55 protein-coding genes (1 of these 55 only partly in view) are annotated in these 56456 nt (G+C 72.9%); 25 read left to right on the top strand and 30 right to left on the bottom strand.

From position 1 onward, the window contains the following. Positions 1–93 carry the start of a PD40 domain-containing protein gene (locus KBX37_RS02045; RefSeq protein ID WP_210773992.1) on the bottom strand. 978 nt of this gene lie to the left of the window's left edge, so 93 of the gene's 1071 nt are visible here — the first part of the coding sequence; it begins with the start codon at positions 91–93; its stop codon lies beyond the left edge, outside the window. Beyond that, positions 90–611 (bottom strand): SigE family RNA polymerase sigma factor, encoded by a 522-nt coding sequence (locus KBX37_RS02040; protein ID WP_210773990.1) that lies wholly within the window; start codon positions 609–611, stop codon positions 90–92. The genes KBX37_RS02045 and KBX37_RS02040 overlap by 4 nt, the downstream gene beginning before the upstream one ends. 143 nt (positions 612–754) lie before the next feature. On the opposite strand from KBX37_RS02040, the gene KBX37_RS02035 reads away from it, so the two are divergent. Together KBX37_RS02035 and KBX37_RS02030 are read left to right on the top strand one after the other, a co-directional pair. After that, positions 755–1234, top strand: coding sequence for a methylated-DNA--[protein]-cysteine S-methyltransferase (locus KBX37_RS02035; RefSeq protein WP_210773987.1), 480 nt, complete (start codon positions 755–757; stop codon positions 1232–1234). A 123-nt stretch (positions 1235–1357) separates the two neighbouring features. Continuing rightward, positions 1358–2278, top strand: a complete 921-nt coding sequence (locus KBX37_RS02030) for a hypothetical protein (RefSeq protein WP_210773986.1) — start codon at positions 1358–1360, stop codon at positions 2276–2278. A gap of 68 nt (positions 2279–2346) precedes the next feature. Here KBX37_RS02030 and KBX37_RS02025 read toward each other — a convergent pair whose 3' ends face one another. Both KBX37_RS02025 and KBX37_RS02020 read right to left on the bottom strand, forming a co-directional pair. Then, positions 2347–3426 carry an inositol-3-phosphate synthase gene (locus KBX37_RS02025; protein WP_210773985.1) on the bottom strand — a complete coding sequence of 360 codons (1080 nt, stop codon included), beginning with the start codon at positions 3424–3426 and terminating at the stop codon, positions 2347–2349. A gap of 23 nt (positions 3427–3449) precedes the next feature. Further along, complete coding sequence (locus KBX37_RS02020) at positions 3450–4088, bottom strand: PadR family transcriptional regulator (protein ID WP_210773984.1); 639 nt, start codon at positions 4086–4088, stop codon at positions 3450–3452. Positions 4089–4263: 175 nt separating this feature from the next. Here KBX37_RS02020 and KBX37_RS02015 point away from each other — a divergent pair, with 175 nt between their 5' ends. The 3 genes from KBX37_RS02015 (at position 4264) to KBX37_RS02005 (ending at position 9343) form a co-directional block, all read left to right on the top strand. Then, entirely contained in the window at positions 4264–4722 is a 459-nt protein-coding gene (locus KBX37_RS02015; RefSeq protein ID WP_210773982.1) for a DUF5318 domain-containing protein, read from the top strand. Between the two features lie 197 nt (positions 4723–4919). Next, positions 4920–7691, top strand: a complete 2772-nt coding sequence (locus tag KBX37_RS02010; RefSeq protein ID WP_210773980.1) for a transglycosylase domain-containing protein — start codon at positions 4920–4922, stop codon at positions 7689–7691. Positions 7692–7834: 143 nt separating this feature from the next. Continuing rightward, entirely contained in the window at positions 7835–9343 is a 1509-nt protein-coding gene (locus KBX37_RS02005) for a glycosyltransferase family 87 protein (protein WP_210773978.1), read from the top strand. Between the two features lie 124 nt (positions 9344–9467). Here KBX37_RS02005 and KBX37_RS02000 read toward each other — a convergent pair whose 3' ends face one another. Both KBX37_RS02000 and KBX37_RS01995 read right to left on the bottom strand, forming a co-directional pair. Beyond that, positions 9468–11687, bottom strand: coding sequence for a hypothetical protein (locus KBX37_RS02000; protein WP_210773975.1), 2220 nt, complete (start codon positions 11685–11687; stop codon positions 9468–9470). A 5-nt stretch (positions 11688–11692) separates the two neighbouring features. Further along, on the bottom strand, positions 11693–12475 hold the full coding sequence (locus KBX37_RS01995) for a deoxyribonuclease IV (protein ID WP_210773973.1): 783 nt from the start codon (positions 12473–12475) through the stop codon (positions 11693–11695). Positions 12476–13115: 640 nt separating this feature from the next. Here KBX37_RS01995 and rpsF point away from each other — a divergent pair. The 4 genes from rpsF to rplI all read left to right on the top strand — a co-directional run bounded on the left by rpsF (position 13116) and on the right by rplI (position 14765). Next, positions 13116–13406 (top strand): 30S ribosomal protein S6, encoded by a 291-nt coding sequence (rpsF, locus tag KBX37_RS01990; RefSeq protein WP_210773971.1) that lies wholly within the window; start codon positions 13116–13118, stop codon positions 13404–13406. A gap of 80 nt (positions 13407–13486) precedes the next feature. Then, the gene (locus KBX37_RS01985; protein ID WP_179802407.1) at positions 13487–14023 is read left to right on the top strand and encodes a single-stranded DNA-binding protein; all 537 of its coding nucleotides are present in this window, start codon (positions 13487–13489) and stop codon (positions 14021–14023) included. Positions 14024–14064: 41 nt separating this feature from the next. Further along, positions 14065–14304 (top strand): 30S ribosomal protein S18, encoded by a 240-nt coding sequence (gene rpsR, locus KBX37_RS01980; RefSeq protein WP_007073789.1) that lies wholly within the window; start codon positions 14065–14067, stop codon positions 14302–14304. Between the two features lie 14 nt (positions 14305–14318). Next, the gene (gene rplI, locus KBX37_RS01975; RefSeq protein WP_154941082.1) at positions 14319–14765 is read left to right on the top strand and encodes a 50S ribosomal protein L9; all 447 of its coding nucleotides are present in this window, start codon (positions 14319–14321) and stop codon (positions 14763–14765) included. Positions 14766–14839: 74 nt separating this feature from the next. On the opposite strand, the gene KBX37_RS01970 is transcribed toward rplI, so the two are convergent. Then, a complete protein-coding gene (locus KBX37_RS01970) occupies positions 14840–16378 on the bottom strand; it encodes a hypothetical protein (protein ID WP_210773969.1) in 1539 nt (512 codons plus the stop codon). A 395-nt stretch (positions 16379–16773) separates the two neighbouring features. On the opposite strand from KBX37_RS01970, the gene dnaB reads away from it, so the two are divergent. From dnaB to KBX37_RS01955, 3 genes are all read left to right on the top strand, one after another. Continuing rightward, positions 16774–19593 (top strand): replicative DNA helicase, encoded by a 2820-nt coding sequence (gene dnaB / locus KBX37_RS01965; protein ID WP_210773968.1) that lies wholly within the window; start codon positions 16774–16776, stop codon positions 19591–19593. Between the two features lie 11 nt (positions 19594–19604). Continuing rightward, positions 19605–20510 (top strand): hypothetical protein, encoded by a 906-nt coding sequence (locus KBX37_RS01960; protein WP_210773965.1) that lies wholly within the window; start codon positions 19605–19607, stop codon positions 20508–20510. A 177-nt stretch (positions 20511–20687) separates the two neighbouring features. Next, on the top strand, positions 20688–20912 hold the full coding sequence (locus tag KBX37_RS01955) for a hypothetical protein (RefSeq protein ID WP_210773963.1): 225 nt from the start codon (positions 20688–20690) through the stop codon (positions 20910–20912). A gap of 56 nt (positions 20913–20968) precedes the next feature. Here KBX37_RS01955 and KBX37_RS01950 read toward each other — a convergent pair whose 3' ends face one another. The 6 genes from KBX37_RS01950 to KBX37_RS35850 form a co-directional block, all read right to left on the bottom strand. Then, positions 20969–21652 carry a maleylpyruvate isomerase N-terminal domain-containing protein gene (locus KBX37_RS01950; RefSeq protein ID WP_210773961.1) on the bottom strand — a complete coding sequence of 228 codons (684 nt, stop codon included), beginning with the start codon at positions 21650–21652 and terminating at the stop codon, positions 20969–20971. Positions 21653–21728: 76 nt separating this feature from the next. Next, positions 21729–22145, bottom strand: a complete 417-nt coding sequence (locus KBX37_RS01945; RefSeq protein ID WP_210773959.1) for a zf-TFIIB domain-containing protein — start codon at positions 22143–22145, stop codon at positions 21729–21731. A 29-nt stretch (positions 22146–22174) separates the two neighbouring features. Further along, positions 22175–22810, bottom strand: coding sequence for a phosphoribosyltransferase (locus KBX37_RS01940; RefSeq protein WP_088959705.1), 636 nt, complete (start codon positions 22808–22810; stop codon positions 22175–22177). 10 nt (positions 22811–22820) lie between these two features. Continuing rightward, positions 22821–24116, bottom strand: coding sequence for a glycosyltransferase 87 family protein (locus tag KBX37_RS01935; RefSeq protein WP_210773957.1), 1296 nt, complete (start codon positions 24114–24116; stop codon positions 22821–22823). Beyond that, complete coding sequence (locus KBX37_RS01930) at positions 24113–26632, bottom strand: bifunctional diguanylate cyclase/phosphodiesterase (RefSeq protein WP_210773948.1); 2520 nt, start codon at positions 26630–26632, stop codon at positions 24113–24115. Before KBX37_RS01930 ends, KBX37_RS01935 begins: the two co-directional genes overlap by 4 nt. 360 nt (positions 26633–26992) lie before the next feature. Then, positions 26993–27349, bottom strand: a complete 357-nt coding sequence (locus KBX37_RS35850) for a hypothetical protein (protein ID WP_374103626.1) — start codon at positions 27347–27349, stop codon at positions 26993–26995. A gap of 224 nt (positions 27350–27573) precedes the next feature. Here KBX37_RS35850 and moaC point away from each other — a divergent pair, with 224 nt between their 5' ends. The 4 genes from moaC (at position 27574) to KBX37_RS01905 (ending at position 30306) form a co-directional block, all read left to right on the top strand. Beyond that, positions 27574–28065 carry a cyclic pyranopterin monophosphate synthase MoaC gene (gene moaC, locus KBX37_RS01920; protein ID WP_210773943.1) on the top strand — a complete coding sequence of 164 codons (492 nt, stop codon included), beginning with the start codon at positions 27574–27576 and terminating at the stop codon, positions 28063–28065. Further along, complete coding sequence (locus KBX37_RS01915; protein ID WP_210773941.1) at positions 28062–28532, top strand: molybdenum cofactor biosynthesis protein B; 471 nt, start codon at positions 28062–28064, stop codon at positions 28530–28532. Before moaC ends, KBX37_RS01915 begins: the two co-directional genes overlap by 4 nt. 86 nt (positions 28533–28618) lie before the next feature. Continuing rightward, the gene (locus tag KBX37_RS01910; RefSeq protein WP_210773939.1) at positions 28619–29878 is read left to right on the top strand and encodes a molybdopterin molybdotransferase MoeA; all 1260 of its coding nucleotides are present in this window, start codon (positions 28619–28621) and stop codon (positions 29876–29878) included. Continuing rightward, complete coding sequence (locus KBX37_RS01905) at positions 29875–30306, top strand: molybdenum cofactor biosynthesis protein MoaE (protein ID WP_280839100.1); 432 nt, start codon at positions 29875–29877, stop codon at positions 30304–30306. Before KBX37_RS01910 ends, KBX37_RS01905 begins: the two co-directional genes overlap by 4 nt. A 32-nt stretch (positions 30307–30338) precedes the next feature. On the opposite strand, the gene KBX37_RS01900 is transcribed toward KBX37_RS01905, so the two are convergent. Both KBX37_RS01900 and KBX37_RS01895 read right to left on the bottom strand, forming a co-directional pair. Further along, on the bottom strand, positions 30339–31781 hold the full coding sequence (locus KBX37_RS01900) for a glycosyltransferase 87 family protein (RefSeq protein WP_210773937.1): 1443 nt from the start codon (positions 31779–31781) through the stop codon (positions 30339–30341). Positions 31782–31985: 204 nt separating this feature from the next. Further along, complete coding sequence (locus KBX37_RS01895; protein WP_210773933.1) at positions 31986–32531, bottom strand: DoxX family protein; 546 nt, start codon at positions 32529–32531, stop codon at positions 31986–31988. A gap of 135 nt (positions 32532–32666) precedes the next feature. On the opposite strand from KBX37_RS01895, the gene KBX37_RS01890 reads away from it, so the two are divergent. After that, positions 32667–33212 carry a GNAT family N-acetyltransferase gene (locus KBX37_RS01890; protein WP_210773931.1) on the top strand — a complete coding sequence of 182 codons (546 nt, stop codon included), beginning with the start codon at positions 32667–32669 and terminating at the stop codon, positions 33210–33212. A gap of 76 nt (positions 33213–33288) precedes the next feature. Here KBX37_RS01890 and KBX37_RS01885 read toward each other — a convergent pair whose 3' ends face one another. Both KBX37_RS01885 and KBX37_RS01880 read right to left on the bottom strand, forming a co-directional pair. Continuing rightward, positions 33289–34530, bottom strand: a complete 1242-nt coding sequence (locus KBX37_RS01885) for an ATP-binding protein (protein WP_210773929.1) — start codon at positions 34528–34530, stop codon at positions 33289–33291. Positions 34531–34727: 197 nt separating this feature from the next. Continuing rightward, entirely contained in the window at positions 34728–35414 is a 687-nt protein-coding gene (locus KBX37_RS01880; protein WP_210773928.1) for a flagellar basal body protein FliL, read from the bottom strand. A gap of 84 nt (positions 35415–35498) precedes the next feature. On the opposite strand from KBX37_RS01880, the gene KBX37_RS01875 reads away from it, so the two are divergent. Both KBX37_RS01875 and KBX37_RS01870 read left to right on the top strand, forming a co-directional pair. Then, on the top strand, positions 35499–36482 hold the full coding sequence (locus KBX37_RS01875; protein ID WP_210773927.1) for an EamA family transporter: 984 nt from the start codon (positions 35499–35501) through the stop codon (positions 36480–36482). An 11-nt stretch (positions 36483–36493) separates the two neighbouring features. Beyond that, complete coding sequence (locus tag KBX37_RS01870) at positions 36494–37138, top strand: A24 family peptidase (RefSeq protein WP_307848916.1); 645 nt, start codon at positions 36494–36496, stop codon at positions 37136–37138. Positions 37139–37439: 301 nt separating this feature from the next. On the opposite strand, the gene KBX37_RS01865 is transcribed toward KBX37_RS01870, so the two are convergent. From KBX37_RS01865 to KBX37_RS01845, 5 genes are all read right to left on the bottom strand, one after another. After that, positions 37440–40634, bottom strand: coding sequence for a UvrD-helicase domain-containing protein (locus KBX37_RS01865; RefSeq protein ID WP_210773921.1), 3195 nt, complete (start codon positions 40632–40634; stop codon positions 37440–37442). 94 nt (positions 40635–40728) lie between these two features. Then, positions 40729–41976 (bottom strand): metallophosphoesterase, encoded by a 1248-nt coding sequence (locus KBX37_RS01860; protein ID WP_210773919.1) that lies wholly within the window; start codon positions 41974–41976, stop codon positions 40729–40731. Positions 41977–41988: 12 nt separating this feature from the next. Continuing rightward, positions 41989–42234 carry a MoaD/ThiS family protein gene (locus KBX37_RS01855; RefSeq protein WP_210773917.1) on the bottom strand — a complete coding sequence of 82 codons (246 nt, stop codon included), beginning with the start codon at positions 42232–42234 and terminating at the stop codon, positions 41989–41991. Positions 42235–42237: 3 nt separating this feature from the next. Next, complete coding sequence (gene moaA / locus KBX37_RS01850; RefSeq protein WP_210773915.1) at positions 42238–43251, bottom strand: GTP 3',8-cyclase MoaA; 1014 nt, start codon at positions 43249–43251, stop codon at positions 42238–42240. Next, positions 43248–44162: a fructosamine kinase family protein gene (locus tag KBX37_RS01845; RefSeq protein ID WP_210773912.1), complete on the bottom strand. Its 915-nt coding sequence runs from the start codon at positions 44160–44162 to the stop codon at positions 43248–43250. The genes moaA and KBX37_RS01845 overlap by 4 nt, the downstream gene beginning before the upstream one ends. A gap of 150 nt (positions 44163–44312) precedes the next feature. Here KBX37_RS01845 and KBX37_RS01840 point away from each other — a divergent pair, with 150 nt between their 5' ends. After that, positions 44313–45371 carry a DUF4192 domain-containing protein gene (locus KBX37_RS01840; RefSeq protein ID WP_210773910.1) on the top strand — a complete coding sequence of 353 codons (1059 nt, stop codon included), beginning with the start codon at positions 44313–44315 and terminating at the stop codon, positions 45369–45371. Between the two features lie 32 nt (positions 45372–45403). On the opposite strand, the gene fdhD is transcribed toward KBX37_RS01840, so the two are convergent. Beyond that, positions 45404–46261 (bottom strand): formate dehydrogenase accessory sulfurtransferase FdhD, encoded by an 858-nt coding sequence (gene fdhD / locus KBX37_RS01835; protein WP_210773908.1) that lies wholly within the window; start codon positions 46259–46261, stop codon positions 45404–45406. Between the two features lie 87 nt (positions 46262–46348). Between fdhD and KBX37_RS01830 the strand changes: the two genes are divergently transcribed. The 3 genes from KBX37_RS01830 (at position 46349) to KBX37_RS01820 (ending at position 48633) form a co-directional block, all read left to right on the top strand. After that, positions 46349–47179 carry an NTP transferase domain-containing protein gene (locus KBX37_RS01830; RefSeq protein WP_307848915.1) on the top strand — a complete coding sequence of 277 codons (831 nt, stop codon included), beginning with the start codon at positions 46349–46351 and terminating at the stop codon, positions 47177–47179. Then, the gene (locus KBX37_RS01825; protein WP_210773906.1) at positions 47176–47430 is read left to right on the top strand and encodes a DUF6457 domain-containing protein; all 255 of its coding nucleotides are present in this window, start codon (positions 47176–47178) and stop codon (positions 47428–47430) included. Before KBX37_RS01830 ends, KBX37_RS01825 begins: the two co-directional genes overlap by 4 nt. 90 nt (positions 47431–47520) lie before the next feature. Further along, positions 47521–48633 (top strand): hypothetical protein, encoded by a 1113-nt coding sequence (locus KBX37_RS01820; RefSeq protein WP_210773904.1) that lies wholly within the window; start codon positions 47521–47523, stop codon positions 48631–48633. A gap of 21 nt (positions 48634–48654) precedes the next feature. Here KBX37_RS01820 and KBX37_RS01815 read toward each other — a convergent pair whose 3' ends face one another. Beyond that, a complete protein-coding gene (locus KBX37_RS01815) occupies positions 48655–49611 on the bottom strand; it encodes a zinc-binding dehydrogenase (protein ID WP_210773902.1) in 957 nt (318 codons plus the stop codon). A 66-nt stretch (positions 49612–49677) separates the two neighbouring features. After that, on the bottom strand, positions 49678–50136 hold the full coding sequence (locus tag KBX37_RS01810) for an Lrp/AsnC family transcriptional regulator (protein WP_210773900.1): 459 nt from the start codon (positions 50134–50136) through the stop codon (positions 49678–49680). Between the two features lie 59 nt (positions 50137–50195). Between KBX37_RS01810 and ddaH the strand changes: the two genes are divergently transcribed. Next, on the top strand, positions 50196–51029 hold the full coding sequence (gene ddaH, locus KBX37_RS01805) for a dimethylargininase (protein ID WP_348529428.1): 834 nt from the start codon (positions 50196–50198) through the stop codon (positions 51027–51029). Positions 51030–51103: 74 nt separating this feature from the next. Here the strand turns inward: ddaH and KBX37_RS01800 are convergent, their stop codons facing one another. Together KBX37_RS01800 and KBX37_RS01795 are read right to left on the bottom strand one after the other, a co-directional pair. After that, positions 51104–52330 carry an ABC transporter substrate-binding protein gene (locus KBX37_RS01800; protein WP_210773898.1) on the bottom strand — a complete coding sequence of 409 codons (1227 nt, stop codon included), beginning with the start codon at positions 52328–52330 and terminating at the stop codon, positions 51104–51106. 76 nt (positions 52331–52406) lie between these two features. Continuing rightward, positions 52407–53204 (bottom strand): S9 family peptidase, encoded by a 798-nt coding sequence (locus KBX37_RS01795; RefSeq protein WP_210773896.1) that lies wholly within the window; start codon positions 53202–53204, stop codon positions 52407–52409. Positions 53205–53284: 80 nt separating this feature from the next. Here KBX37_RS01795 and KBX37_RS01790 point away from each other — a divergent pair, with 80 nt between their 5' ends. Beyond that, positions 53285–53887 carry a bacterial proteasome activator family protein gene (locus tag KBX37_RS01790; RefSeq protein WP_210773895.1) on the top strand — a complete coding sequence of 201 codons (603 nt, stop codon included), beginning with the start codon at positions 53285–53287 and terminating at the stop codon, positions 53885–53887. A gap of 13 nt (positions 53888–53900) precedes the next feature. On the opposite strand, the gene KBX37_RS01785 is transcribed toward KBX37_RS01790, so the two are convergent. The 3 genes from KBX37_RS01785 to KBX37_RS01775 all read right to left on the bottom strand — a co-directional run bounded on the left by KBX37_RS01785 (position 53901) and on the right by KBX37_RS01775 (position 56449). Then, entirely contained in the window at positions 53901–54713 is an 813-nt protein-coding gene (locus KBX37_RS01785) for an HAD family hydrolase (protein WP_210773893.1), read from the bottom strand. Continuing rightward, positions 54713–55534 (bottom strand): HAD family hydrolase, encoded by an 822-nt coding sequence (locus KBX37_RS01780; RefSeq protein WP_210773890.1) that lies wholly within the window; start codon positions 55532–55534, stop codon positions 54713–54715. Before KBX37_RS01780 ends, KBX37_RS01785 begins: the two co-directional genes overlap by 1 nt. A gap of 204 nt (positions 55535–55738) precedes the next feature. Further along, positions 55739–56449, bottom strand: a complete 711-nt coding sequence (locus tag KBX37_RS01775) for a hypothetical protein (RefSeq protein ID WP_210773889.1) — start codon at positions 56447–56449, stop codon at positions 55739–55741. Positions 56450–56456: the final 7 nt, after the last annotated feature.

Raw genomic sequence — 56456 nt, 5'->3', positions numbered from 1 at the left:
GATCGCCACCGCCGCCAGATCGGGCGCCGGCCGCGCCTCGCCGACGAGATCCTGTACGGCCGCCCGCAGCGCGTCCTCCGTCGTCCTGCTCATCGGTGCACCTCCGGACGGGTGGTGAGGTCGTCGAGGGCCGGCACCAGTTCCCGGAGCCGGGCCAGCGCGCGGGACGCCTGACTGGCGACCGTGCCCGAGCGACAGCCCAGCACCGCGGCGGTCTGCTCGACGCTCAGGTCCTCCAGGTACCGCAGCGTCAGCACCGCACGCTGCCGAGGTGGCAGCTCCCGCAGCGCGTCGCGCAGCAGCAGCCGCAGGTCGCTGTCGTGACCGCTGTCCCGGCCGCCGGCCCGCTCCGGCAGCTCGGCCACCGGCACCTCCCGGCGGCGTGACAACCGCCGCCAGCCGGAGACCTGGTCGTGGTACAGGATCCGCCGCACGTACGGCTCGGCGTCGCCGCGGATCCGGGACCAGCGGGCGTACGCCTTGGCCAGCGCGTTCTGCAGCAGGTCCTCGGCGGCGTGTTGGTTGCCGGCGAGCGCGTACGCGACGCGCAGCAACGCGTCGCCGCGCTCGTTCACGAACGCGGTGAACTCCCCGTCGGTCCCCTCGGTCACCGCCCACCTCCGTAACTCAGACGCCGGTGGGGTGGAAAAGTTTGCCTCAGGCGTGGGTCGATCCTTCGGGCGGCTTCGTCGGCTCTCCCCAGGGTCGTCATGCCGAACGCCCGGCCGTCGTACCGGCGGGGAAGAATGGCGGCATGCGCTGGACCGTGCTCGACTCGCCGATCGGGGAGTTCTCCGTGGCCACCGACGACGAGGCGGTGTGCGGGGCGCACTTCGGCCGGGTGGAGTCGGCGGTCGAGGAGCCCGGTGACGAGCTGTCCCGGCGGGCGGTGGCGGAGCTGCGGGCGTACTTCGCCGGGGAGCTGATTGACTTCGGCGTGCCGGTGGCGGCGCGGCGCGGCTCCGAGTTCGAGCGGGCGGTGTGGCGGGAGATGACCCGCATCCCGTACGGGGAGACGCTCACCTACGGCGAGGTGGCCCGGCTGGTCGGCGACCCCGGCGCCGCCCGGGCGGTCGGGGTGGCCTGCAACCGCAACCCGGTTCCGGTGCTCGTGCCGTGCCACCGGATCGTCGGCGCGGGCGGCAAGCTGGTCGGCTTCGGTGGGGGGCTGCCGCGCAAGGTGCGGCTGTTGGAGCTGGAGGCCGGGGTCGCCCTGCGCCGCGCCTGGTCCTGAGTCCGAAAAATTGCGGCGCCGACTGCAACCTGATCGTCCGATCAGGCGTTCCCCGGGCATAAGGCATCTCGATCACCGGTACGACCGAGGCGTCATCCACCACCGCCACACGGGGGACACATCGTGAACAAGGACCAGGACAGCGCCATCGGCCGTCGCCACCTGCTGCGTCGGGCCGGCACCGTCGCGGCCGGCCTCGCCGGCACCGCCGCCGTGGGCGCCGCCGCCGCCGGCCCGGCCCAGGCCGCACCGGGTCAACCGGTGCTTCAGGGGCAGGTCAACGAGGCGGGCACGCCCACCACGCTGCGCGGCGGCTCGGCCACCTCGGCCACCCTCCGACTGGAAAACCCCACCATCACCAACATGGAGGGTGTCGAGGTCGCCAGCCCGGCCCTGCGGCTGACCCCGAACGGGGAGAGCATCAACCAGAAGTCCGAGATGGGCTCGATCGCGATGGATCGTTCCGGGACGATCTGGGCGGTCACCAGCGAGGCCATGCCGTCCGAGACGGGCAACTTCGTCGAGTACATCCGGACGGAGACGAACACCAACCAACTGGTGCCGGTCGTGCCGCAGCGGGTGATCGACACCCGGACCGCCGCCGGTCGGGCCCGCATCGTGAACCCGGCCGGCAACCTGGACAGCTCGGGCCGGCTGCTGCGCGGCCGCACGATCCAGGTCAACCTGGATGAATTCGTCTACTCCGGTCAGGCCGTGTACGGCAACGTGACCGTCACCGGCGCGCTCGCCGCCGGGTTCCTGCAGGTCTACCCGCACTCGGCTCAGCGTCCGTTGGCGTTCTCGACGATCAACTTTCAGGCCGGCCAGACGCTGTCGAACTTCTTCCTGACCGGGATCAGCCCGGTGATCGATTACATCTCCGTGCACGCGCAGCAGACCACCCACGTGATCCTCGACGTGGTGGCGTTCGTCGTCGCGGCCGGCCGGGTCAACCCGGCGATCCTGCCCACCGACGACCAACTGGCGGCGGAGGACCGGCGGACGCAGCTGGCCCCGCGGACCAAGCCGTCCTGGGCGAAGTAGTCACCCCGTACGCGACGAGGGCCGGGTCCACGCGGACCCGGCCCTCGGCCATGCTGCGCGTCAGCGCGTCAGCGCTCGACCTCGCCCTTGATGAAGGACTCGACGGCGGCGTGCGCGTCGTGGTCGGCGTACTGCACCGGCGGGGACTTCATGAAGTACGACGAGGCGGACAGGATCGGGCCGCCGATCTTGCGGTCCAGGGCGATCTTCGCGGCACGGACGGCGTCGATGATCACACCGGCGGAGTTCGGCGAGTCCCACACCTCGAGCTTGAGCTCGGCGTTGAGCGGGGTGTCACCGAAGGAGCGGCCCTCCAGGCGGATGTAGGCCCACTTGCGGTCGTCGAGCCACGGCACGTGGTCCGACGGGCCGATGTGCACGTCGCTCTTGCTCATCTCGTGCGGGATCTGGGAGGTGACCGACTGGGTCTTGGAGATCTTCTTCGACACCAGGCGCTTGCGCTCCAGCATGTTCATGAAGTCCATGTTCCCGCCGAAGTTGAGCTGGTACGTGCGCAGCAGCTCCACCCCGCGGTCCTCGAACAGCTTCGCCAGCGCCCGGTGCACGATGGTCGCGCCGACCTGGCTCTTGATGTCGTCACCGACGATCGGCAGGCCCGCGTCCTCGAACTTCTTGGCCCACTCGGGGTCGGAGGCGATGAAGACCGGCAGGGCGTTGACGAACGCGCAACCGGCGTCGATCGCGGCCTGGGCGTAGAACTTGTCGGCCTGCTCCGAGCCCACCGGCAGGTAGGAGACGACCACGTCGACCCGCGCGTCCCGCAGCGCCTTGGCCACGTCGACCGGCTCGGCGTCGGACTCCTCGACGATCTCGCGGTAGTACTGGCCCAGGCCGTCGAAGGTCGGGCCGCGCTGCACGGTGACGCCGGTCGGCGGCACGTCGCACAGCTTGATGGTGTTGTTCTCGCTGGCCACGATCGCCTCGGCGAGGTCCATGCCCACCTTCTTGGCGTCCACGTCGAACGCCGCGACAAACTCCACGTCCGAGACGTGGTAGTCGCCGAAGGTGACGTGCATGAGACCCGGGACGCGGTCGTTCGGGTCGGCGTTCCGGTAGTACTCCACGCCCTGAACGAGGGACGAGGCGCAGTTACCCACACCGACGATGGCGACGCGGACGGAGCCCATAGCGTCTGCCTCCTTCTTCTTCATCACGGCCGCTCTTTCCTGGACTCTCCAGGCGGGGGCGGGCTGTTGTTGTCTCGTCGGCCGCCGGCCGTCCCGGGTTTCGGGACCGTCGGGGCACGGCCGGAGCGCTCGTTGGCGATGAGCTCCTCCAGCCAGCGGACCTCGCGCTCACAGGCGTCGAGCCCATGGCGTTGCAGTTCCAGGGTGTACGCGTCGAGGCGCTCGGCCGCCCGGCCCAGCACGTCACGAAGACCTTCGCGACGCTCCTCGATCGTGCGTCGGCGACCCTCCAGAATGCGGAGTCGGGTCGCCTGGTCGGTCCGGGCGAAGAACGCGAAGTGCACTCCGAAGCCCGTGTCGTCGTACGTCTCGGGCCCGGCCTGCGCGATCAGCTGGGCGAACCGTTCCTTGCCCTCCGCGGTGATTTTGTAGACCACCCGACCTCGTCGGCTGGTCAGCGCGGGAACCTCCTCGGCGGTCGCGGGTGTCTCGGCGGCTTCGGTGATCCAGCCCGCCGCCTGCAGCCGGCGCAGCGTCGGGTAGAGCGAGCCGTAGCTGATCGCCGCCCGGATGGCCCCCAGCTTGGCCGCGAGCTCCTTGCGGAGCTCGTAGCCGTGCATCGGGGCCTCCTGCAGGAGGCCGAGGATGGCGAGCTCGAGCACGGGCGCCATCCTTCCTACCCCGGCACAAGGCCGTTAACCGCCTCGATGTATCGGACCGATACATCGCACGTTAGTACCTCACCAGCGATCAGGGCAAACCCCCGTTCCGGGATCTTCTTGTCACTCATCGTGACGGCGGTCGCCTCACCCGGCCGGACCGCGTACCCTTCACCGCATGCGTACGCAGCGCCAGGTGGTGGACTACTCGCTGAAGAAGCGGGCGGTGCTGCGTGAGCTCCTCGCCGGTCGGGTCGGCACGTACGACGTCTGCGACGCCTCGCCGTACCTGAAGAACGCCGCCCGGTTCCACGGCGAACCGACCGAGGAGCGCTGCCCGATCTGTCGGAGCGAGAACCTCACCCACGTCCACTACATTTACGGGGACGAACTCAAGCAGTCCGCCGGCCAGGCGCGCACGTTGGCCGAGTTGCCCGTGCTGGCGATGACGCTGCGTGAGTTCCAGGTCTTCGTGGTGGAGGTGTGCCTCGGCTGTGACTGGAACCATCTCGTCGAGCAGTACCTGCTCGGCCGGGACGGGCTGGCCGAGGGTGGGTCGGAGCAGGGCGCAGTGGGCGGCGTGACCGCCGCCGGGGCCGGCCCGGCGCGAGAGCGAAGGCGAGAGGCGCAACGGTGAACCTGGCTGGACCGGTCGCTACCGGTGCCGTCGACGACGGACACCCCGCCCGGCAGCTCGATGGCCCGATTGGTCCGAATAGTACGCATCTGACGGCGTCGCTCCGGTCGCACCGCGAGCCGGCGTCACGTGTGTCAACTCACGGCAACCCGGTGGTGGCGCCCCCGCGTCCCACCGCGACCGGCAGGGTGTGAGGAATGAACTCGTACGGCGATCCCAGTTCCCCGCGTGCGCGGGCCCAGGTACCGGGCTCGAACGGTGACCCCGGCACGGCTCCGGCCGGCCGGGCCTCGGTCGGCGGCGCGCCCGCCGGCCGGGCCTCGGCGTCGGTGCCGCCACGCACGGCGGGAGCGGCCGGTTCGGCCTCGGTGGGCCGCGCGGGCGCGGGACGGGCCTCCGTGCCGGTCTCCCCGGCGCCCGCTGGCCGGGCCGGCGCGGGACGGGCGTCCGTCCCGGTGTCCCCGGCCCCCGGCCAGGCCGGCCGCGCCCCGGTGGGCGTCGGCTCCGCCGGGCGGGCGAGCGTCGGATCGGCCGCCGTCGGCGGTCGGGCGGCGGTGGCCCGCGCGGGCGTGGCACCCGTCTCCGGCGGTGGCCCCGGCGGACCGGGCGGCCCCAACGGCCCGGGACGCGGCGGCCGTGGTGGCGGACCCGGGCCCGGCGATCCGGACGCGGTGGCCCGGGCGAAGAAGCGCAGGCGGGTCAACATGCTGATCGCGGGCTTCGCGGTCTTCATCATGCTCGCCGGCATCGGCGTGATCGGGTTCACCTACTACTCGACCAACGTGGTGCTGCCCAACCAGATCAACCTGCCGTTGGCCACCACGATCTACGCCGCCGACAACAAGACGATCATCGCCAAGGTGGGTGAGCAGAACCGGACCTTCGTCTCGATCGGCCAGATCCCGCCGCACGTGCGGGACGCGGTGGCCGCCGCCGAGGACAAGAACTTCTACCGCCACTCCGGTGTGGACTACAAGGGCATCGCCCGGGCCGCCTGGAACAACCTCAGCGGCGGTGACAAGCAGGGTGCCTCGACGATCACCCAGCAGTACGCCCGCAACGCCTACGAGAACCTCCAGGACGACTCGTACGCCCGGAAGGTGAAGGAGGCGATCGTCGCCTCCAAGCTCAATGATCAGTTCACCAAGGAACAGATCATGGAGCACTACCTGAACACCATCTACTTCGGCCGCAACGCGTACGGCATCGAGGCGGCGGCGCAGGCCTACTTCCGCAAGTCCGTGTCGCAGGTCGACGTGGCGGAGGCCGCGGTGCTGGCGGCGTTGATCAAGCAGCCGGAGGCGAGCCTCACCCCTGGGGGTCACAAGGGGTACGACCCGGCGGTCAACCCGACCGACGCCAAGGCCCGGTGGGACTACGTCATCAACAACATGGCCAGCGAGGGCTGGATCGGCTCGCCGGACCACCCGCCGCGTCCCACCGCGTACCCGACCAAGACCCTGCAGACTCCGAAGGAGTCGAAGGCTGGCCAGAAGTTCGGGGTGAACAACCCGATCGGCAACGTCGTCAACTACCTCGTGCCGGAGATGCGGGCGAAGAAGCTCTGCACCGACAACGAGGCCGAGGCGACGGATCGCAAACCGCTCTGCTCGACCATGCTCAAGCAGGGCGGGTACCGGATCCGGACCACCATCGACATGACCGTCCAGAATGCGATCACCGGCGCCGCCCAGCGCAGCACCAAGGGCTCCGAGTTGAACGGGGCGCGGAAGAACCTGATGGCGGCCGTGGTGTCGATCGACCCGCGCAACGGCCGGGTGCTCGGCTACTACGGCGGTGACGACGGCACGGGCACCGACTACGCCGGCAAGAACACCGACGCGAGCGGGAACGTCACCGGTGGGCACTCACCCGGTTCGAGTTTCAAGATTTACACCTTGGCGGCGGCGATCGAGGCGGGCAAGTCCGTCGAGTCGCGCTGGAAGGGCAAGGCCTTCACCCCGGACGGCGTGAAGTTCCGGGTCAGCAACGCCGGCCACGACAACCCCAGCTGCGGCGACTCCTGCACGCTGCGGGAATCGACCCTCAAGTCGCTGAACGTGCCCTTCTACCACGTCAGCCTCGACATCGGGGCGGACAAGATCGTCGGGATGGCCAAGAAGGCCGGCGTCAGCATGATGTGGCAGACCGACACCACCCCGCCGAAGGGGCACGACCTCACCAAGGAAGACCCGAAGGAACTGGCGCCCAGCCCCTTCTACCACGTGGTCGCCTACGGCCAGTACCCGATCACCGTGCTCGACCACGCCAACGGCATCGCCACCTTCGCCAACAAGGGCGTCTACAACAAGGCCCACTTCCTGGTCTCGGCCGAGAAGCAGAACAAGGACACCGGCAAGTGGGAGAAGCTCGGCGGCGAGCAGCTCAAGCCGCGGCAGCAGATCGACCCGAACGTGGTCGCCGACGTCACCAGCGTGCTCGAGGACTACCCGGCCAAGGTCAACCACACGCTGGACGGTGGCCGGAAGGCGACCGCCAAGACCGGTACGTGGGAGCTCAAGGAGGGCACCAACGAGAACGGTGACGCCTGGATGGTCGGCTACACCCCGCAGCTCGCCACCGCCGTCTGGGTGGGTAACAAGGGCAAGCGGGAAGCCATCAAGATGAAGGACGGCCGGAACATCAGCGGCTCCCTCATGCCCGGTGACATCTGGGAGCGGGTGATGGACGACTCGCTCAAGGGCAAGGAGAAGCTGGACTTCCCGCCGGCCGCGAACACCGGCGACAAGGAAGCGGGCAACGGCACCCCGCCTCCTCCTCCGCCGCCCATCCCCGGCCAGCCGCAGGACTGCGGACCGCTCGGCCTGTTGTGCCCGCAGAACCCCAACGGCGGCGGCAACCAGGGCCCGGGCACGCCGGACGATCCCCGCGGACCGGGCGGCGGCGACAACGACGGCGGTGGCGGTGGCGGCCTCCTGCCGACCCTGTCACCCCGCCTCCGGGAGTAACCACCCGTGACACCGCCGACGGCGGCCGGACCTCACGGTCCGGCCGCCGTCGCCGTTCGGCGACGCTGTCCCGCGTCGATTTTCTTCAACGTCGCCCCACGGGACGGGACGGCGACCCCGGACGTACGGCAGGATGCCTCTTCATGAGCACCCAGTCGACGGCCGGCCTCGACGACGCCGGGACCAGCGACCACCCGTCCCGGTCCGACGGTTTCGTCCGAGGCGCCTCCGAGGTGATCGGCGGCCCACTCGGCGACCACGCGGTCGCGCTGGACCGGCCCGCCGGCCGGGAAGGGCGCTTCTGGACGGCCGCGCGGATCGTCCTCGCGTTGGCCTGCCTCACCCTGGCGCTGCACTGGGTGCAGAAGTCGCCCTGCCAGGACGGCGCCTGGCAGAACAACGTGCAGTACACCCGGCTCTGCTACACCGACGTGCTCGCCCTCTACTACGCGGAAGGGCTCAACGAGGGCAAGGTCCCCTACCGGGACCACCCGGTCGAGTACCCGGTGCTCACCGGCTACTTCATGGGCGCGCTCGGCCTGCCGGTGCACAGCCTGGGCGCCGACGACCCGCAGCTCAACCAGGGCCAGTGGTTCTACAACCTCAACGCGCTGACGCTCGGCGCGCTGGCGGTCGCCACCGTCGCGGTGATCCTCGCCCTGCGTCGCCGACGACCATGGGACGCCGCGCTCTTCGCGCTGGCCCCGGCGCTGCTGCTCACCGCCACGGTCAACTGGGACTTCCTCGCCATCGGGCTGGCCGCCTTCGGCCTGGCCGCGTGGGCCCGACGCCGACCGGCGCTCGCCGGGCTGCTGCTCGGCCTCGGCGGCGCCGCCAAGCTGTGGCCGCTGTTCCTGTTCTGGCCCATCCTGTTGCTCGCGCTGCGGGCCGCCCGGGTACGCGCCGCGCTGACCGCCATCGGCACCGCGGTGGTGGTGCTGTTGGCGGTCAACCTGCCGGTGGCGATCCCATACCAGAAGAACTGGTACCGCTTCTTCGAGCTGAACGACACCCGACCCATCGACTGGGGCACGCTCTGGTACATCGGGCGGTACTTCGACGGCAAGGTGAACACCGACGTGCCCGGCGACCAGGGGCCGTTCCAGTGGTTGAACACGCACATCCCGACCCTCAACACCCTGTCGTACGCCCTGTTCATCCTGGCCTGCCTCGGCGTGGCCGCGCTGGCGCTGCTGGCCCCCCGCCGGCCCCGACTGGCCCAGCTCGCCTTCCTGGTGGTCGCCGCGTTCCTGATCTTCAGCAAGGTCTGGTCGCAGCAGTTCGTGCTCTGGCTGCTGCCGCTGGCGGTGCTGGCCCGCCCCCGCTGGGGCGCCTTCCTCGCCTGGCAGCTCGCCGAGGTCTGCTACTTCGCCGCCTTCTACGGCGAGCTGCTCGGCGCGGCGACCAGCCGGCCGGTCTTCCCCGAGGGCGTGTTCGTGCTGGCCTCGACGCTCCGGCTGGGCACGGTCGTGCTGCTCTGCGTGCTGGTGATCCGGGACATCCTGCACCCCGAACGCGACGCGGTGCGGCGTACCTACGCCGACGATCCGGACGGCGGCCTCCTCGACGGCGCCCCCGACGCCCCCTGGCTGGCCGACCGCCGCACGACCGCCCGCTCTCCGCAGCCTCTTTCGACCACCGTCCCCACCTGACGACGCGCAAGTCCAGGACGGCCTCGGGCCGTCAGGGTTTTCGGGGGAGCCCGGCCGGCGCAGGGATCAAGCCTGACCGCCCGGAGCCGGCCGGGCTCCCCCGAAAACCCACCCCGAGCCGCGCTCAGAGACGGAAGACCACGGCGTCGCCGACCTCCTCGCGGGTGATGCCGAGCTGGTCGACCGGCGCGTTGACGGTGACCTCCCACGGGGTGCCGACGATCTGATCGCGCAGCAGCACCACGTTGCGGACGCCGAGCGTGCGCAGGTAGTCGACGCTGGTCTGGTCGGGGAAGGCCAGCGTCACCCGGCGCACGTCGTCGAGCTGGGTGGGGGTGAAGCCACTGCCCCCGTTGACCAGGTCCGGGAAGGTGCTGGTGGACCAGAGCATCACCGGCTGGTCGAGGTTCTGGCTGCTCGGCAGCACCAGCATCGGGCCGTCCACGGTCCGCATCGCCACCGGCTGCTCCGGGACCACCGGGTGCGGAGTGACGTTCAACCCCTCCAGCAGGACCAGCAGCACCGGTACCACCGCGGCCACCCGCAGCCACGGCGACGGCCGGTACGGGGCACGCTCGGCGGCGATCTCGCCGACCCGGTCGGCGAAGGCGCTCACCGCGCCGGCCGCGAGCAGGCCGAGCAGCAGCGTCGTCCAGAGCATCATCCGCCCCGGGGTGCGCAGCCCGTTCCAGCCCGGGAGGTGCTCGAAGAGCAGGCCGTAGGTGAAGGTGCCGTCGAAGAACCGGGTGCCCATGGCCAGCACCATGGTGACCAGCACCCCGGCGAGCAGCAGCAGCCGCTGCCGCAGCTTCCAGACCGAGAAGAACAGGCCCCCCGCGGCCAGCGCGTAGAGCACGAAGCCGGGCAGCAGCGTCATCTCGGGGTGCCAGGGCAGCGTCGCCCGTGCCGCCTCGTGCAGCTCGCCCCAGACCCGGGACTCCGCCGGGGCGGTGAAGAAGCCCAGCGCCGGCGGCGAGTAGATCCCGATGTCGCCGAGCGTGCGGGCCGCGTTGGGGTGCAGCTCCGCGACCTTGAAGTAGGGGATGGCCAGCAGCGCGCCGACGCCGGCGAAGATCAGGCCGCCGACCAGGTCCGCGACGAACAGTCGGGTGCCGAACGGACGCTTCACCGGCCGGAGGACCCAGCGCCGCAGGAACCAGGTCGTGGCCCCGACCAGCACGATGCCGGCCAGGACGTACGCGAACGGCAGGCCGATCCCGAAGCCCAGGCTGAGCTGCCAGGCCGCCACCAGCCACCCGGTGTACGTCCAGCCCTCGTGCCGCCGTTCCGGGCGGTAGCCGTACCGCAGCGACCAGCCGTGACCCCGGGCCAGCATGGCCAGCGCCAGCGGGATACCGCCGTTGGAGACGATGTGCAGGTGCCCCGCCTGGGCGAGCAGCCACGGGGCGTACGTGTAGCTGACCCCCGCCACCGCGGCCCCCGCGCGACCCGCTCCCAGCTGCCGGGCCAGCGCGTACGCCCCGAGCGTGGCCAGCGCGTGGGCCAGCACGAACATGATGTTGTAGCGCAGCACGGCCGCCTCGGAACCGGTGCCGATCATGCCGGCCGGGGCGTAGCCGAGCAGCATGTCGGAGAAGGCGAAGCTCCACTGCTCCGGGAAGAACGTGTTGGAGTGGAACAACAGGGCCGGCTCGGTCCGCAGGGCGTGCCCCGACCAGGCCATCTGCCAGGCCTGCAGGCTCGGGTCCCAGTAGTCCTGCGGCAGCGTGTAGAGCGGGTAGCGCAGTGTCGGCCAGGTCATTCCGACGGCGAGGGCCAGCGCGGCCAGGGTGGCCAGCGTCCACTCGTGGACCAGGAGTCGACCGACGGCGCGCGCCGCGCGGCGGGGACGCCCCGGCACCGGGTCGGGCGCCGGAGCGAACGCCGACCAGCGGTCCCGCGGCTCTCCCTCGCCGTCCTTCTTCCCGTCGCCGTCGCTCCCGGCCTTGTCGCCGGTTGCGCCGTCTTTTCCGCCGTCGTCGGTGGCCTTGGCGGCGTCCGTGGTCGCGGGCTTCCCGTCGGTGGGGTCCTTGTCGGTGTCGCCGGCGGTGGTCTTCGCGGTGTCCGTGGTCGTGGGTTCCGCGTGGGCGGAGCCGCCCGTCCCTGAGATCTTCGCGTCCGTGGTTGTCGACTTCGCGTCGGTGGCGTCGCCCGGCCCCGAGGTTTTCGCGGTGTCCGTGGTCGTGGACTTCGCGTCGGTGGCGTCGCCCGTACCCGGGTTCTTCGTGGTGGCCGTCGCGGCGGCGGCGTCCTGTCCGGCGGCGGCCGGGGGCGTGCTGCCCTGCTCGTCGGGCCTGTCGGTCTGCCCGGTCGGCTGGGCGCCGCCGGTCGCGTTCGTGGTCATCCGGGTCAGGCCCCCGTGCCGAGCTTGTCCCGCAGGAAGGTGATGTCCGCCCCCTGACCCGCGGCCCCACCGGGCGTCTCCACGATCACCGGCGCGCCGGCGGCGCGGATCACCGCGACCACCAGGTCCGGGTCGATCGTGCCGCCGTCGAGGTTGTCGTGTCGGTCCTGCCCCGAGTTGAAGCCGCCCTTGGAGTTGTTGGCGTGGACCAGGTCGATCCGACCGGTGATCGCCTTGACCCGGTCGACCAGGTCGAGCAGTTCCTCGCCGCCCGCGTACGCGTGGCAGGTGTCCAGGCAGAAGCCGACCTCGTGGTCGCCGACGGCGTCCCAGAGCCGGGCCAGCGCGTCGAGCCGTCGGGCGCAGGCGTTGTCACCGCCGGCGGTGTTCTCGATCAGCACCGGCACTCCGAAGCCGCCGGAGTCCGCCGCGTACGCGAAGGTCTTGCGCCAGTTGTCGAAGCCGACGGCGAGGTCGTCACCGGCGTTGACGTGCCCGCCGTGCACGATCAGCCCCTTGGCGCCGATCTCCGCCGCCGCGGCCGCGTGCCCGAGCAGCAGCTTGCGGCTGGGAATCCGGATCCGGTTGTTCAGGGTGGCCACGTTGATCACGTACGGGGCGTGGACGTAGAGGTCCACCTCGGCGGCGCGCAGCCGGGCCGCGTCCTCGCGGGGTTTCGGGGCCGTCCAACCCTGCGGGTCGGAGAGGAAGAACTGCACCGCCTCGGCGGAACGGGCGGCCGCCTCCGCCAACGGGTCGGCCTGGTCGACGTGGGCTCCGATACGCATGCAGGCGAGCCTACGTCGCATCCCCGACGCCCGGGGTGACGGAGGCGGGGAGTCGGGGCACCGGATGCCGCCCGCTCGCGTCACCGTCGGGGCGGGCGTTCGTTTACCCGGGTGGGATCGATGCCGGGCTCTTCCGGCCCGCAGGGCCAGGGGCACCGCGGTCGATCCCGGTGCGGGGTCACCCCCGTCGTGCGGCCCGGCACGTCGGGGGCGGGACCCGCCCGACCCGGTCCACCGACCACCGACCGGAATCTCGGACTAATAGTTGCATTTCCACCAACTAGTGACGAGAGCCGTTGTACCGTCGGATAACAACAGGAAAGAGCTCCGCGGGGCGTCCTCGATCCAACCTCATCGGTGTGGTCGTTCCTCCCCAGGTCCCACCCAAGGAATGCGGACGGGACGCCCCGCGGTCCATGTGGACAGGGGTCCGCCACCGGCCTTCGGGCGTCGGGGCGGGCCCCTGTCGCCACGCCCGGCCGCCGGGTCCGACCTGCCCGGGCATGATCGTCCGGACCGGGTATCCTGGTGCGGTTGTCCGCGTCCGGCCGGGTTCCCCCGATCCCGGAAGCGGCAGCGACGCACGACCTCCTGCCACGGAAGGACCGTGGCCGCATAGCCCACAGGAGGTGAGCACGTCTTGCGTCATTACGAAGTCATGGTGATCCTCGACCCCAGCCTCGAGGAGCGCACCGTCGCCCCGTCGCTCGACACGTACCTGAACGTGATCCGGACCGCGGGTGGCTCGGTGGAGAAGACCGACGTGTGGGGCCGCCGGCGCCTCGCGTACGAGATCAACAAGAAGCCCGAGGGCATCTACGCCGTCATCGACCTCCAGGCGACGCCGGAGGCGGTGGCCGAGCTGGACCGTCAGCTGCGACTCAACGAGTCCGTGCTGCGCACCAAGGTCATCCGGCCGGAGATGCGCTAAGCATTCAAATCCCGGTTCGCCCGGATCAGCCTCATCGCCACTGTCACACGGCTCTGAGAGCCTGTACGGCAGAACGATGAGTGCGCGAGGAGATGGTCATGGCAGGAGACACCACCATCACGGTCATCGGCAACCTGACCGATGACCCCGAGTTGCGGTTCACCCCGTCCGGTGCGGCGGTCGCCAAGTTCCGGGTCGCTTCGACGCCCCGGTTCATGGACAAGGCCTCCGGCGAGTGGAAGGACGGCGAGCCGCTCTTCCTGGCCTGCACCGTGTGGCGGCAGGCGGCGGAGCACGTCGCCGAGTCGCTCCAGCGGGGCGCCCGCGTGATCGTCTCGGGTCGGCTGCGTCAGCGGTCGTACGAGACCCGCGAGGGTGAGAAGCGCACCGTCATCGAGCTCGAGGTCGACGAGATCGGCCCGTCGCTGCGCTACGCCACGGCGAAGGTGCAGAAGATGTCGCGCTCGGGTGGCGGCGGCGGTGGCTTCGGTTCTGGTGGCGGTGGTGGCCAGGGTGGCGGCGGAGGCAACTTCGACGACCCCTGGGCTTCGGCCGCGCCGTCTCCGTCGCGCTCCGGTTCGGGCGGCGGCAACTTCGACGAGGAGCCCCCGTTCTAATGGCGCCGAGCGCCCGCGATCGCAAACCAGGAGCACGAGCAATGGCCAAGGCTGCGGCACTTCGCAAGCCGAAGAAGAAGGTGAACCCGCTCGACAAGGACGGGATCACCTACATCGACTACAAGGACACCGCGCTGCTGCGCAAGTTCATCTCCGACCGCGGCAAGATCCGCGCTCGGCGGGTGACCGGCGTGACCTCGCAGCAGCAGCGGCAGATCGCCCGTGCGGTCAAGAACGCCCGTGAGATGGCGCTCCTGCCGTACACCGCCACGGCCCGCTGAGAGGAGGCACCGACATGAAGATCATCCTGACCCAGGAAGTTTCCGGTCTCGGTGCCCCCGGCGACATCGTCGAGGTCAAGAACGGCTACGGCCGTAACTACCTGCTGCCGCAGGGCTTCGCGATCAGCTGGACCAAGGGTGCGGAGAAGCAGGTCACGGTCATCAAGCGGGCCCGCTCGGCCCGCGAGATCCGCGACCTCGGCCACGCCAACGAGGTCAAGGACCAGCTCGAGGGTCTGAAGGTCAACCTGAAGGCCCGCGCCGGTGACGGCGGTCGGCTCTTCGGCTCGGTCACCTCGGCCGAGATCGTCGACGCCGTCAAGGCGGCCGGCGGCCCGACCCTCGACCGTCGTCGGCTGGAGCTGCCCGGTCACATCAAGTCGACCGGCTCCTACCCGGTGCGGGTCAAGCTGCACCCCGAGGTGACCGCCAAGTTCGACCTCAACGTCGTTCAGGGCTGACACCCTCCGCACGACGAAAGGGCCCGCACCGGACTCCGGTGCGGGCCCTTTCGCCTGCCCTCGTAGCGGCCGGCTCAGCCGATCGGCTGACCGGTCACCGCGCTGATCATGACGGTGGACAGGCCGCCACCGACCACCGCCGCGGCCAGCGCCACCGTCGCCGACCGCCAGGTCGTGCCCACCCGGCGCAGCAGCCCCGCGACGACGAGGCTGCTCACCAGCGCCAGCCCGAAGCGCGGCGCCCCGGCCACCAGCGACGCGAAGGCGTGCGCCCGCGGCGAATCGCAGCCGCCGCCGCTGATGTCCGTCACGCACCCCGCCGGCGCCTGACCGTCCAGGGTCAGCAGCCACCCGAAGACCAACGCCGCCGGCACCAGATAGCAGGCGGCGGTGTAGAGCAGCGGACGCAGCGGACCACCCGGATCCGGGTCCAGCAGGTCGTCCTCCAGACGTCGGTTCCACACCCCACCGCCGACCGAATTGATCCGGTCACGCCACGACGGCGCGGCGACCGGCGCGGCCGGCTCCAGGCGACGACGAGAAGACGGTCGCGGCCGTGGTGCGGTGTAGGCGATCGCCGGCGACCGGGGCGCCGACGACGGCGGGTCCATCCACCGCGGATCGTCCCCGGCCAGCCGCGTGCCCGACCAGAACCCGTCCGGCTGCTCCGGCCACGACCAACCCTCACCGGTCACCGGCTCCGCCGACCGCGGCGGCTCGGTACGGTCCCAGCGGCTGACGTCGGTGCGGTCCTCCCACCGGCTCGGCTCCTCGTACCGGTCCCGCCGGGCCAGGTCGCCACGGTCCCACTGGCCGGTGTCGGTGAACCGGTCCCACTGACCGGTGCTGTCGCCCTGATCCCACCGGGTGGCCGCACCGGCGGCGTCCCAGCGGTCCTCGGGGCCCGAGCGCTGCCAGGCGTGCACTCCGGAGGCGTCCCACGGGTCCACCGCCGGCCGGTACTCCGGTTCCGGCTCCGCCACCGGCTCGGTACGGCTCCACGGGTCGACCGCCGGGCGGGACCAGGCGTCGGCCGAGGCGCGCCGGCTGCGCCGGGTCGGCCGCTCCACCTCCCGCGCGGCCGGCTCCTCGTCGGACTCCTCGACACCCGACCAGATCACCTGCGGACGGCGCGAGGCCGACCGGCGCGGACGGGGCGTCGGCGCGGCACCGGAGACCGGCTCGTCCTCCACGGAGTCGGCGCGCCGGCTGCCGACGTACCCCTGCTCCTGCGGACGGTCGAAGGTCCACTCCCGGGTGTGGTCGGACTCAACCGCGGCGCCGATCGCCCGGGGCTCGCCCCAGCTGCGCTCGCTGCGCCGCCCGCCCCCGGAGATCGGGCGGTCGTCGTACTCGTCGTCGTCCGGCGCGGCGTGCCGGCCCCGGCCGTCGGCGTGCGCGATACCCGACTCCACGGCCCAGCGCGGCAGGTAGGCGTCGACCGGCTCCTGCTGGCCGCGCTCGACGGCTCGCCGTCGGCTGGGGGTGCGGTAGCCCTCGGCCGCGTACCGGTAGGGATCGGCCGGGACAGCCTCGCCGAAGTCGTCCCACGGGGCGACCGGCTGACGCTCGCGCGGGCTGCCCTCCCCGCGCTCCCAGTCCCGGTAACTCACGGCCGGAGCGTGACCCTTCTCAACCGAAAGCGCAATCCGCTGTCCAGGTGTAGCCGTTCCCAGCAGATAGTACGGGAAATCCGAACCCAAAGCCTTACCGGAAAATACCCGTCCACAGGCTGGGGACGATGTTTCCGCAGGTCAGCGGCGATCGGCCCAGAATTCCCCACCGGTTTTCCACAACCTGTGCACACGCTGCGCACACGCTCGTCCACTCCATCCACAGGTTGTCCCGAGGCTCGTCCACCGGCCTGGTTGGGGTCTGACCTCGGGTTCCGTATCGTGGGGCACCGACCGGTCGCGCGATCGCCCCCGATCGACTGGCCGGGTCGATCGGAAGTTGTCGCACCCGGCCGGTAGAGCTGGTATCGACCCGACGCAGTGGAGGGGGATCCGTGTCGGTCACCGACGACATGCGGGCGGAGCCCCGAGCCGGCGGGCAGGCGTCCGCACCGGCGCAGCGCGACGGGCAGTTCGACAAGACCCCGCCGCAGGACGTCGCCGCCGAGCAGTGCGTCATCGGCGGCATGCTGCTCTCCAAGGACGCCATCGCCGACGTCGTGGAGATCCTGAAGTCGAGCGACTTCTACCGGCCGGTGCACGCCACCATCTTCGACGCCATCCTGGACATTTACGGCCGGGGTGAGCCGGCCGACGGGATCACCGTCGCTGCCGCCCTGGCCGACTCCGGCGATCTCGCCCGGATCGGCGGCGCCCCCTATCTGCACACCTGCATGGCCGCAGTGCCGACAGCAGCGAACGCCGCGTACTACGCCCGGATCGTCGGCGAGCGCGCGGTGCTTCGTCGGCTGGTCGAGGCCGGCACGCGGATCGTGCAGCTCGGCTACGGCACCGCTGCTGGCGGTAGCCGAGACGTCGACGACGTGGTCGACCTCGCGCAGCAGGCGGTCTACGAGATCACCGAGCGCCGGGTCAGCGAGGACTTCGCGGTGCTGGCCGACATGCTCCAGCCGACGCTCGACGAGATCGAGGCGGTCGGGGCGCAGGGCGGGGTGATGACCGGCGTGCCGACCGGCTTCACCGACCTGGACCGGCTGCTCAACGGCCTGCACCCGGGGCAACTCATCATCGTGGCCGGCCGGCCCGGTCTGGGCAAGGCGCTCGCTCTGGACACCCCGCTGCCGACCCCGGACGGCTGGACCACCATGGGCGAGGTCCAGGTCGGCGACCAGCTGATCGCCGCCGACGGGCGGCCGACGACGATCACCGCCGCCTTCGACGTCCGGTACGACCGTCCCTGCTACGAGGTCGAGTTCTCCGACGGCAGCGTCATCGTGGCCGACGCCGAGCACCTGTGGAAGACCACCACCCGGGCCAGCCGCCGTCAGCCCGAGCCGCGACTCCGGTCGCACTGGCCGCAGTCGTCCCTGGCGAAGGTCCGTGTGGCGGAGGCGGCCGCCGGTGCCGAGCCTCGGCGACTGGTCACCCTCGCGCAGACCCTCGAACTCGTCGGCCCCGAGTTCAAGAACGTGCTGCACACCGTCGCGCGTGAGGTCGGCGTCAACGGCCGGGTCAGCCGACCGGTCACCCGGGCGGGCAACACCCGGAACTGGACGGCACCGGGCTACCCCGCCGGCCCGCTCCTGACCGGGCTGCGGGAGCGCGCCGAACGCCCGGTCAACGCCGGTGCCCGGGTCCGGCACGACGGTGTCGTCACCACCGCCGAGATCGCGGCGACGTTGCGTACCGGCGGGGACGGCCGGCTCAACCACGCCGTCGAGAACGCCGTTCCGTTGCAACTGCCGGAGCGGGAGCTGCCGATCCCGCCGTACACGCTCGGGGTCTGGCTGGGGGACGGGCACTCGGACGCGAGCCGCTTCACCACCGCCGATCCGGAGCTGGTCGAGCACGTCGTGCGGGACGGGTTCGTGGTGCGTCCGAGCGGCCCGCTGAACTACACCATCGTGCTTCCCGAGGTGCCCGCTCCGGCCGGCCGGCGCTGCGTCGACTGCGGCTCGTCCACCAGGGCGCTGCGGGAGAATCCGTCGACGCGGCGGTGCGCCGAGTGCCACGGGCGGCACGGATCGTTCCGCGCGCTGCTCCGGGCTCTCGGGGTGTCGCCGGAGAAGCACATCCCGCAGGAGTACCTGCGGGCGTCGGAGGCCCAGCGACGCGCCCTGCTCGCCGGCCTGATGGACACCGACGGGACGGTCGCCGCCAGCGGCAACCTGCAGTACACCTCGACGTCCAAGCGGCTGGCGGAGGGCGTCCGCGAGCTGATCGTGAGCCTCGGGTACCGCTGCACGGTCAACGAGAAGCCGGTTCGCGGCCGCAGCGCCGCGTCGTCCATCGGGTACACGCTGAACTTCTCCACGCCCGACACGGTCTTCCGGTTGGAGCGGAAGCGGCGCGCCCACGCCGCACGGCGCCGGACAGCGTCCGACGTCCGGACCACCTCCCGTTACATCGTGGACGTGCGGCCGGTGCCCAGCGTGCCGGTCCGCTGCGTGACCGTGGACAACCCGGAGCACCTGTACCTGGCGGGCAGGGCGATGATCCCGACGCACAACAGCACCGCCAGCATGGACTTCGCCCGAAACGCGGCCATCCGCGCCAACCAGGCGGCGGCGATCTTCTCGCTGGAAATGAGCAAGGTCGAAATCGTCATGCGACTGCTCTCGGCCGAGGCGCGGGTTCCGCTGCACGTGCTCCGCAGCGGCCAACTTTCCGACGACGACTGGACCAAGCTGGCCCGCTGCATGGGCGAGATCAGCGAGGCACCGCTCTTCGTCGACGACACGCCGAGCATGAACCTGATGGAGATCCGGGCGAAGGCGCGCCGGCTCAAGCAGAAGCACGACCTCAAGATGATCGTGGTCGACTATCTCCAGCTGATGACCTCACCGAAGCGGACCGAGAGCCGCCAGCAGGAGGTCGCGGACCTCTCCCGTGGCCTGAAGCTGTTGGCCAAGGAGGTCGAGTGCCCGGTGATCGCGGTGAGCCAGCTGAACCGTGGCCCCGAGCAGCGCACCGATAAGCGACCACAATTGTCTGATTTGCGTGAATCTGGGTCAATTGAGCAAGATGCTGACGTCGTCATCCTGCTGCACCGGGACGACTACTACGACAAGGAGTCGCCGCGGGCTGGCGAGGCGGACTTTATTGTTGCTAAGCACAGAAATGGCCCTACTGATTCGATCACGGTAGCAGCGCAACTGCACCTGTCGCGCTTTGTCGACATGGCGATCGTCTGATCGTGTCCGGGGTGCGTCTCACGGAAGCGCAGCGCGAAGAGGTCGCCCGACGGGCAGCAAGTGGAGACACACTCACGGCAATTGCTGGGGCCTACGGTGTCACCAGGCAGGCGATTCGCGGCATTCTTCGTCGTCGAGGCATACCAGCTCGCGTAACAGGAAAGCTGACGGAAGCGGAGAAGTCTGAGGCGGTTCGACAATATGTGGAAGGTGCCACCATGGCTCAGGTTGCATCTGTCTACAAAGTTTCGGAACCAGCAATTCGTAGCCTGCTGATACGCCGCGCTGTTTTTGTACGTTCGGGCAAGACCTTAGTGCGGCATGATGCCTTTGCAGACCTGACAGCTGACGCCTGCTACTGGATCGGCTTTCTCTTCGCTGATGGATGCGTGAGCTATCGACCGGGCCGGCGGCCGCAGATTTCGGTGGGGCTTTCAGAAAGGGACCGCGAGCATCTGGTTGCTCTTCGTGGGTTCCTCGGTTCGACGAGCAGCATCTCCCTAGCAGGCCCTCCTCGTCGGTCGTGTCAGTTCTCGGTCCGATCTTCCCAGTTGGCTGATCGTCTGATCGGGTTGGGTCGCTACGAAGGTCCGGTTGACGCGCAACTGGTTGCGTCGCGCGATTTCTGGCGTGGGGTTGTCGACGGAGATGGCTCAATCGGCGTCTATAAAGTGTCGAAAGTCGGCGGGCGCAAAGCGGCGCAATTCAGGTTGGTGGGATCTCGTCGACTGCTCGACGCCTTTCTCGAGTTTCTTGCCACGTGCGGCATGAATGGTTTATCGGTGCGCCCCCACAAGAGCATTTGCACTGTTGGTACCACAGGCGGATCAGCCGAAAGGATCATTTCTTTGCTTTACAGTGGTGCGACGGTCTCCCTCCGGCGTAAGGCCGAGGCAGCCGCCCGAATTCTTGTGTAACGCCTACGCTCGCCCCGACAACCACGCTCGACTTTCATCCGGTCACGCCGATTACTCCGGCGCTGACGATTCCTCTGGGACGGAACGAGTGGCATGCGCCGTAGCGTCCGAACGAGCGGGACCGGGTGCTGCTGGGGCCGCTGGGTCGGCGGGATCGAGAACTTCGACGAGGACGTTATGCGCGCGCTGCTGCGCGAGGACGTGCGGGCCAGCCAACAGGGCGGCATGGAGTGTGCCTTGCGGCCGTCGCGCCATCGGCCGGACAGTCGGCTGGAAGGGGTTGTGAGCCTCGACCAGGTGCTGGAGATGGTTGCGGCTGGCAGCAGGTTGCGGCGGGCGTTGACCGTCGCTGAGGTGGCCGAGATGGCGGCCTTCGTGGCCTGGGACCGGGCGGTGGCATGACCGGGACGGTAGCCAACATCAGCGCTGGCGCGGTGCTGAAGTGACGGACCGGCGACTCACCCGATCAGCGGGAACCAGCCGGCGGCCTCGCCCAGCTCAGCGCGGTCCCGGTCGGTGAGCGGCTCGCGGCCGGCGGCCTTGAGCAGGTACACGGCGTCGTCCCAGCCGCTCGGGCGGACCGCGTCGTCGCTGAGCAGCCCGTCCACCGTGGTCACGGCGACGCGGCAGGCGAGCGGCCCGGGCGGCGGCGCGTCGGGCAGGTCGAGCACCAGGTCCAGGTGGTGGATGACGGCCTCGGTGGTCAGCGTGGCCAGGAAGTCGGGTACGCGCAGGACGTGCCCCTGGGTGCTGACACAGCCGGCCGGGTCGGCGGCGGTGGCGGCGCGCACGGCGGCGGGGGCGGTGTCGGACCAGAGCCGGACCACCCCGCTGGGGCGGTCGAAGGCGGCGGCGGAGCGGCGGGCCCACCAGGCGTGCCGGACGGCGTCCTCGCCGTCCCCGCCGGGCGGGAAGGAACGCCAGTAGCTGACGTCGTCCACGTCGGGCGGCTCGTCGGCGGGGCTGGCCAGGGCGACCAGGGCGCGCTGGGCGTCGCAGAGCACGTGGAAGAGCAGGTCGGCGACGAGCCAGCCCTGGCAGCGGGTGGGCCGTTGCAGGGCGGCGTCGTCGCGCCCGGCGACCACGGCGGTGATCCCCTCGTACGCCTGAGCGAGCGCCTCGTGCTGCGCGATCGACGTCATGAGGGGGAGCCTGCCACGGGCCGCCCGGATCGGCAGGGCGGAAGGGCCGGGGCGGGTGCCCCGGCCCCGGTGGCGGTCAGCCGAACATCTCGTCGAGGAAGCTCTTGTGCTTCTTGCGCTTGTAGTGCCCGTGGTAGCCGTGGTGCTGCTGCTGGTGCCCGCTGTGGCCGTACGCCGGCTGGGGCGGGTAGGCCGGCGCGTGCGGCGGCGGCGGGGGCGGCGCGGCCGGGTAGCCCGGCTGGTGCGGGGGCGGCGGCGGGGGCGGGGCGTACCCGCCGGCGACGTGGCCGGGCTGGGCCGGGCCGTGGCCCGCGGGCTGCCCGGGTGCCGGGGCGGCGTGCTGCTGGTTCCAGTTCGCCTCGGCCTCGAACAGCTTCTCGAGTTCACCGCGGTCGAGGAAGATCCCCCGACACTCGGTGCACTGGTCGATGACGACTCCGCTGCGCTCGTACTGGCGCATGTCTCCGTGACACTTGGGACAGGTGAGCTGCATCGCTCGACCGTACCCCGTCGGCGCGAGGTTCAGGCGGTGGCGATCAGCGCTTCGTTGACCTCGTCGTCGGAGACCTCGTGGAAGTCCTCGTAGTAGGCGCCGACCGCGCCGAACTCCGGCGGGCGCTGGGCGCAGATCACCTGGTCGGCCTCGGCGGCCAGCATCTCGTACGCCTCCTGGGAGCCGACCGGCACCGCGACGACGACCCGGCGGGCGCCGAGGTGGCGGGCGACCTGGACGGCGGCCCGGGCCGTCGCGCCGGTGGCCAGCCCGTCGTCGACGATGACGGCGGTCCGGCCGGTGAGGTCCAGCGGTGGTCGGCCGGCTCGGTAGCGGGCCTCCCGGCGTTCCAGCTCGGCCTGTTCCCGGCGCTGCACGTCGGCGACGTCGTCGGGGCCGAGCCGGGCGGCGACGACGTCGTTGAGCACCCGGACCCCGCCGGGGCCGAGTGCGCCGAAGGCGACCTCGGGCGCCCAGGGCATGCCGAGCTTGCGGACCACCAGGACGTCCAGGGGCGCGCCGAGCCGGTCGGCGATCACCCGGGCCACCGGCACGCCGCCCCGGACCAGCCCCAGCACGATGACGTCGGGTTCTCCGACCAGGCCGGCCAGCCGTTCGGCGAGCTGTCGGCCGGCATCCTCACGATCGCGGTAGGTGCTGCTCATGTCCTCAGGTCTACGCCCTGGGGAGGGCCGGTGTCGGCGACTCCGGCGAAACGGTGGTCGGCTGTCCGGTCAGCGCGGGTGCCCAGACGAGCAGGGCGAGCGGGTAGAGCAGGTAGCCGAAGCGGGTGGTGGGCATCAGCAGGATGGCCGCCAGCAGGCCGTATCCGCAGATCAGCGCGGTGGCGGTGGCGGTGTCGGGCGGGTGGCGCAGCAGTCGGAAGGCGATCGCCACGCCGGCGGCGACGAGCAGCGTCGCGGCGATCACCCGGCCGCCGGGCAGTCCGGTCGCGATCAGATGCCCGGGGAAGGGGGACTGGGCGGGGCTGGTCACCAGCCCATGGCCGAGCGGGAACCGCAGCACGTTCTCCACCAGCGCGTCCCGGTCGACCAGCACCGCCGGGACCAGGGCGAGCACCGGCAGGCCGAGCGCGCCGACGGCGACCCGGAGCCCGGCCCGCCGGGTGGCGCCCCAGAAGATCAGGACCAGGGCGACCGGCCAGGCGAAGAGCTTCAACGCGCCGGCGAGCCCGACCGCCGCGCCGGCCGCGCCGGGCCGGCCGGCGGCGGCGCACGCCAGCGCCAGCAGGCAGAGCGCGAGTACGGGCAGGTCGTCGCCGCCGGTGGCCAGGGTGAGGGCGCAGATCGGCAGCACGGTCGCGGCCTGTACGCCGCGCAGCACCGCCGCCGGGTGGGGGCGGCCCGCCGAGGGGCGGCCGGCGGCGCGCAGCGCGACCACCGCGACGGCCAGCGCCAGCGCGGTGACCAGCGCGAACCACACCCGGGAGTCGGTCCACCAGGCGTCCACGCCGGCGCGGGGCAGCCCGAACAGCGCCATCCCCGGCTGGTACGGCGTGTAGCCGAGCAGCCGTTCGTCGGGGGGGAGCGCGGCGATCGCGTCGGGCCCGAGGTAGGGGGTGCCGTGCTCGGCGAGCCGGATGCCGGCGTGCTCGACGACCACCACCTCCTCCTGCGCCCGGTCGGTACGCCCCGACGCCCGCTGGCTGCTCTGGATCACCAACGGCAGCAGGGCGGTGGTCGCCCAGGTCAGCGCGGTGACCGCCGAGCGCGCCGGCACCCCGGCCAGTCCGGGGCGGCGGCCTCGGAGCAGGAGTTGACCGGCGACCAGCAGCGCGGCGAGCAGGTAGCCGACGGCGGCGACGCTCCCCCAGGCCCGGTGCGGTGCCAGGCTGGAGGTGGCGGCGGTGACCGCGGCGAAGGCGGCGGAGACCGTGTAGAGGCCGAGGTCGAGGGCGAGGCCGCCGGCGGTGGAGTCCAGGGCGCGCCAGGTGCGGGAGGCGGCGGTCACGCCGGCAAGTGTGGCAGACCCGTCGGGCGGCTCCGGCCGGGCTGGCGGCGACCGGGGGCGAGGCGGATGACCGCGCCGGTGTCGTGCAGCGGCGGGACGAGGGTGCCGGGTCGGCCGCCCGAGCCGCGTTGCAGGGCGGCGAGGAGACTGCCGGACGGCAGCGGGCGGGCGAAGAGGTGGCCCTGGCCGGCGGCGCAGCCCAGCTCCCAGAGCGCCCGGCGCTGCGGCTCGCTCTCCACTCCCTCGGCGACCACGGTGAGGTCGAGGCTGCGGCCGAGGTCGAGGGTCGAGCGGATGACCGCCGCGGCCTCCGCCGAGCCCTCCATCGCGGTGACGAAGCTGCGGTCGATCTTCAGCTCGTGCACGGGGATGCGGGAGAGCAGGGAGAGCGAGGAGTAGCCGGTGCCGAAGTCGTCCAGCGACAGCCGGACGCCGGAGTCGCGCAGCCGGCTGAGCACCCGGTCGACCACGTCGAGCTGGCTCAGCGTCAGCGTCTCGGTCAGCTCCAGGACCAGCCGGTCGGGCGGGAGGTCGTGGGCGCGCAGCCGGGCCAGCACCGCGCCGGGGAAGCGGGCGTCGAGCAGGCTGCGTGGGGAGACGTTGACCGAGACCGGCAGGTCGAAGCCGGCCGCCCGCCAGCTCACGGCGGCGAGCAGCGCCTGGTCGAGGATCGCCTCGGCGAACGCGGGGAGCAGGCCGGAGCGTTCCACCGCCTCCAGGAAGCGCAGTGGGTCGATCATGCCGTGGGTCGGGTGGTGCCAGCGGGCCAGCGCTTCCGCGCCGGTCACCTCGCCGCTGGCCAGGTCCACGATGGGCTGGAAGTTGACGGTGAACTCGTGGTCGGCCACCGCCCGGGGCAGCTCGCCGCCGAGGGTGAGCCGGCCGAGGTCGGCGGTGTCGCGGGTCGGCGCGTACGTGGAGACCCGCTGACCGGCCCGCTTGGCCTGGTACATCGCCACGTCGGCGCGGCGCAGCAGCTCCGGCATGCCGCCGCTGGCGGGGGCCACGGCGATGCCCCCGCTGGCCTCGACGCTGATCCGCATGCCGTCGACGTCCAACGGCTGGTGCAGGGTGCCGATCAGTGCCTCCGCCCGGTGCGCGGCGACGGCCGGGGCGGGCAGTCCGCGCAGCAGTACGGCGAACTCGTCGCCGCCGAGGCGGGCCACCAGGTCCTCGGGCTGCGCGGCGGCTCGTAACCGGTCGGCGACCTGCATCAGCACCTGGTCGCCGGCGGCGTGGCCGAGGGTGTCGTTGACCTCTTTGAAGTGGTTGAGGTCGATCAGCACCAGCGCGGTCACCCCCTCGGCGTGCCGGGTGCTGAGCTGCTCGGTGCCGCGCTCCAGCAGTTGTCGCCGGTTGGCCAGGCCGGTCAGCGCGTCGTGGGTGGCGGCGTGCGCGTGTTCGGCGGCCACCCGGGCCAGCTCGGCGTACGCCTGGGCGTTGCGGACCGCGGTGCACAGCGCCGAGGCGAAGGTACGCAGCGTGTACTGCTCCCGCTCGGAGAGCTGGACCGGTCCCCGGAAGCGCAGCCGCAGCACCCCCACGTCGGCGCTGCCGTCGTGCCCCTCCAACGGTGCGGAGACGGCGGAGCCCTGGACGCTGCTCGGGTCCCCGACAGGCCCGTCGTAACCGATGCCACCTCTGGTACCCCGGACCGCGCGGGGGCCGTCGCGCAGCTCGATCTCGACCTCGTCCGCGGAGAAGAGTTCGGCGGCCTGGGTGACGGCGGTGGTGAGGACCTTCTCCAGGTCGACGACGTTCAGCGCGTCCGTGGTGCGGGCGAGGCGCTGCCAGGCCTGCTGCTCGGTGCGGGCCTTGACCCGGTTGGAGTACAGCAGGTGGAGGCTGAGCATCAGGGGTGGCACGGCGATGAGTAGGCGGCTGTCGCCGCGCAGGATGAGGAACGTCCCGAGGACCACCACCAGTCGGCCCACCGCGAAGGCGAGCCGGAGTTCCCAATCCTCCCGGAACAGTTCCTGTACCCGTTCACCGGAGGCGATCGCGATGACCGGCAGTGCGACCAGCTCGTCCAGCAGCACGGCGGCCAGATAGGCGAGGGACAGCGGCAGGATCGTGGCCAGCACGCTCTCTTCGCCCACCTGCCAGCCGCTCGCGTGCAGCATCGTGCCCGCCGCCGTCGCCACCAGCATGTTCTTTCCGATGCCGAAGGCGGCGCGGATGGCGGGGATTCGAGCGAGGGTGGTGACCAGGACGAGGGCGCAGCCCGTGGCGAGGACCACGGTCGAGGTCGGGGCCACGGTGAGGCCGATGACGATTGCCGTCTCGGTCCACGCGATGTCGTGGTTGTTGGCTCTGATCCGGATACGCACCTTGACGGTGAAGCCGGCGGCGACCAGCGAGATCAGGGCCAGCCAGGTGACGGGGCCGACCCTGGGTTCGTCGTTGGCGAGACGAACGGCGGACACGATGGTGGCGACGGCCGCCAAAAAGACGACGAGACCGACTAGCGGCAGCAGCCGCCGATCGGTCCCATCACTCCGTCGTTGTGGAGTCACCCATCGACCTCATTCAGTAACCGATGGTTGTGCACTCCGCAAGTTTACTGCTCTTGAGCTGGTTGCAGAACGTTGCTCAGGTCCATTCGTGCGACGTCATCATGACCCCCAGTGCGATTGTTCCCGTGTACCAATGGGGGGAGCTTAAAGGACAGTTGCCGCTCTCTTGCACTGATGAATGTCGGTATGCGCGATATCAGCGAACTCACAATGATTTGTGACGTTGTGTCCACGGGCTAAATGCGGAGCGCGTACGACTCGTACCCGGTCCTGCAACGGACGACCCGTGGCTTCGCCGGTCACCGGCCTAGCACTGCCGTTTGCGAACTATCTTCAGTCTGGCCTTGCCCGCTTCCAATTTCATCGACGGATCGGACCATCTCCTGGCTGCCGCAGGGTGACGTGCAGGGGTATGCCGATCATCCGGACGGGCAACGGGATGTGCGGGCCTTGCATCGTCCCGCCCGGTCCATGATCTCGTAGAGTGATCATTCGAGCACTTGGGGAGGAGTCATCGAGGATCTGGTGGAGATTCGAGTCCTGGGTAATCTTGAGGCGCTGATCAAGGGCGACCCAATAAACCTGGGTACGCCCAAGCAGCGGACCGTACTTGCCCTGCTGGTCATGCGAACCGGACGACTGGTGACGGTAGAGGATCTGGTCGACGAGTTGTGGCCCGACGGTCCACCCCCGTCCGCTGTCGCGAACGGTGACCACTTATCGGTTTCTTGTCGCCGCTCTCGTTAACGTCTCCGAACGTCGGTGAACGGGGGAGGTGCTGGCCGTGTCAGGACCAGACCGACGATGCCCCCGTGCGTCACGGTTTCCCCAGCGATCTTGACGGACGGGTAGGTGAGGGAGGAGCACGGCCATGGCACCCGGCTGTGCTCCTCCCGAACTCTTGATGCGTCCCGGTCGTACCCGACGGATAGGCTGCGGTCGTGACCGATCCCGCGCAGCTCACCCACGTCGACCCGGCGGGCGCGGCCCGCATGGTCGACGTCTCCGCCAAGCCGGTCAGCGGCCGGCTCGCCGTGGCCGCCGGCCGGTTGCGCACCACCGCCGAGGTGGTCGACCTGCTGCGCCGCGACGGCCTGCCCAAGGGCGACGCGCTGGCGGTCGGTCGGCTCGCCGGCATCATGGGCGCCAAGCGCACCCCCGACCTGATCCCGCTCTGCCATCCGATCGCGCTGCACGGCGTGACGGTCGACCTTCGGCTCACCGAGGACACCGTCGAGATCACCGCCACCGCGCGGACCGCCGACCGGACGGGCGTGGAGATGGAGGCGCTGACCGCCGTGGCGGTGGCCGGGCTGGCCCTGGTCGACATGGTCAAGGCGGTCGACCCGGCCGCCTCCGTCGACGCGGTGCGGGTGCTCCGCAAGGAGGGCGGCAAGACCGGCGAGTGGGTCCGCCCGGAGGATCGGCCGTGATCCGGGCCCGGGTGGTGGTCGCCTCCAACCGGGCCGCCGCCGGCGTCTACGCCGACACCAGCGGCCCCCTGCTCGTCGCGGGCCTGCGCGAGGTGGGCTGCGCCGTGGACGAGCCGGTGGTGGTTCCCGACGGCGAGCCGGTGGGCGAGGCGTTGCGCAGCGCCCTGGCCGACGGGATCGACGTGGTGCTGACCAGCGGCGGCACCGGGATCACCCCCACCGACCGGACGCCCGACGTGACCCGCGCGCTGCTCGACTACGAGATCCCCGGCATCGCCGAGGCGATCCGGGCGCACAGCCGCGACCGGGTCCCCACCTCCGCGCTGTCGAGAGGGCTGGCCGGGGTGGCGGGCCGGATGCTCGTGGTCAACCTGCCCGGGTCGACCGGCGGCGCGCGGGACGGCCTCGCCGTGCTCGGCCCGATCCTCGTCCACGCCGTCGAGCAACTGCGCGGCGGCGACCACTGACGCCCGGTCCGCCAGTCCACGGGGATAGGCTCGCCCGGTGAGCGCGCGGACGACGCGCGGACCGCAGTCGGTGAAGGAGGCCCCCGGTGAGCACGGAAACCGCCGCCGCCGCGGCACAGGTGGCGGCACCGCCGCCGGCCGGTTGGGAGGAGGCCCGCTCCCGGGTGTACGCGGTCGGCCTCGCCGCCGCGCTCCCCGCGGTCCGGCGGCCGCTGGCCGACACCGACGGGCACACCCTCGCCGAGCCGCTGACCACGCGGACCGACCTGCCCGCCTTCCCGACCTCAAGCGTGGACGGCTGGGCGGTGCGCGGCGAGGGCCCCTGGGACGTGGTCGGGCGGGTGCTGGCCGGCAACACCCCGCCCCCGCTGACCGCCGACGGCACCACCGTCGAGATCGCCACTGGCGCGATGGTCCCCGAGGGCGCCACCGCCGTGCTCCGGATCGAGGAGTCGAGCCGTACCGCCGACGGACGGGTGACCGGCACCCCCCGGCCGCACCCGGAGTGGCGGGAGCCGGGCGAGGAGGCGTACGCGGGTGAGGAACTGCTCCCCGCCGGCACCCCGGTCGACCCGGCGCTGATCGGGCTGGCCGCCTCCTGCGGCCACGACCAGCTGCCGGTGCGCCGGCAGCCCCGGGCCGCGCTGCTGGTCTTCGGCGACGAGCTGCTGACCGCCGGCCCGCCCGGCGCCGGCCGGGTACGCGACGCGCTCGGCCCGGCCGTGCCGGTCTGGCTGCGCCGGTACGGCTGCCAGGTGCGCTCCTCCGACGTGGTCGGCCCGGTGGCGGACACCCTCCCCGCCCACGTGGCGGCGCTGCGGTCCGCGCTGGCCAACGCCGACCTGGTCTGCACCACCGGCGGGACGATGCACGGTCCGGTCGACCACCTGCACCCCACCCTGGAGGCGCTCGGCGCGGACTACGTGGTCAACACCGTGGCGGTCCGGCCGGGCTTCCCGATGCTGCTGGCCCGGCTCGCCGGCGCCGACGGCCGGGTCCGCTTCGTCGCCGGGTTGCCGGGCAACCCGCAGTCCGCGATCGTCGCCCTGGTCTCGCTGGTCGCGCCGCTGCTCGCCGGGCTGACCGGCCGACCGATGCCGGTGCTGCCGCACGCCACGCTCGCCGAGCCGGTGCCCGGTCGGGGCGACTACACGCACCTGGCCCTGGTCCGGCTGGACCGGGCCGCCGGCACCGCCCACCCGCTGCGCCACGTCGGCTCGGCGATGCTGCGCGGGCTGGCCGGCGCCGACGGGTTCGCGGTGATCCGTCCGGGCACCACCGGCGAGGCCGGGGCGCGGGTGCCGGTCGTACCGCTGCCGCTGCTGCCCGGGGAGCGCTCGTGGTGACCGCCGACCCGACGGTGGCCGTTCTCGCGGTCACCGACCAGCCGCTCGACCTCGCCGCGCACGAGGCTGCGGTCGCCGACCGGCGGGCCGGCGCGGTCGTCTCCTTCCAGGGCGTGGTCCGCGACCACGACCACGGCCGTCGGGTCACCCTGCTGGAGTACGAGGGCCACCCGAGCGCCGCCGACGTGCTGCGTGAGGTCGCCGCCGAGATCGCCGCCGAACCCGAGGTGTACGCCGTCGCGGTGTCGCACCGGATCGGCCGGCTGGAGATCGGCGACGTGGCACTGGTCGCCGCGGTCAGCACCGCGCACCGCGCCGCGGCCTTCGAAGCCTGCGCCCGCCTGGTCGACGAGGTCAAGGCGCGCCTGCCGATCTGGAAACGCCAGGTCTTCACCGACGGCACCGAGGAATGGGTCAACTGCCCCTGACCGCTCCCCTCATGATCGGGGCCGGTGGGTGGTCAGCGGCGGGCGGTGGTGGCGGTGCGGGCCAGGCGGTCGGTGTAGAAGGCCGGCTCGGCGCCGGGGCGCCAGGGCAGCGCGGCGACCAGCACGATCAGCGCCAGCGCGAGGGAGTTCTCCATCAGCGCGCCGACGAGCCCGTCCTGGTAGTGCGACACCTCGGGGAGCTGGTGCTCGTACGGCCAGATGGGCGAGACGAGGAAGAGCAGGTAGAGCCCCGCCGCCGCGACGGCGTGCCGCAGGCCGGTCAGCGTCGGGTACCAGATCGGCGGCCGCAGCCCGGTCACCCCGGGCGGCCCCCCGTACGACGACGCCTGGCCGGCGCGCGCCGCCAAGCCCCGGCTCGCCTCGCGACGGCGTACGGCGGCGTCGGCGAGCACGACGATCGCCGGGATGACCCAGACCAGGTGGTGCGTCCAGGAGATCGGGCTGATCACGTTGGCGGTCAGTCCGACCAGGGTGAACGCGGTCAACTCGTCGCCGTCGGCCCGGGCGGTGGCGGCGCGGGAGAGCCCCACCGCCAGGATCAGCACCGAGAACGACAGCCAGAGCAGGCCGGGCGTCTCGATCGAGTCGTACAGCCGGGCGAGCAGGCCGGCCAGCGACTGGTTGGGGGTCATGTCGGCCGCGCCGACCCGCTCGGTCTGCCAGAGCACGCCGCCGAAGTAGGCCCGCGACTCCGTACCGACCAGCGCGAACGTCCCCAGCGTCACGCCGATGGTGGTGCCGACGGCGGTGGCCGCCGTCCGCCACTGCCGGGTGATCAGCAGGTAGACGATGAAGAGCGCCGGGGTCAGCTTGACGGCGGTGGCCAGGCCGATGCCCATGCCGGCCCACGCCCCGCTGTAGAGGAAGCGCACGAACGGGCCGTCGGTCGGGCGGCCGTGGGTGCCCCGCCGGGACCGCCAGCGCAGCCCGATCAGGTCGGCCATGATCAGCCCGAAGAGCAGCACGTTGACCTGGCCGTACCCGAGGGTCTCCCGGACCGGTTCGATGGCGACGGACATCGACGTCGCGATGCCCACGGTGAACCAGAGCGGCCAGCCGAGCCGGTCCACGATCGGGCGCAGCAGCGCGGCCAGCACGAGGGCGAGGGCGGCGATGCTGCCCGCCGCGTTGATCCAGCCTGCCGCCTCGACCGGCAGGCGCGCCATCGGCAGCATCATCAGGCCGGCGAAGGGCGGGTAGGTGAAGCCGAGGGTGGTGGTCGGCGCGATGAACTCGTACAGCTCGTGACCGCTCGCCCACCACACCACCGCGCCGTGGTAGATCTTCATGTCGAAGAAGTTGTACGGCCGCCCGAATGCACCGATGGCGAGCCATGCGGCATAGGCGACGGCGGCCACGATGCCGGTCCGTACGACTGTCCTACGATCGATCCCACGCGTTGCGCGACGGACTGGGGCGAGGCGGTCCAGCCGTCTACCGACGATCGCCGGCATGGCGTGGCCACCCCCGTACCAAGGTCGTCCTACCCGTCCAGGTCCGGTACGGAGCCTAGAACGGCGCCTCACGTTGATGCCTCCCGCGTTATGCGACCGTGTCCGATCCCACACATGTTTTTGACATTTCCACCGCGTTAACGGCAGTCGGGTGGTTCAGGTAATTCGCGGCCTTGCGGGGGGTGATGGCCGTATTGACGCAGGTCAGCCCGGAAGTCGCCGGGCCGTGGACGCGGAGAGGGCGGCGATCCGCGCTTCCCGACGGGCGGTACGCACCGCGCGGGTCACGGAACGTCGAGAGTGACCGATGCGATGACCGGCCCGCCAGCGCAGACCCGGCTTTCCCTCGGTGTCGGCGGCGGCGAGCAGCAGGCCGCCGAAGAGCCCGAGGTTCTTCAGGAAGTGGACCTGGTTGTTGTTGCGCATCGCCGGGTCGTCGTTCTTCCAGAACGGGTGCCCGGCCGCGGTGACCGGCACCAGCGTGCCGGCGAGCACCAGCGCGGCCGGCCGGGCGAACCGTCCGGTGGCCAGCATCAGGCCGGCGGCGAGCTGCACCGCCGCGTTGGTGCGGATCAGGGTGGTGGTGTCGGTGGGAAGCTTCGGCGCGGCGTTCGAGATCAGCGGGGCGATCCGGTCGGTGATCGGCTGGGCGGCGGCGACGAGGCGCTGGGGGTTGTAAAGGGTACGGGCGCCGCTGACCACGAAGATGCCGCTCAACATGACGCGGGCGAGGGAGCGCACGGGTTTCATGGATCAGTCATACCCCGTCCGGGCGTCCGCTACCCCGGCAACGGCCGATCCCGGACCTTCCGCCACGGACGTGACGCCACGCCGATTCGAGCGACCGTCGCTGATGGACGTGCTTCGACCGGTAACGTCGCGCGGGTGACGACCCTGCGGCTGCGCCCCGAGGACCCGGCGGACATCGCCCCGGTCCGCATGGTGCTGGCCGCCGCCTTCGCCCGCCCGGACGTCGCGGTCCCCGGCGAGGTGGCGCTCGTCGACGAGCTGCGCGACAGCGACGCGTGGATCCCGGAGCTGGCGATGGTGGCCGAGTACGGCGGTGAGGTGGTCGGCTACGCCCTGCTCAGCCGGGTCTTCGTACAGTCCGACGACGTCCGCGCCCCGGCGTTGGCGCTCGGGCCGGTCGCGGTGGCCCCGCACCGGCAGCGGATCGGGCACGGCACGGCGGCGGTGCAGGCCGGGCTGGACGCCGCGACCGAGCTGGGTGAGCGCCTGGTGGTGGTGCTCGGCGACCCCGCGTACTACCGCCGCTTCGGGTTCGTCCGGGCGGACCGGATGGGACTGACCAGCCCGTGGTCCGGTCTGGGGGAGCCGTGGCAGGCGCTGGCGCTGCCGCCGAGCACCAGCGGCGAGGGACCACCGCCGCGCGGTGAGGTGCTGTTCCCGGCACCCTGGTCCCGCGTCTGACCGGCACGGCGTGCCGTCGACCTGGCTGGTGCGCGGGGTGCCGCCGGAGAAGGCGATCCGGTCCGGCGGGCGGCGGTCAGGCGGGTTGGGTGCGCAGGTAGCGGCCGAAGTGCGGGACGGTGAAGGCGACCGTGCCCCGCTCGCCGGAGTAGATCAGGCCCTTCTTGATCAGCGCGTCCCGGGCCGGGGAGAGGCTCGCCGGCTTGCGCCCGAGCGCCCGGGCGATCTCCGCGGTCGGCACGGCCGCGTCCATGTCGTCCCGGCCGCCGCCGTCGGCCTCCCCTTCCACCAGGGACAGCGTCGCCATCGCGCGCATGTACTCGCGCTCGGCCGGGGTGGCCCGCTCGAACCGGGAGCCGAAGAAGCCGACCGCCAGTTCGGCCTCCGCCTCGGGAGCGGCCACCCGCACGTCCGCCGCGGTGATCGGCGAGCGGGGCGCGTGGTCCCAGGTCGCCTTGCCGTACGCCTGGACGAAGTAGGGATAGCCGCCGGACTTCTCGTAGAGCAGGTCGAGGGCCTTCTGCTCGTACTCGACCTCCTCCCGCTCGGCCGGCGCGCAGAGCGCCTGGTCGGCGGCGATCCGGTCGAGGCGGTCGATGCGCTGGTAGCGGAACAGCCGTTCGGAGTAGGACTTGGCCGCGCTGAGCACGGCCGGCAGGTGCGGCAGGCCGGCGCCCACCACGATCAGCGGGGCGCCGAGCTGGGACAGCTCGTGGCAGGCGGCGCAGAGCGCCGAGACGTCCTCCGGGCCGAGGTCCTGCATCTCGTCGATGAAGACGGCGATCCCGGTGCCCACGTCGGCGGCCACCGCGGCGGCGTCGCTGAGCAGCTCGACCAGGTCGATCTCGATGTCGCCGGAGTCGGCCCGGCCGCTGCTCGCCGGCACGTCGATGCCGGGCTGCCAGCGGTCGCGCAGCTTGGGGGCGGCGGCACCGCGCCCGGCGGGTGCGGAGCGCTGGGCGAACGCCTTGAGCACGCCGAGGAAGGCGTCGATCCGGTCCGGGGCGCGGTGCCGGGGAGCCAGCTCGCGGACGGCCATGTGCAGCGCGGCGGCCACCGGCCGGCGCAGTGACTGGTCCGGCCGGGCCTCGATCTTGCCGGTGCCCCAGAGATGGTTGATCGCCTGCGAGCGGAGGGTGTTGAGCAGCACCGTCTTGCCGACGCCCCGCAACCCGGTGAGCATCAGGCTGCGCTCGGGGCGGCCCCGGGCGATGCGTTCCAGGACCACGTCGAAGACGTCCAGCTCCCGACCCCGGCCGGCGAGTTCGGGCGGGCGCTGGCCGGCGCCGGGGGCGTACGGGTTGCGGACCGGATCCACGCATCGCAGAGTATCGGGCCGTCTAGCCGGGGGACTAGAGATGCCTAGACGGAGCTACCGGCGTGTCTGCGGGCCTCGACAGCAATCTTGCCCTGTCTAGCATGGACGCTAGACAGGGCAAGATTGACCTACGAGGAGTGTTTCCGCAGGCAGAGCACGTAGTCGATGACCAGGGCGATGTCTCCCCAGGGGTGGGATCAGCGCTGCTTCAGGCAGAGGACGAAGTCGAGGGTGTCCAGTTCGCTGTCGAAGAAGTACCAGTTCGTGTAGCCGGTGACCTTGGCGCACTTGGCCTCGGCGTCCTTCTCACCGCTGGTCTCGCCGTCGAAGCGCCGCAGCACCTCGTACGTCTTCGGGGCACAGTCGCTGATCAGCAATTTGGGCTTGCCGCCCGCCGGGCCCTCGTTGCGCACGCACTGCCCTGCCTTCACGAAGCGCGGATCGGCGGACGACGCCGGAGCGGGGGTGGTCGACGCCGGTTCGCCCGGCCCGGGCAGCGCCGCGCTCGGCGCCGCGGAGGCGGTGGGCGCGGCGTTCGACGTCGGTTCGTCGTCCCGGCCGGCCAGGTACCAGAGCGTGGCGGCACCGGCGAGGACGAGCACCGCCAGCACGGCCAGCACCCCGATCAGCGGACCCCGGCCCCGCTTCGGCTGCGGCGGCGTCGGGTCGCCGAGGTAGGCGGTCGGGCCGGCCGACCGGTACGGCTGGCTGGGCGGGTGGACCTCGGTGGCCGCCCACCCCGGCTGCGGGTACGGCTGGTGCGTGTGCGGCTCGCCCCACGCGGGCGGGCCGTGCGGATCCGGTGCGGCGCCGTACGCGTCGTCCGGGCGTCGCCCGCCCCAAGGCTCCGGGGCGCCGCCACCCGGTGGCCCGTAGTTCGCCATGCACGCCTCCTGCGTACTCGGTCCTGAGAGGCCGGACACCCGTGCGGGACACCGACGCCGTGGTCACCGTAGCGTGGTCCACCGATGAGCTCACCTCCCGCAAGTGCGACACCCACCCGGCCGGGCCTGATCTGGACGGCGCTGCTGCTGGTCTACGTCCTGTGGGGCTCCACCTACCTCGGCATCCGGATCGCCGTGGAGTCCATGCCGCCGCTCGCCTCGGCCGCCCTCCGGTTCGCCGCCGCCGGGCTGGTGCTCGCCGTCGTCCTGCGGGTGCGACGCGGCCCGGGGGCGTTGCGGGTCGACCGGCGTCAGCTCGCCTCCGCCGCCCTGGTCGGGGTGCTGCTGCTGGCCGGCGGCAACGGCCTGGTGGTGCTCGCCGAGGCGGGTCCGCCCGGGGTGGCCGTGCCGTCGGGCATCGCCGCGCTGCTGGTGGCCACCGTCCCGCTGCTGGTGGTGCTGCTGCGCACCGCCACCGGCGACCGGCCGCGCGGCTGGACCTTCGCCGGAGTGACGCTCGGCTTCCTCGGCCTGGTGCTGCTGGTGCTGCCCACCGGCGGCACGGGCGCGGTGCCGCTGGCCGGCGCGCTCACCGTGGTCGCCGCGGCCACCTCCTGGTCGGTCGGCTCGTTCCTGTCCGGTCGGCTGGCCATGCCCGGCGACCCGTTCGTCGCCACCGTGTACGAGATGTTCGCCGGCGCGGCGGCCCTCGCCGTGGTCGCCCTGGCCAGGGGCGAGCTGCGCGACTTCTCGCCGGGCGAGGTGACCGGCCGGTCCTGGGCGGCGCTGGCGTACCTGATGGTGGCCGGCTCGCTGGTGGCCTTCACCGCGTACGTCTGGCTGCTGCACCACGCGCCCATCTCACTGGTCGCCACGTACGCCTACGTCAACCCGGCCGTCGCGGTCGGGCTCGGCGCGCTGCTGGTCGCCGAGCCGATCACCGCGCAGGTGCTGCTGGGCGGCGCGGTGATCGTGGCCGGCGTGGCGCTGGTGGTGAGCACGGAGCGACCCCGGCGGCCGGCGGCGGAGCCCGCCGACGGGGCAGCCGCGGAACCTGCGCACCGGTAACGTCCCGGCCCGTGTCCGTCGGGCTGCTGACCGTCGCCGCGCTCTGCGGCGGCCTCGTCGGTGCGGCGGCGCCGACGTTCGGAAGCCGGTTCACCACCGACCGGTTCGCCACCGACCGGTCCGCCACCGACCGGTGGACGGTCGGCTGGGCGGTCGTCGGGGCGGTGGTGTTCGCCGGGCTGGCCGCCGCGCTCGGGCCGGACCCGGCGCTGCCGGCGTACCTGTTGGTGGCGGCCGTCGGTGTGGTGCTGGCGGTGGTCGACCTGGCCTGCCTGCGGCTGCCCGATCCGCTGGTCGGCGCGGCCGCCCTCGGCGGCGTCGCCGGCCTCGGGGTGGCCGCGCTCGCCGCCGGCACGCCGGGCCGCCTGGCGGTCGCCCTCGCCGGGGCCGCGCTCTCGTTCTCCGGGTACGTCCTGCTGGCGCTGCTGCCCGGCGCCCGGCTCGGCTTCGGCGACGTCAAGCTCGCCGCCGCCCTCGGCCTGCCGCTCGGCTGGCAGGGCTGGCCGACCCTGGGCTACGGGCTGCTCCTGCCGCACCTGCTCAACGGCGTGCTGGTGCTGGCCCTGCTGGCCGCCCGCCGGGTACGCCGGGACACCGCCCTGCCGTTCGGCCCGGCGCTGCTCGCCGGGGCCTGGCTGGCCGTGCTGCTCGCCTGAGACCCGGCCGTCCGGCGGTCCGGTCCACTCGACGGCCAGCTGGTGGGCGTGTCGGGAGCCTGGCTGGTGTCGCCGCGAGTGATATGCCTGCCAGGAATAAATATGCCTGACAGGCATATCGGTCACCGGGAGGTGATGCCGCCGCCTCCCGTCACTGCGAGTGGTCGGCGTCGGTGCCAGGCCGCCTCGGACCGCGGCAGGTCGTCTGTGCGGCCCGGCGCCGGACACCTCGCCGTCCGCTGCAACCGCCCACCGCGGTCGGAAGCCAGCCGGCAGCCAGCCAGCTAGCCAACCGATCACGTCAGATCAGGCGGAGCTGGCGGTCCTTCGGTCGGCGGGGCTCGGTCTCACCGAAGCGCTCGAAGAGCCCGGCGTCGATCACGTCGAGGAACGGCGACGGCCGGCAGTCCCGCTCCGACCCGTGCCGGACCCGGCGGGCGGCGTGGCTGACGTAGAGCCGGTCCTGGGCGCGGGTCAGGCCGACGAAGAAGAGCCGCCGCTCCTCGGCGACCGCGTCGTCGTCCGGCTCGGTGCCGGGCCAGCGCAGCGGCAGCAGCCCGTCCTCGGCCCCGACCAGGAAGACCACCGGGAACTCCAGCCCCTTGGCGGCGTGCAGGGTGAGCAGGGTGACCGCCTCGGCGCGCGGGTCGAGCGCGTCCACCTCCGCGCCGGTGGCGAGCTGGGACAGGAACAGCCCGAGGTCGTCGCCGCAGCGGCGGGCCAGCGGGGTGAGCAGGTCGACCGCCGTGCGAACGTCCTCGGGGCGTACCGCGGCGGCGCCGTCCAGCGTCGGCACGGCGAAGCGCTCCGCCAGCACCTGGCCCGCCAGCCGGACGCGGGCCGGCAACGAACCGTCCAGCCCGTCGGCGTGCCGCAGCTCCCGGGCGATGGCGGTCACCCCCGGCCGGTCCCGCAGCCGGTCGTGCGAGCGCTTCTGCACCGGGATGTTCGCCCGGGCGAGGGCGTCCACGATCGGGGCGGCCTGCGCGTCGGTGCGGTAGAGCACCGCGATGTCGGAGAAGGAGAGCGTGGTCGACCGGCCGTCGATCCGGCCCGAGTCCAGCGACCGGTGGGACAGGCCGCCGACCAGCTCGTCGACGGTGCGTACCACGAAATCGGCCTCGTCGGCGACGGAGGCCGCCGGGTAGCGGCCGACCAGCGGGGCCTCCGGGTCGAGCCGGGCCGGGTCGAGCCGGCGGCCCCGCACCAGCGACGACGGCGCGATGGCCTGCACGGCCGCGGCCAGGATGGGTGCCGACGAGCGGTAGTTGCGGTTCAGCCGGACCAGCCGGGCGTCGGTGAAGTCCTGTGAGAAGCGCAGGAAGTAGCCCACGTCGGCGCCGCGGAACGAGTAGATCGCCTGGTCCGGGTCGCCGATCGCGCAGAGGTTGCCGTCGGCGGGGCTGAGCAGGCGCAGCAGCTCGTACTGGACCGCGTCGACGTCCTGGTACTCGTCGACGAAGATCCACCGCCAGCGTTCGCGGTAGTCGCGCACCAGCTTCTTGTCGGCCCTCAGCAGCGCGACCGGCAGGGTCAGCAGCTCGTCCAGGTCGACCAGGTCCTGCTTGCGCAGCAGCGCGGTGTAGCGGTCCGGGTCGTCGCCGGCCTCGGCGCGGGCGGCCGCCCGGTCGGCGTCGTCGGCGATCCGGAAGTCCGCCGGCAGCCCGGCGGCCGCCGCGTTCTCCCGCAGGATGGCCAGCCCGAGCGAGTGGAACGTGCCGACGGTGACGTCCTCGGCCACCGGGCCGAGCAGCCCGTCGAGGCGGTGCCGCAGCTCCTCGGCGGCCCGTCGGGTGAAGGTGATCGCCAGGCACTGCTCGGGGAAGACGTTCAGCTCCGCGCAGAGGTAGGCGATCCGGTGGGTCAGCGTCCGGGTCTTGCCGGTACCGGGACCGGCCACGATCAGCAGCGGGCCACCCGGCGCGGACGCGGCCACCCGCTGCATCGCGTCCAACCGGTCCAGCAGGCCGGTGCCGACCTCCTCCATGCCGGCGAGCATCGGCTCGAACGGCTCGTGCGGCGAGGGCGCCGGCGCGATCGGCGGGGGAGGCGGCGGCGCGGCCTTCCGCTTCGGCTCGGCCTTCGGCGCCGCCGGGCGACGGACCTTCGCCTTCGCCGCCGGCTCCGCGGGCCGTCGCTGCGCCGGCACGGGTACGTCGAAGAGCGTCTCCGCCTGCGCCCCGGTCGCCTTCCCGCCCAGCTCGGCGGGGTCGAAGAGGGTGATCACGCCGTACTCGCCGTCGTAGCCCGGCACCCGGCGGACGTCGCCGCGGCGCAGCCGGCCGATCCCCTCGGCCAGCAGCTCGCCACCGACCCGCCCGATCTCGTCGAGCGGGGTACGGGTGAGGAGCTCCAGCTCCGGGCCGAGCGCGGCGACCAGCTCGTGGAGCTTCCCCTCGACCTTCTTGCTCCGCGCACCCACCTTGTTGATCTCGCCGAGGATCTCGGCCAGCGGCACCAGGTGGGTGACCTCGCGGGCGTGCGCGGGGCGGTGCCCCGCCGGCCGGTCGGCCAGCTCCTCGACCCGGCTCAGCACGCCGACGGTCAGCGGCTTGCCGCACTCCGGGCAGCGCCCGCCGGCCTGCCGGGTCCGCTCCGGCGACCAGTTGACGCCGCAGAGCCGGTGCCCGTCCGCGTGGTACTTCCCCTCCTCCGGGAAGAACTCGATCGTCCCGGCCAGCCCGTCGCCGGTGCGCAGCGCCTCCCGGATCGCGAAGTAGTCGCGGTCGGCGGAGAAGACCGTCGCCTCCCGGGCCAGCGCCGGCGGGGAGTGCGCGTCGGAGTTCGACACGAGCTGGTAGCCGTCCAGGCTGCCGACCCGCCAGTTCATCTCCGGGTCGGAGGAGAGGCCGGTCTCCACCGCGAAGACGTGCTCGGCCAGGTCGGCGTAGCAGTCGGCGATCGCGTCGAAGCCGGACTTCGAGCCGAGCGCGGAGAACCAGGGCGTCCAGATGTGCGCCGGCACCAGGTAGCCGTCGCCGCTGGCCTCCAGGGTGATCTCCAGCAGGTCCCGGGAGTCCAGGCCGAGGATCGGCCGGCCGTCCGACCCGAGGTTGCCGATCCGGCCCAGCGCCGTGTTGAACCGCGCCACCGCGTCCAGGTCGGGCAGGTAGATCAGGTGGTGGACCTTGCGGGTCCGGTCGTCCCGCTTGTAGATCGTGGAGATCTCCACGCTGAGCATGAACCGGACCGGGTCGGTCTCCGCCTCGCTGGCCAGCCGGGGCGGCAGCCGGCGGGCGATGTCCCGCTCCGCCTCCGGGGCGAGCCGGTAGAGCCCGGGCTCGGCCGGATGCAGCGTCTCCCGCAGGTGGTCGTACCAGGCGGGGTGGGTGAAGTCCCCGGTGCCGAGCACGCCGATGCCCTTGCGCCGGGCCCACCAGCCGAGGTTGGGCAGGGTGAGATCGCGGCTGCACGCGCGCGAGTACTTCGAGTGGATGTGCAGGTCCGCGACGAACGGCGGGACGCCACCGGGGGGTGCGGCGCTGAACGGAGGCACGCCGCATCCTGTCACGGCCGGTCCATCACCCGCCCGCCGCCACGCGTACGCGTGACCTGAGCAATCCGGTGCTGGACTCCGCAGCCCGGTCGCGCTATGAGGCGCGGAGTTCCACCAGGGTGATCTGCGGCGGGGCGCCGACCCGCACCGGCGGGCCCCAGAATCCGGCGCCGTTGGTGACGTACACCTTCGTGCCGTCCACCTCGCCGAGCCCGGACACGACCGGTTGCTGGAGCTTGACGGCCAGGTTGAACGGCACGATCTGGCCGCCGTGGGTGTGCCCGGAGAGCTGCAGGTCGACGCCGAACTTCGCCGCCTCGTGCGCGGCGACCGGCTGGTGGGCGAGCAGCACCACCGGGCGACTCGGGTCGCGGTCGCCGAGCGCGGCCGCGAAGTCGGCGGGCGCGGCCAGGCCGATGCCGGCGGCGGTCACGTCGTTGACGCCGGCCAGGTCCAGCACGCCGCCCCGGGCGCCGATCTCCTGCCGCTGGTTCTGCAACACCCGCAGGCCGAGCCGGTCCACCTCCTGGACCCACTCCTCCACCCCGGAGTAGTACTCGTGGTTGCCGGTGACGAAGAAGTTGCCGTAGCGGGACCGCAGGCCGCGCAGCGGCGCCGCGGCCTCGCCCAGCTCGGCGACCGAGCCGTCGACCAGGTCGCCCACGATCGCGACGAGGTCGGCGTCGAGGCGGTTGATCGCGGCGACGATCCGTTCGGTGTGCTCCCGCCCGCGCAGCGGGCCGAGGTGGATGTCGGAGACGGTGGCGATCCGCAGCCCGTCCATGCTGCGCGGCAGCTTCGCCAGCGGAATCCGGACCCGGTCCAGCTCGGGCGGGCCCGTCGCCACCCGGACGCCGTAGCCGGTGACGCCGGCTGCGGTGAGCCCGGCGAAGATCGCCGCGCCCCGGGCCAGCAGCAGCCGGCGCGAGGCGTCGTGGTCGGGCTGGTCCACCGCGTCGACGGCCGGCGGGCCGGCGGCGCCGGCCGCGCCGACCAGCACCGGCTCCGGCGCGGCGGCGGTCGACTCGGCGACCGCCGACCGGCGGCGCAGCACCAGCCGGGCGACCGCCATCGGCACTTCCAGCACCAGCAGCAGGACCAGCAGGTAGAACATCACCGCCAGCCAGAGGTAGCCCGGCCAGGCCAGCCAGAACGCCCCGACCGCCCGGGTGCCGGCCATCGTCGCCGGTACGAGCAGCGCCAGCAGCAGCGCGGCGACCGCCCCGATCCGCCGCCACCGCCCGGGACGGGTGGTGTCCTTGACCAGCCGCTTCCACAGGTAGAAGTGGATCAGGCCGATGATCAGGGCCAGGGTGGCCAGGAACGCCAGAGTCGCCAACATGCCAGCCCTTTCTCAGCCGCCTGCGAAGGGTGGCAGCACGTCGATCGTGACCCCGGCCGGCAACGGTGTCCCACGATCATGACAGCGCACCCCGTCGACCAGGAAACTCGCCACCTCCAGCACGGCGGCCAGCCCTGGCCCGTGGCGCTCGGCGAGTTCACCGACCAGTTCGTCCAGCGACCGGCCGGCGGATGTGGTCTCCTCGGTGCGGCCGGCGGCGGCGCGGGCCCCGGCGAAGTAGCGGACGGTGAGGTCCACGGCTCAGCCTCCGATCGCGGACATCGGCCGGGCCGGTTGCAGGAACGTGGGATCGTCGATGCCGTGCCCGGCGCGCTTGCCGCGCATCGCCGCCTGCCAGCGGCGGGCCAGCTCCGCGTCGTCCGCCCCGCCGCGCAGCGCGCCGCGCAGGTCGGATTCCTCGGTGGCGAAGAGGCAGGCCCGGATCTGGCCGTCGGCGGTGAGCCGGGTCCGGTCGCAGTCGCCGCAGAACGGCCGGGTGACGCTGGCGATCACGCCGACCCGGGCCGGTCCGCCGCCGACCAGCCAGGTCTCGGCGGGGGCCGCGCCCCGCTCCGCCGGGTCGGGCGTCAGGGCGAACGCGCCGGCCAGCGAGGCGAGGATCTCGTCGGCGGTGACCATGGTGGCCCGGTCCCAGCCGTGCTGGGCGTCCAGCGGCATCTGCTCGATGAACCGCAGCTCGTAGCCGTGGTCGAGGGCGAACCGCAGCAGCGCCGGGGCCTCGTCGTCGTTGACGCCCCGCATCAGCACCGAATTGACCTTGACCGGGGTGAGCCCGGCGGCGGCGGCGCCGGCCAGCCCGGCGAGCACGTCGGCCAGCCGGTCCCGCCGGGTCAGCCGGCTGAACCGGTCGCGGTCCAGGGTGTCCAGCGACACGTTCACCCGGTCCAGCCCGGCCGCGCGCAGCGTGGGGGCGAGCCGGTCCAGGCCGATGCCGTTGGTGGTGAGGGAGATCCGGGGGCGGGGGGTCAGCGCGGCCACCTCGGTGACGATGCCGGCCAGCCCCGGCCGGATCAGCGGCTCGCCGCCGGTGAAGCGGACCTCGGTCACCCCGAGCCGTTCCACGGCGACCCGGACCAACCGGACGATCTCGTCGTCGCCGAGCAGCTGCGGCCCGGCCAGCCAGGGCAGACCCTCCGCCGGCATGCAGTACGTGCAGCGCAGGTTGCACTTGTCGGTCAGCGAGACCCGCAGGTCCCGGGCGACGCGGCCGTACCGGTCGACGAGGACGCCCTTGGCGGGCGGGGCGGCGGTCACCCGTCGACCGTAGCGCGGCCGGTCCCGCCCAGCGCTGCTCGGGCGGCCCGGGTGACCGCATCCCGGTACGTCGCGCCGAAGGCGGCGGTGTGCACCAGCAGCAGGTGGAGCTGGTGCAGCGGCAGTCGTTCCCGCCAGCCGTCGGCCAGCGGCCACTCCTCCCGGTAGGCGCCGACGATCCGGTCGAGGTGCGGCGCGCCGCCGAAGAGGGCCAGTTGGGCCAGGTCGGTCTCCCGGTGCCCGCCGTGCGCGGCCGGGTCGACCAGCCAGGCCCGGTCGTCCGCGCCCCAGAGCAGGTTCCCCGGCCACAGGTCGCCGTGCACCCGGGCCGGCGGCTCGTCGCCGCCGAACTCGCCGATCCGGGCGACGACCTGCTCCACCAGCGCGGCGTCCGCGCCGCCGAGCGCGCCGCCAGCCACCGACAGCGCCAGGTACGGCAGCAGCCGACGCCGGGCGAACCAGTCCGGCCAGGGCCCCTCGTCGGGGGTGTTGTCCTGTGGCAACGGGCCGATGAAGCCGGGCCAGTCGGCGCCGAAGGCGGACGCCGCGGCCCGATGCATCCCGGCCAGCTCCCGGCCGAACCGTTCGGCCGCCTCCGGGGACGGCTCGCCCGACTCCACCCAGTTCAGCGCCAGCAGCTCCGGCAGGACCACCACCACCTCCGGTACGGCCACCGTGCCCGCCGCGCGCAGCCAACGCAGCCCGGCCGCCTCGCTGGCGAAGAAGCCCTCCGGCACCGGTCGGTCGGCCCGCTCCGGCCAGCTCTTGGCGAAGACGGAGTGACCGTCGTCCAGGGTGAGCCGGGAGGCGGCGCAGACGTCCCCGCCGGAGACCGGCGTCTCCCGGATCCGCTGGTGGGTCAGGAACGTCGGCAGGTGCTCCGGATGTGTCCGCAGGTACGCCAGGTCCATCAGCGCAAGGTAGCCGCTCCCTGCCGCAACCGGGGGATTCCGAAGCCTGGCAAATCAATGACCTGCGGAAACACTCTCCGTGTCTGTGGACAACCCGCGTGTCGTCCACAGGGCCTGTCGGCCGCGCTCCCCGGGTCGCAGGCTGCCGGCATGACCGCGACCGACCGCCCCCGGCTCACCGTCCGCTCGCCCGCCGACCTGCTCGCCGCCGTGCCGTACCTGCTCGGCTTCCACCCCGCCGACAGCGTCGTCGTGGTGGCGATGCGCGCCCAGCGGGTCGTCTTCGCCGCCCGTGCCGACCTGCCCGACCGTGGCGCCGACCCCCGGCTGCCCGCCGACCACCTCGGCGGCGTCCTCGCCCGGCAGGACGCCGACGCCGCCACCGTCATCGGGTACGGCCCGGCCGACCGGGTCACCCCGACCGTCGACGCGGTCCGCGCCGCACTGACCACGGCCGGCCTGACCGTGCTCGACGCGATGCGGGTGACCGACGGCCGGTACTGGTCGTACCTGTGCGCGGAGGCGGCCTGCTGCCCGCCCGACGGCACCCCGTACGACCCGGGCAGCAGCGAGGTCAGCGCCGCCGCGGTCTACGCCGGTCAGGTGGCGCTGCCCGACCGGGCCGCCCTCACCGCCCAGGTGGCCGCCGCCGACGGGCCGGACCGGGCGGCGATGCGGCAGGCCGGCGTCCGGGCCGAGCGGCGGCTGCTCACCCTGCTGACCGAGGCGCCCGCCGCCGACCTGCTCGGCGGTCGCTCGATCCGGGCGGCCGGCGTCGCCGCCGTCCGGGACGCCCGGCGGGCGCACCGCCGGGGCGAGCGGCTCACCGACGACGAGGTGGCCTGGCTCAGCCTGCTTCTGACCCACCTCCCGGTGCGCGACCACGCCTGGGAACGCACCGACGGGCGGGAGGAGGACATCGACCTCTGGGGCGACGTGCTGCGCCGTGCCGAGGAGGAGCTGATCGCCGCGCCGGCGAGCCTGCTGGCCTTCGCCGCCTGGCGAGCCGGCCAGGGCGCGCTGGCCGCGGTCGCGCTGGAGCGGGCGCTGGCGGTCCACCCCGACTACTCCCTGGCCCAGCTCCTCGACGACCTGCTCCGCCGCGGCGTACCCCCGGCCGAGCTGGACGGCTGGCCGGCCGTCGGAGAGCCGGGCGTGGTCCGGCGGCGTCCCCGCCGGCGACGACACGTGCGGCGGGGCCTCGGATGAGGGTCGTGCGGGAACTTCTTCCGGCGGGCGGCTCAGTCGACCAGCATCCGGTGCCCGCCGGCGTAGACGTTCATCGTCCGGCCGCGCAGGAAGCCGACCAGCGTCATCCCGGCCTCCGCCGCCAGGTCGACGGCGAGCGAGCTGGGCGCGGAGACCGCCGCGAGCAGCGGTACGCCGGCCATCCACGCCTTCTGGGTCAGCTCGAAGCTGGCCCGACCGGAGACCAGCAGCAGGTGCCCGGCCAGCGGGAGGCGACGTTCCCGCACCGCCCAGCCGACCACCTTGTCCACCGCGTTGTGCCGGCCGACGTCCTCCCGCAGCACCACCGGCTCGCCCTCGGCGGTGAACAGCCCCGCCGCGTGCAGGCCCCCGGTGCTGTCGAAGGCCCGCTGGGCCGCCCGCAACCGGTCGGGCAGCGCGGCGAGCACCTCGGCCCGGACGGTGAGCGGATCGTCCACCACCGGGTACGGCGACCGGGTCCGCACCGCCTCGATGCTGGCCTTGCCGCAGACGCCGCACGAGCTGGTGGTGTAGAAGTTCCGCGACGGGTCGGTGGTGGGCTCCGGCACGCCCGGGGCGAGCACCACGTCCACCACGTTGTAGGTGTTCGGGGTCTCCGCCCCGGCGCAGAGCTGGGCGGTGAGCACGTCCTCGGTCGACCGGATCAGCCCCTCGGTGAGCAGGAAGCCGATCGCCAGATCGATGTCGTCGCCGGGGGTACGCATGGTGACCGCGAGCGGCCGGCGTCGACCGGGACCGGCCGGCCCGACCCGGATCTCCAGCGGCTCCTCCACCGAGAGGGTGTCCGGCCGGCGTACCGGGGCGCGTCCGCCGGCCACCGCGTCGAGGTCGATGCGGAGCACGCTCCGCCGGTCAGTGGCCCGTCCCATCCCGCCATCCTCCCCCGCCCGCCGGACGACCCGCACCACGACGCCAGCCGGCGTGCAAGCCCGCCGATCCCTTTCGCTGGTGGGGAAGTGCGCGCAACGGGCGCTGACGACCTGCCCGATGACGACGCCCTCACCGGGATGGACCCGGCGGTGGCCGGCGGCGCCGTCCGGGCAGACGGGCCCGCCGATCCCGCGCGGGCGGTGGGCGGCCGCCAACCGCTCGGCGACCCGGACGACGACGCCGGCCGGCCGGGCGGGTCGGCGCGAGGCTACGGTGGCCGGGTGACGGCGTATGCGGCGGTGGTGCTCGCGGGCGGTGCGGCGCGCCGGATGGGCGGGCGGGACAAGCCGGCGCTGCCGGTCGGTGGAATGCCGATGCGGGAGCGGGTGCTGGCGGCCGTCGCCGACGCGGCCCCGCGGATCCTGGTCGGGCCGGCCGGCGCGGTCCCCGGCGACGTGCTGGTGACCCGCGAGCGACCGCCGGGCGGTGGCCCGGTGGCGGCGACCGCGGCCGGGCTCGCCCTGCTGCCCCCCGACCCGACCACCGTCGCCCTGCTCGCCGCCGACCTGCCGCTGCGCACCCCGGAGGCGGTCGGCGTGCTGCTGCGCGCGCTGCACCCGGAGCCCGACGGGGCGCCGCCGCGCGGTCACGTGGACGACGGGCTGGACGGGGTCTGCTTCCTCGACGACCGGGGCCGGCGGCAGCCGCTGTGCGGTGTGTGGCGGACGGCGGCGTTGCGGGACGCGCTGGCCCGCCTCGTCGGGCGTCGGGGCGGTACGCCCGACGGCGCCTCGATGCGGGAGTTGCTCGCCGAGCTGAGGGTGCGTGACCTGCCGTGGTCCGGCAGCGGCCCGCCGCCGTGGTTCGACTGCGACACTGACTCCGACGTACGCCGGGCGGAGGAGTGGACGCGATGACGATGATGGACGACTGGCTGACGGCGGCCTGCGCCGAGCTGGGGCTCGACCCGGCCGAGGTCCCGGTGCCGGCGGTGCTCGACCTGGCCAGGGACGTCGCCCACCAGGTGCTGCGGCCGGGCGCTCCGGTGAGCGCGTACCTGCTCGGGGTGGCGGTCGGGCGCGGCGCCGACCCGGCGGGCGCCGCCGCGCGGCTGAGCGCCCTGGCCGCGACCTGGCCGGTGGAGCTGGGCGGCGACCGTCCCGACTGAGTCGCACCCGCCGCGTTGTCCGATCCCGGTCGCGGTGGATTCGACACCGGGTGGGCCTGGGTAGGGTGACCTTGACGGACGGAGGCGATCATGACGGCAGACCACCCCTCGAAGCCGGCCGGTGATCAGCCCGGCAGCTCGCCGGAGCACCACGATTCGGTCCTGCTGGACGAGCCGAGCACGGCCGACCTGCGGGCCAAGGTGACCGAGGCGTGGCGGGAGTTCGCCCGCGCGCTGGCCGAGCGGCTGCGCGCGCTGCCCACCGGGGCGCACGTCGAGCTGACCCTCGACCCGACGGCCTCCGGCACCGGCAACGCCGTCTACTCGATCAGCGTGGACGTGGGCGACGGGGAGCGGGTCTCCGCACGGGCGGTCGGCAACGCCACCCTGCCGCAGGGCTACCGGCTGGACCGGGCCGCCGTCGCGGACATGATCGCGCTGGGCTGGTCGCCGCCGGGCGTGCTCGAGGGCTCCCGGGACCAGTTCGGCCTGGAGGGCTCGACCGCCGACGCCAGCAAGGTGGCCGCGCTGCTTTCCCGCACCCTGCGCGACGTCTACGGCGCCCCGCACCCGGCCTTCCTCGTCTACCTCGTGCACGACGCCGAGGGGGAGCCGCTGCCGGCCGAACCGCTCGGCACCGCGCGCAGCGAGTTCGGCCCGGACCGCGACGTCGAGGCGGACCTCGACGAGGCGCTGGCCGCCGCCGCGAGCGCGCAGAAGAGCGAAGAGGGCGAGGACGTGCTCGCGCTGGAGGAGCGGGTCCGCACCGTCGTGTCGACCATGCTCAAGTCGAAGTCCGACCAGCTCCAGGTGGACTCGGACGGCGACATCAACATCCGGGCCGGCTCGGCGATGGTGTTCGTCCGGGTACGCGACAACCCGCCGCTGGTCGATGTCTTCTCGCCGGTGCTCACCGAGGTCGAGCCGACCGAGCGCCTCTACGTGAAGCTCTCCGAGCTGACCAACCGGATGCCGATCGGCCGGCTCTACTGCGCCGACGACACCGTCTGGGCCTCCATCCCGGTCTTCGGCCGCAACTTCCAGGCCACCCATCTGATGCTCGCGGTGCAGGTGATGACCGGGCTGGCCGACGAGCTGGACGACCGGCTGCACGGCGAGTTCGGCGGCAAGCGGTTCTTCGGCGAGGGCGACAAGCCGAGCCGGCCGGCGGACTCCGAGCACCGGACGGGCATGTACCTCTGACAGTGGTGATGTGGGAGCGGGTCACCCGGCGTCGAGCAGGGTCTTGCCGACGGTGGCCCGGGACTGCATCGCGGCGTGCGCCTCGGCGGCCCGCTCCAACGGAAACCGCTGCCCGATCAGCGGGCGCAGCCGCCCGGCCGCGCCCTCGGCCAACGCCCGCACGGTGAGCGCGCGCAGCTCGTCCGGGCCGGCGGTCGGTCGCAGCAGGGTCACCCCGCGCGCCGTGGCGGTCTCCGTCGGCACGTCGGTCCAGCTACCGGAGGCGAGCCCGAAGCTGAGCATCCGGCCGCCGGGGTCGAGCAGGTCGAACGCCGCGCGGCCCACGTCGCCGCCGACGCCGTCGAAGACGACGTCCACCCCGCCGGTCGCGGCGCGCACCCGGTCGGCCCAGTCGGGCTCCCGGTAGTCGATCACGACGTCGGCGCCCGCTGCCCGGACCAGTTCCGTCTTGCGGGGGCCGCCGGCCAGGCCCACCACCCGTGCTCCCGCGCGCGTGGCGAGCTGGACCAGCAGGCCGCCCACCCCACCGGCGGCAGCCTCGACCAGTACCCGGTCGCCCGGCTTGAGCGAGGCGGCGTCGGTCAGCAGCAGCGCGGTACGGCCGTCGGCGAGCAGCGCCACCGCGTCGTCCAGCGCCAACGCGTCGGGTACCTCGACCGGCGCGGCCCGGTCCACCACGACCCGTTCGGCGTACCCGCCGGAACCGCCGGTGCCGCTGACCACCCGCCGGCCGATGAGCCCGGGGTCCACGTCCGGGCCCACCGCGCCGATCACGCCGCCGACCCCGTTGCCGGGGATCACCGGCAACGGGCCGCGGAACGGCCCGAACCCGGTGGCCCGGAACATCGTCTCGACGAAGGTGAGGTTGACGTGGGCCACCTCGATCAGCACCTGCCCCGGCCCGGGCGTCGGATCGGGCGCCGTTCCCGGCACCAGCACCTCCGGCCCGCCGAACTCCCGCAGCCACACCGCCCGCACGATCCCCCCTCACGCCGCCGTCCGGCCCAGTCGACGACATGAAGTGGGGTTGAGGTCAAGCGCGGGTCAGCCGGCGGACGGCCCGACGCCGGGGGATTCGACCAGGCGGGAGAGCACGATGGTGCTGCGGGTGGAGGTCACGAACGACTCCGCCCGCAGCCGCTCCAGCGCCTCCTCCAGGTGGGCGATGTCGGCGGCCCGCAGGTGCACCAGGGCGTCCGCCTCGCCCGAGACGGTGTACGCCCCGACCACCTCCGGGTGCCGCCGGGCGGCCACCCCGATCTGCGCGGGGGTGGTCCGGCCGGCGCAGAAGAGCTCGACGAAGGCCTCCGTGGTCCAGCCGACGGCGGCCGGGTCGACCACCGCGGTGAAGCCCCGGATCACCCCGGCGGAGCGGAGCCGGTCGACGCGTCTCTTCACCGCCGGAGCGGAGAGTGACACCCGGCTGCCGATGTCGGCGTACGACGCGCGAGCGTCCGCCACGAGCAACGCAATGATTCGCTGGTCAACCGCGTCTATCTGCAACGTTCCGCCCTCAGAAAGCAAGAGTTCTGGCTGTTACCAAAGTTCTACGCTACCTACTCTTGGTCACCGTGAACCAGCAGCGAGTGCCGCGAAAGCGGACATATCTCATGTGCTCGCCCGAGCATTTCGCCGTCGAGTACGCCATCAACCCGTGGATGGACGTCACCACCGCGGTCGACGCGGAGCTGGCGGTCAAGCAGTGGGACCGCCTGCGGGAGACGCTGGTCGGCCTCGGCCACGACGTGCACCTGCTCACCCCCGAGGCCGGGCTGCCGGACATGGTCTATGCCGCCAACGGTGCCTTCGTGGTGGACGGGACGGTCTACGGCGCCCAGTTCAAGCACGAGCAGCGCACCGCCGAGGCCGCCGCGCACCGGGCGTTCTACGAGTCGCAGGGCTGGCGGTTCATCGCGCCGAGCGAGACCAACGAGGGCGAGGGCGACTTCGCGTACCTGCCGGAGGCGCACGGCGGGCTGGTCCTCGCCGGCCACGGCTTCCGCACCGAGCTGCCGGCGCACGCCGAGGCGCAGGAGGCGCTCGGCCGGCCGGTGGTGTCGCTGCGCCTGATCGACCCGCGCTTCTACCACCTCGACGTGGCGCTCGCCTCGATCGACGACGAGAACATCGTCTACTTCCCGGGCGCCTTCTCGGCGGCCAGCCAGAAGGTGCTCACCCAGCTCTTCCCCGACGCGGTGATCGCGGACGACGAGGACGCGATGACCTTCGGCCTGAACCTGGTCAGCGACGGGCTCAACGTCGTGCTCAACAGCGAGGCGACCCGGCTGGCCGGCAAGCTCAAGGCGGCCGGCTACCACCCGGTGCCGGTCGAGCTGGCCGAGCTGAAGAAGGGCGGCGGCAGCGTGAAGTGCTGCATCGCCGAGCTGCGTCACTGACGCCAGCACGGCGTACGCCGAGGGCCGGCCTCCCCGCGGGGAGACCGGCCCTCGGCGCGTACGGGGCCCGGCGCTCAGCCGAGCGTGGCGATCTCGTTGAGCATGACGTTGGACAGCAGCCGGCCGTCGAACTGCACGGTGCGCAGGTACCACCGCTGCTGCGGCGTGCGGGGCTGGTTGAACTGCCACACCCCGCGCGGGCTGTCGATCTGGCCCACCCTGCCGAGGGCCAGGTTGACCTGCTGCGGGGTCGGGTTCGCCCCGGCGATCCGAATCGCCCCGTCGAGCACCTGGGCGGCGTCGTACGAGGCCATCGCGTAGGTGCTGGGCGAGACGTTGAACGTCTTGCGGTACGCGGAGGCGAAGATCCGGTTGGCGTTGTTGTTCAGGTCGGCCGAGTAGTTCGACACGGTCTGGATCGGGCCGGGCAGCAGCCGTTCGGTCTTGTCGTCCACCAGCACCCCGCGTGCCTCGTTGAGCACGCTGCCCTCGGTGAGGAACCCGGGCGCGTAGATCGGCCCGGTGTAGGCCGGGCGGTGCCGGCGCAGCTGCTTGATGAACTGGATGGCCGCGGTGCCGGAGAAGTGGCAGAAGATCGCGGTGGGCCTGCGGTTGAGCGCCTGCCGGATGTCGGAGACGTACTCGCTCTCGTCCGGGTCGGCGGTGGGGTTCGTCCAGACCGGGTCGCCGGCGATCCGCGGGTCGTCGACGCCGAAGCCCTGGCGGAAGCCGTGCACGACGTCGAGGCTGGCGCCGCCCTCCGGGGCGATGATCACCACCCGGCTGCCGGCCGGCAGCCGCTGCTTCAGGTACGCCCCGAGCGCCCGGCCCGGCTCGTCCAGCACGTACGAGGTGCGCCAGATGTAGACCACGCTCTGCAGGCTGACCGGCGAGGCGTTCGACCCGATCAGCGGCACCCGGGCCTTCTCCACGATGTCCCGGATGCCGGACATCACCGTCGGGTTGACCACCCCGGTGAGGGCGAGCACGCCCTGCTTGAGCAGGCCGTTCACGGCCTCCTGACCGGTCTTGGCGTTGTCGCCCTCGTCGGCCTTCAGCAGGGTCACCGGGTGCCCGCCGAGGCGCTGGCCGTGGGTGGCCAGGTAGAGCTCGAAGCCGTTGACGACGTCCTCGCCGATGGTCCTGCCCGAGCCACTCTCAGGGGCGACGAGACCAATTTTGATCGGCGAGCCGGTCGCGGTGGGTTCACCCTCGTCGTCCGTGCCGCAGCCGGCGACCAGCCCGGTGGTACCGAGCGCGGCCAGCAGCTGCAGGGCGCGCCTGCGGTTCATCTGCGACACCAAAATCCTTCCGGAGCGTTGCGGGGCGTCACCGCCCCCTCGGCGTTCTACCTGGTTGGCGACGCTGCGTCAATGGCTATTGATCTTTGTGCAGCGACTGCAACGCAGCTCTGACGCGCGGCCAGGCGGCCGACTCCGGGTCGATGAGCCCGAAGTGCTCGCATTCTGGCACTTCAACGAGGCTCACATCGCCCCCGGCCGCCTTGGCCGTAGCCGCGTAACCCCGGCTGATCGTGACCGGCACCTGCAGGTCCTGGACCCCGTGCACGATCACGATGCGTGTCCGAAGCGGCACCAACTCCCGCGGATCGGCCGCCGCGTACCGGTCCGGGCGTTCCGCCGGGCCGCCGCCGAGCAGCGCGGCCACCGCCCCGCCGTCCAGGTCCAGCCGGTACGCCTCGGCGAGGTCGGCGACCGGGGCCAGCGCCAGCACCCCCCGTACGGTGGCCGGGGCGTGCGCCGCCACGTAGAGCGCGAGGTGCCCGCCGGCCGAGTGCCCGAGCAGCAGCGGTGGCCCGGCGGCCACCCGGCCGGGCAGGGCGCGGGCGGCCAGCGCGGGCAGCGCCGCCACCCCGGCCAGCACGTCGGTGAGGGTGCCCGGCCAGCCGCCGCCCGGCTGCCCGGTCCGCCGGTACTCGAGCTGCGCCACCGGCCAGCCCAGTGCCGCCAGCGCGGTGGCCAGCGGGCCGGTGTGGGTCCGGTCGTACTCGGCGCGCCAGAAGCCACCGTGCAGCACCGCGACCAGCGGTCGGGCCGGGCCGTCCCCGGCGGGACGGCGCAGGTCGACGATCTGATCGGGGTGGTCGCCGTAGGCGAGGGTGAGGTCGGGGGGCGGAGCGGGCCGGGTGAGCACGGCGCGCGGGTCGGCGGGCATGTCGGCGACGGTAGCGCGACCGCCACCGGCCGGGGGGCGTGACCGGTCCCACCGCGTGCGGCTCGCGGGCGTGGGTAAAGATGGGTGCCATGACCGACGCGCACTCCGCTGGACAGAACGACGAGCCGGGCACCGAGGACACCGGGCACGCGGGCACCGTGGTGGTGATCGGGCCCGACGGGCGCCCGGTCGGCACTGTGCAGACCGACGAGCAGGCGGGCGAGGACCCGACCCGCCTGGTCGAGCAGCCGGCCAAGGTGATGCGGATCGGCAGCATGATCAAGCAGCTGCTGGAGGAGGTCAAGTCGGCCCCGCTGGACGACGCCAGCCGGCACCGGATGCGGGAGATCCACGAGCGGTCGATCGTCGAGCTCAAGGAGGGTCTCGCCCCCGAGCTGCGCGAGGAGCTGGAGCGGATCTCGCTGCCCTTCACCGAGGACAAGGCACCCAGCGAGGGCGAGCTGCGCATCGCCCACGCCCAGCTCGTCGGCTGGCTGGAGGGGTTGTTCCACGGCATCCAGGCCGCGCTGGTCGCCCAGCAGATGGCCGCCCGGGTGCAGCTGGAGCAGATGCGTTCCGGCCGGCAGGCGCTGCCGAGCGGTCCCGGCGGGATGGTGCCGGGCATGCCGGGCATCGGCCAGCCGCAGGGTGGCGAGGGGCACCCCACCGGCCAGTACCTCTGACCGGAAGGTCCGCTCAGCCGACCCCGAAGACCTTCTCCAGGTACGCCGCCACGCCGTCGGCGGAGTTCGCTCCGGTCACCTCGTCGGCGATCTCCAGGACGGCGGGGTGTGCGTTGGCCACCGCCACCGCCCGACCGGCCCAGGTCAGCATCGGCAGGTCGTTGGGCATGTCGCCGAACGCGAGCACGTCGCGTTCGTGGATGCCGAGGCGGGCGGCGTACCAGGCCAGCCCGGCCGCCTTGGTCACCCCGGCGGCGGAGATCTCCACCAGCCCGCTGTACGACGAGTGCGTCGCCTCGGCCAGCCCCTGCAGCGCTCCCGCCACCACCCGGACGAAGACGTCCGGGTCCTGCTCCCCGGCCCGGGCCAGCAGCTTCACCGCCGGTAGGGAGTGCAGCTCCTCGGGCGACTCGACGGCCCGGATGGCGTCGTGGTCGGCGTCCCAGCGCAGCGGGTAGTGCGCCTCGTGCCGCATCTGCCGGCTGTCGACGATCTCCACCGCGAAGCTCACCTCGGGGACCGCGGCGCGCAGCCGGCGGGCCACCTCGGCGAGGAGTTCCGGGGCGAGCGGGTCGGCCCGCAGCACCTCGTCGGCGACCGGGTCGTACACCACCGCGCCGTTGGCGCAGATCGCCGGCAGCGGGGCGGCGAGCTGGTCGTACACGAGCTGGAGCCAGCGGATCGGGCGGCCGGTGACCAGCACGACCGGCGTGCCCTGCGCACAGATCCGCTCCAGCACCGTCGCGGTACGCGCGCTGAGCGTCCGGTCGTCGCCGAGCAGCGTGCCGTCGATGTCGGTCGCGACCAGTCGGGGTGTCTCTCCCATCACCGGGAGAGTAGCCGGTCCAGGTAGATCGCGACCCCGTCGTCGTCGTTGCGCAGGGTGATCTCGTCCGCGGCGGCGCGAACCGCGGGGTGCGCGTTGGAGACGGCCACCCGGCCCCAGCCGGCCCAGGCGAACATCGGCAGGTCGTTGGGCATGTCCCCGAAGACCAGCACCTCCGCCGGGTCGACGCCGAGCCGTTCGGCCACCACGCTCAGCCCGGTGGCCTTGTCCACCCCGGGCGGGCAGATCTCGACGAAGCCCAGCCCGGCCTGGGTGAGCGTGGCCACCTGCGGCGGGACGATCCGGCGGGCGGTGGCCAGCAGCTCGTCCACGTGGTGGTCGGCGGTCCGGACGAACGCCTTGATCACGTCGCAGGAGAGGCACTCGGCGCGGCTGCGCGCCTCGAACCGGTCCTGGTACGGCCAGCTCGGGTGGTAGTCGCCCCAGAGCGGCGCGTCCTGCTCGGCGGACGCCTCGACCATCACGGTCAGCGGCCCGACCTCGGCCTCCAGGTCGGCCAGCAGTCCGGCCAGCACCGCACCGGGCAGCCGCTCGTCGCGCAGCACCACCGGGCCGGCCGGGTCGCTCTGGTCCACCACGCAGCCGCCGCCGGCCATCACCAGGAAGTCGGCGGCGCGGATGTCGTTTTGGGTGAGTTCCTTGAGCCGGGGGCCGCGACCGGTCGCGCCGACCACCGGGATGCCGGCGGCCCGCACCCGGTCGAGCACCTGGTGGGTGTACGCGGAGACGGTCTCGTCGCTACGGACGAGCGTCCCGTCCAGATCGGTGGCGATCAGCTTGGGCAGGCCCGGGCGGATCATGGTTCCTCCTTCGCCCGCCGCCGTCGCAGCCAGCCGTTTCGGTCATCGGTGCCTCGACCCGGAGTGACGGCGGGCAGCAACCGTACCTCGCGGTACCGGTCCCGACCACGGCGTTCCGGCGAATCCGGCGCCAACGCCCGGTGACGTCCGGGCCCCGTCCCGGCGGGCGCCCCGGCACCGGCGCGGCCCGGTCGGGACGGCCGGTCAGCCGGCCGACTCCCGACGGGCGAAGGGCACGGTCGGCGTGACGGTGAGGTCGGCCGGACCGTCGTCCTCCGCGCGGCCGGGCCGGCGGTAGTCGACCGGCTCCGCCGCCGGGTCGGTGTCCCCCTCCGACCGCTCGGCCGGCTGCCGGCCGGCGAGCTGGAGCGCGGCCCCGGCCAGCGCGGTCGCCACGAAGGCCATCACCAGGCCCCGCCCGTAATCCACCCGGAAGCCGTCCTCGGACGAGTAGAACAGGGCCCGCTGTCCGGAGTTGTCCAGCGAGAAGGCGGTCGCCGTCAGCAGCGCCAGCAGCCCGCCGGCCACGGCCAGCCCGGCCAGCCGCGCCTCCCGCCGGACGGCCGGGCCGCCGCGCAGGGCCAGCGCCGTCACGGCGGCGAGCAGCAGCAGCCCCACCAGGTACGCGACCCCGAAGCCGTCGACCTCGGCCACCCCGCCGGGCACCCGGACGGTGACGTTGCCCTCCGGGCCCCCGTTGGGCAGCGTCATCACCAGCCACTCGCCGACCAGGGAGGCCATCGCGGCGACCGCGCCGAGGACGGCCAGCACCAAGGGCAGCCGGCGGTCCCGGCCGAGCCCGCCGAGGGCGCGTCCCCACCGTCCGGCCGGGGCGGGGGACGGCGAGCCCCACTCGACGACGGCCGTGCCGTCGGAGCGGTCCTCCTGTCGCGGGACGGGGAGATCCTCAGACATCGGCCAC

It is taken from the genome of Micromonospora sp. U56, from assembly GCF_018070095.1.
Lineage (GTDB): Bacteria > Actinomycetota > Actinomycetes > Mycobacteriales > Micromonosporaceae > Micromonospora > Micromonospora purpureochromogenes.
Note: the sequence above shows the minus strand (reverse complement) of the source record. Positions and strands in the feature narration are given on the sequence as shown.

Coding starts and splice junctions, on each gene's coding strand:
- KBX37_RS02035 (WP_210773987.1), top strand. CDS start 755: ATGCGCTGGACCGTGCTCGACTCGCCGATCGGGGAGTTCTCCGTGGCC.
- KBX37_RS02025 (WP_210773985.1), bottom strand. CDS start 3,426: ATGGGCTCCGTCCGCGTCGCCATCGTCGGTGTGGGTAACTGCGCCTCG.
- KBX37_RS02015 (WP_210773982.1), top strand. CDS start 4,264: ATGCGTACGCAGCGCCAGGTGGTGGACTACTCGCTGAAGAAGCGGGCG.
- KBX37_RS02010 (WP_210773980.1), top strand. CDS start 4,920: ATGAACTCGTACGGCGATCCCAGTTCCCCGCGTGCGCGGGCCCAGGTA.
- KBX37_RS02005 (WP_210773978.1), top strand. CDS start 7,835: ATGAGCACCCAGTCGACGGCCGGCCTCGACGACGCCGGGACCAGCGAC.
- KBX37_RS02000 (WP_210773975.1), bottom strand. CDS start 11,687: ATGACCACGAACGCGACCGGCGGCGCCCAGCCGACCGGGCAGACCGAC.
- KBX37_RS01995 (WP_210773973.1), bottom strand. CDS start 12,475: ATGCGTATCGGAGCCCACGTCGACCAGGCCGACCCGTTGGCGGAGGCG.
- rpsR (WP_007073789.1), top strand. CDS start 14,065: ATGGCCAAGGCTGCGGCACTTCGCAAGCCGAAGAAGAAGGTGAACCCG.
- rplI (WP_154941082.1), top strand. CDS start 14,319: ATGAAGATCATCCTGACCCAGGAAGTTTCCGGTCTCGGTGCCCCCGGC.
- KBX37_RS01955 (WP_210773963.1), top strand. CDS start 20,688: ATGCGCGCGCTGCTGCGCGAGGACGTGCGGGCCAGCCAACAGGGCGGC.
- KBX37_RS01950 (WP_210773961.1), bottom strand. CDS start 21,652: ATGACGTCGATCGCGCAGCACGAGGCGCTCGCTCAGGCGTACGAGGGG.
- KBX37_RS01945 (WP_210773959.1), bottom strand. CDS start 22,145: ATGCAGCTCACCTGTCCCAAGTGTCACGGAGACATGCGCCAGTACGAG.
- KBX37_RS01940 (WP_088959705.1), bottom strand. CDS start 22,810: ATGAGCAGCACCTACCGCGATCGTGAGGATGCCGGCCGACAGCTCGCC.
- KBX37_RS01900 (WP_210773937.1), bottom strand. CDS start 31,781: ATGCCGGCGATCGTCGGTAGACGGCTGGACCGCCTCGCCCCAGTCCGT.
- KBX37_RS01895 (WP_210773933.1), bottom strand. CDS start 32,531: ATGAAACCCGTGCGCTCCCTCGCCCGCGTCATGTTGAGCGGCATCTTC.
- KBX37_RS01880 (WP_210773928.1), bottom strand. CDS start 35,414: ATGGCGAACTACGGGCCACCGGGTGGCGGCGCCCCGGAGCCTTGGGGC.
- KBX37_RS01875 (WP_210773927.1), top strand. CDS start 35,499: ATGAGCTCACCTCCCGCAAGTGCGACACCCACCCGGCCGGGCCTGATC.
- KBX37_RS01860 (WP_210773919.1), bottom strand. CDS start 41,976: ATGTTGGCGACTCTGGCGTTCCTGGCCACCCTGGCCCTGATCATCGGC.
- KBX37_RS01845 (WP_210773912.1), bottom strand. CDS start 44,162: ATGGACCTGGCGTACCTGCGGACACATCCGGAGCACCTGCCGACGTTC.
- KBX37_RS01840 (WP_210773910.1), top strand. CDS start 44,313: ATGACCGCGACCGACCGCCCCCGGCTCACCGTCCGCTCGCCCGCCGAC.
- fdhD (WP_210773908.1), bottom strand. CDS start 46,261: ATGGGACGGGCCACTGACCGGCGGAGCGTGCTCCGCATCGACCTCGAC.
- KBX37_RS01825 (WP_210773906.1), top strand. CDS start 47,176: ATGACGATGATGGACGACTGGCTGACGGCGGCCTGCGCCGAGCTGGGG.
- KBX37_RS01820 (WP_210773904.1), top strand. CDS start 47,521: ATGACGGCAGACCACCCCTCGAAGCCGGCCGGTGATCAGCCCGGCAGC.
- KBX37_RS01795 (WP_210773896.1), bottom strand. CDS start 53,204: ATGCCCGCCGACCCGCGCGCCGTGCTCACCCGGCCCGCTCCGCCCCCC.
- KBX37_RS01790 (WP_210773895.1), top strand. CDS start 53,285: ATGGGTGCCATGACCGACGCGCACTCCGCTGGACAGAACGACGAGCCG.
- KBX37_RS01785 (WP_210773893.1), bottom strand. CDS start 54,713: ATGGGAGAGACACCCCGACTGGTCGCGACCGACATCGACGGCACGCTG.
- KBX37_RS01780 (WP_210773890.1), bottom strand. CDS start 55,534: ATGATCCGCCCGGGCCTGCCCAAGCTGATCGCCACCGATCTGGACGGG.
- KBX37_RS01775 (WP_210773889.1), bottom strand. CDS start 56,449: ATGTCTGAGGATCTCCCCGTCCCGCGACAGGAGGACCGCTCCGACGGC.